This is a genomic window from Micromonospora sp. NPDC001898 (assembly GCF_042891255.1).
Classification (GTDB): domain Bacteria; phylum Actinomycetota; class Actinomycetes; order Mycobacteriales; family Micromonosporaceae; genus Micromonospora.
This window is the reverse complement of the sequence record NZ_JBIATC010000007.1, coordinates 57,672-115,342: the sequence shown is the minus strand read 5'-3', so window position 1 is coordinate 115,342 and position 57,671 is coordinate 57,672. Positions and strand designations below refer to the sequence as shown.

Annotated in this window: 49 protein-coding genes and 2 pseudogenes (2 of these 51 cut by a window edge); 16 read left to right on the top strand and 35 right to left on the bottom strand. The window is 71.3% G+C overall.

What is annotated here, in order from left to right; genetic code table 11:
* Window positions 1–179: the 5' end (the start) of a peptidoglycan DD-metalloendopeptidase family protein gene (locus ACFYZF_RS18055; protein WP_387021851.1), read on the bottom strand. Its footprint begins 1,159 nt before the window's first position; the window shows 179 of its 1,338 coding nt (coding positions 1–179); it begins with the start codon at window positions 177–179; the stop codon falls past the left edge of the window.
* A gap of 178 nt (window positions 180–357) precedes the next feature.
* Here ACFYZF_RS18055 and ACFYZF_RS18050 point away from each other — a divergent pair, with 178 nt between their 5' ends.
* The 3 genes from ACFYZF_RS18050 to ACFYZF_RS18040 all read left to right on the top strand — a co-directional run bounded on the left by ACFYZF_RS18050 (window position 358) and on the right by ACFYZF_RS18040 (window position 5,107).
* Window positions 358–1,422, top strand: a complete 1,065-nt coding sequence (locus ACFYZF_RS18050) for a P1 family peptidase (RefSeq protein ID WP_387021848.1) — start codon at window positions 358–360, stop codon at window positions 1,420–1,422.
* Between the two features lie 83 nt (window positions 1,423–1,505).
* Window positions 1,506–3,212 carry an ABC transporter transmembrane domain-containing protein gene (locus ACFYZF_RS18045; protein WP_387021845.1) on the top strand — a complete coding sequence of 569 codons (1,707 nt, stop codon included), beginning with the start codon at window positions 1,506–1,508 and terminating at the stop codon, window positions 3,210–3,212.
* A complete protein-coding gene (locus ACFYZF_RS18040) occupies window positions 3,209–5,107 on the top strand; it encodes an ABC transporter ATP-binding protein (protein ID WP_387021843.1) in 1,899 nt (632 codons plus the stop codon). Before ACFYZF_RS18045 ends, ACFYZF_RS18040 begins: the two co-directional genes overlap by 4 nt.
* A gap of 98 nt (window positions 5,108–5,205) precedes the next feature.
* Here the strand turns inward: ACFYZF_RS18040 and ACFYZF_RS18035 are convergent, their stop codons facing one another.
* Genes ACFYZF_RS18035 through ACFYZF_RS18015 form a run of 5 tightly spaced genes read right to left on the bottom strand, consistent with a single transcriptional unit; the run spans window position 5,206 to window position 9,789 of the window.
* Entirely contained in the window at window positions 5,206–5,982 is a 777-nt protein-coding gene (locus ACFYZF_RS18035; RefSeq protein ID WP_387021840.1) for an ABC transporter ATP-binding protein, read from the bottom strand.
* Window positions 5,975–7,000: a FecCD family ABC transporter permease gene (locus tag ACFYZF_RS18030; protein ID WP_387021837.1), complete on the bottom strand. Its 1,026-nt coding sequence runs from the start codon at window positions 6,998–7,000 to the stop codon at window positions 5,975–5,977. Before ACFYZF_RS18030 ends, ACFYZF_RS18035 begins: the two co-directional genes overlap by 8 nt.
* A complete protein-coding gene (locus ACFYZF_RS18025) occupies window positions 6,997–7,986 on the bottom strand; it encodes a FecCD family ABC transporter permease (RefSeq protein ID WP_387021835.1) in 990 nt (329 codons plus the stop codon). The genes ACFYZF_RS18030 and ACFYZF_RS18025 overlap by 4 nt, the downstream gene beginning before the upstream one ends.
* On the bottom strand, window positions 7,976–8,791 hold the full coding sequence (locus ACFYZF_RS18020; protein ID WP_387021832.1) for a siderophore-interacting protein: 816 nt from the start codon (window positions 8,789–8,791) through the stop codon (window positions 7,976–7,978). The genes ACFYZF_RS18025 and ACFYZF_RS18020 overlap by 11 nt, the downstream gene beginning before the upstream one ends.
* Window positions 8,788–9,789, bottom strand: coding sequence for an ABC transporter substrate-binding protein (locus tag ACFYZF_RS18015; RefSeq protein WP_387021829.1), 1,002 nt, complete (start codon window positions 9,787–9,789; stop codon window positions 8,788–8,790). Before ACFYZF_RS18015 ends, ACFYZF_RS18020 begins: the two co-directional genes overlap by 4 nt.
* 123 nt (window positions 9,790–9,912) lie before the next feature.
* Here ACFYZF_RS18015 and ACFYZF_RS18010 point away from each other — a divergent pair, with 123 nt between their 5' ends.
* Entirely contained in the window at window positions 9,913–10,758 is an 846-nt protein-coding gene (locus tag ACFYZF_RS18010; protein ID WP_387021826.1) for a helix-turn-helix transcriptional regulator, read from the top strand.
* A 57-nt stretch (window positions 10,759–10,815) separates the two neighbouring features.
* Here ACFYZF_RS18010 and ACFYZF_RS18005 read toward each other — a convergent pair whose 3' ends face one another.
* The 16 genes from ACFYZF_RS18005 to ACFYZF_RS17930 form a co-directional block, all read right to left on the bottom strand.
* A complete protein-coding gene (locus tag ACFYZF_RS18005) occupies window positions 10,816–12,300 on the bottom strand; it encodes a CoA-acylating methylmalonate-semialdehyde dehydrogenase (RefSeq protein ID WP_387021823.1) in 1,485 nt (494 codons plus the stop codon).
* A gap of 64 nt (window positions 12,301–12,364) precedes the next feature.
* Window positions 12,365–13,057, bottom strand: coding sequence for an MBL fold metallo-hydrolase (locus ACFYZF_RS18000; protein WP_387021821.1), 693 nt, complete (start codon window positions 13,055–13,057; stop codon window positions 12,365–12,367).
* Between the two features lie 8 nt (window positions 13,058–13,065).
* Entirely contained in the window at window positions 13,066–13,911 is an 846-nt protein-coding gene (locus tag ACFYZF_RS17995) for a Cof-type HAD-IIB family hydrolase (RefSeq protein WP_387021819.1), read from the bottom strand.
* Entirely contained in the window at window positions 13,908–14,753 is an 846-nt protein-coding gene (locus tag ACFYZF_RS17990; protein WP_387021816.1) for an inositol monophosphatase family protein, read from the bottom strand. Before ACFYZF_RS17990 ends, ACFYZF_RS17995 begins: the two co-directional genes overlap by 4 nt.
* The gene (locus tag ACFYZF_RS17985) at window positions 14,750–15,538 is read right to left on the bottom strand and encodes an HAD family hydrolase (RefSeq protein ID WP_387021813.1); all 789 of its coding nucleotides are present in this window, start codon (window positions 15,536–15,538) and stop codon (window positions 14,750–14,752) included. The genes ACFYZF_RS17990 and ACFYZF_RS17985 overlap by 4 nt, the downstream gene beginning before the upstream one ends.
* Window positions 15,535–16,710: an ABC transporter ATP-binding protein gene (locus ACFYZF_RS17980; protein ID WP_387021811.1), complete on the bottom strand. Its 1,176-nt coding sequence runs from the start codon at window positions 16,708–16,710 to the stop codon at window positions 15,535–15,537. The genes ACFYZF_RS17985 and ACFYZF_RS17980 overlap by 4 nt, the downstream gene beginning before the upstream one ends.
* A 2-nt stretch (window positions 16,711–16,712) precedes the next feature.
* Entirely contained in the window at window positions 16,713–18,566 is a 1,854-nt protein-coding gene (locus ACFYZF_RS17975) for an ABC transporter permease (RefSeq protein WP_387021808.1), read from the bottom strand.
* A gap of 73 nt (window positions 18,567–18,639) precedes the next feature.
* On the bottom strand, window positions 18,640–19,830 hold the full coding sequence (locus tag ACFYZF_RS17970; protein ID WP_387021806.1) for an ABC transporter substrate-binding protein: 1,191 nt from the start codon (window positions 19,828–19,830) through the stop codon (window positions 18,640–18,642).
* Between the two features lie 142 nt (window positions 19,831–19,972).
* The gene (locus tag ACFYZF_RS17965) at window positions 19,973–20,626 is read right to left on the bottom strand and encodes a DUF47 domain-containing protein (RefSeq protein ID WP_387021803.1); all 654 of its coding nucleotides are present in this window, start codon (window positions 20,624–20,626) and stop codon (window positions 19,973–19,975) included.
* Complete coding sequence (locus ACFYZF_RS17960; RefSeq protein WP_387021800.1) at window positions 20,623–21,582, bottom strand: inorganic phosphate transporter; 960 nt, start codon at window positions 21,580–21,582, stop codon at window positions 20,623–20,625. Before ACFYZF_RS17960 ends, ACFYZF_RS17965 begins: the two co-directional genes overlap by 4 nt.
* The gene (gene iolD, locus ACFYZF_RS17955) at window positions 21,579–23,456 is read right to left on the bottom strand and encodes a 3D-(3,5/4)-trihydroxycyclohexane-1,2-dione acylhydrolase (decyclizing) (RefSeq protein WP_387021797.1); all 1,878 of its coding nucleotides are present in this window, start codon (window positions 23,454–23,456) and stop codon (window positions 21,579–21,581) included. The genes ACFYZF_RS17960 and iolD overlap by 4 nt, the downstream gene beginning before the upstream one ends.
* A complete protein-coding gene (gene iolB / locus ACFYZF_RS17950) occupies window positions 23,453–24,295 on the bottom strand; it encodes a 5-deoxy-glucuronate isomerase (protein ID WP_387022167.1) in 843 nt (280 codons plus the stop codon). Before iolB ends, iolD begins: the two co-directional genes overlap by 4 nt.
* Before the next feature lie 14 nt (window positions 24,296–24,309).
* Window positions 24,310–25,179 carry an aldolase gene (locus ACFYZF_RS17945; RefSeq protein WP_387021794.1) on the bottom strand — a complete coding sequence of 290 codons (870 nt, stop codon included), beginning with the start codon at window positions 25,177–25,179 and terminating at the stop codon, window positions 24,310–24,312.
* Window positions 25,172–26,125, bottom strand: coding sequence for a 5-dehydro-2-deoxygluconokinase (gene iolC, locus ACFYZF_RS17940; RefSeq protein ID WP_387021791.1), 954 nt, complete (start codon window positions 26,123–26,125; stop codon window positions 25,172–25,174). Before iolC ends, ACFYZF_RS17945 begins: the two co-directional genes overlap by 8 nt.
* A complete protein-coding gene (locus ACFYZF_RS17935) occupies window positions 26,122–26,991 on the bottom strand; it encodes a TIM barrel protein (RefSeq protein WP_387021789.1) in 870 nt (289 codons plus the stop codon). Before ACFYZF_RS17935 ends, iolC begins: the two co-directional genes overlap by 4 nt.
* Window positions 26,988–28,031, bottom strand: a complete 1,044-nt coding sequence (locus ACFYZF_RS17930; protein ID WP_387021786.1) for a Gfo/Idh/MocA family oxidoreductase — start codon at window positions 28,029–28,031, stop codon at window positions 26,988–26,990. The genes ACFYZF_RS17935 and ACFYZF_RS17930 overlap by 4 nt, the downstream gene beginning before the upstream one ends.
* A gap of 170 nt (window positions 28,032–28,201) precedes the next feature.
* Here ACFYZF_RS17930 and ACFYZF_RS17925 point away from each other — a divergent pair, with 170 nt between their 5' ends.
* Complete coding sequence (locus ACFYZF_RS17925; protein ID WP_387021783.1) at window positions 28,202–28,942, top strand: GntR family transcriptional regulator; 741 nt, start codon at window positions 28,202–28,204, stop codon at window positions 28,940–28,942.
* Between the two features lie 56 nt (window positions 28,943–28,998).
* Here ACFYZF_RS17925 and ACFYZF_RS17920 read toward each other — a convergent pair whose 3' ends face one another.
* The 4 genes and pseudogenes from ACFYZF_RS17920 to ACFYZF_RS17905 form a co-directional block, all read right to left on the bottom strand.
* Window positions 28,999–30,351, bottom strand: coding sequence for a phytase (locus tag ACFYZF_RS17920; protein WP_387021780.1), 1,353 nt, complete (start codon window positions 30,349–30,351; stop codon window positions 28,999–29,001).
* A 322-nt stretch (window positions 30,352–30,673) separates the two neighbouring features.
* Window positions 30,674–31,102: pseudogene (locus tag ACFYZF_RS17915) on the bottom strand (transposase); the annotation flags it as partial.
* Between the two features lie 171 nt (window positions 31,103–31,273).
* The gene (locus tag ACFYZF_RS17910; RefSeq protein ID WP_387021777.1) at window positions 31,274–31,534 is read right to left on the bottom strand and encodes a hypothetical protein; all 261 of its coding nucleotides are present in this window, start codon (window positions 31,532–31,534) and stop codon (window positions 31,274–31,276) included.
* Between the two features lie 275 nt (window positions 31,535–31,809).
* Entirely contained in the window at window positions 31,810–32,877 is a 1,068-nt protein-coding gene (locus ACFYZF_RS17905; RefSeq protein ID WP_387021774.1) for an N-acetylmuramoyl-L-alanine amidase, read from the bottom strand.
* A gap of 446 nt (window positions 32,878–33,323) precedes the next feature.
* Here ACFYZF_RS17905 and ACFYZF_RS17900 point away from each other — a divergent pair, with 446 nt between their 5' ends.
* The 3 genes and pseudogenes from ACFYZF_RS17900 to ACFYZF_RS17890 all read left to right on the top strand — a co-directional run.
* Window positions 33,324–33,830, top strand: a complete 507-nt coding sequence (locus tag ACFYZF_RS17900; RefSeq protein ID WP_387021771.1) for a hypothetical protein — start codon at window positions 33,324–33,326, stop codon at window positions 33,828–33,830.
* Window positions 33,831–34,050: 220 nt separating this feature from the next.
* Complete coding sequence (locus ACFYZF_RS17895; RefSeq protein ID WP_387021768.1) at window positions 34,051–34,461, top strand: hypothetical protein; 411 nt, start codon at window positions 34,051–34,053, stop codon at window positions 34,459–34,461.
* Between the two features lie 258 nt (window positions 34,462–34,719).
* Window positions 34,720–34,779, top strand: a pseudogene (locus tag ACFYZF_RS17890) (DDE endonuclease); the annotation flags it as partial.
* A 279-nt stretch (window positions 34,780–35,058) separates the two neighbouring features.
* Here ACFYZF_RS17890 and ACFYZF_RS17885 read toward each other — a convergent pair.
* From ACFYZF_RS17885 to ACFYZF_RS17875, 3 genes are all read right to left on the bottom strand, one after another.
* Window positions 35,059–35,664, bottom strand: coding sequence for a GNAT family N-acetyltransferase (locus tag ACFYZF_RS17885; RefSeq protein ID WP_387021766.1), 606 nt, complete (start codon window positions 35,662–35,664; stop codon window positions 35,059–35,061).
* On the bottom strand, window positions 35,661–36,761 hold the full coding sequence (gene rsgA, locus ACFYZF_RS17880; protein ID WP_387021763.1) for a ribosome small subunit-dependent GTPase A: 1,101 nt from the start codon (window positions 36,759–36,761) through the stop codon (window positions 35,661–35,663). Before rsgA ends, ACFYZF_RS17885 begins: the two co-directional genes overlap by 4 nt.
* A gap of 204 nt (window positions 36,762–36,965) precedes the next feature.
* Window positions 36,966–37,169, bottom strand: coding sequence for a hypothetical protein (locus tag ACFYZF_RS17875; protein ID WP_387021760.1), 204 nt, complete (start codon window positions 37,167–37,169; stop codon window positions 36,966–36,968).
* Window positions 37,170–37,315: 146 nt separating this feature from the next.
* On the opposite strand from ACFYZF_RS17875, the gene ACFYZF_RS17870 reads away from it, so the two are divergent.
* The 8 genes from ACFYZF_RS17870 (at window position 37,316) to ACFYZF_RS17835 (ending at window position 52,156) form a co-directional block, all read left to right on the top strand.
* Complete coding sequence (locus ACFYZF_RS17870; protein ID WP_387021757.1) at window positions 37,316–38,317, top strand: LacI family DNA-binding transcriptional regulator; 1,002 nt, start codon at window positions 37,316–37,318, stop codon at window positions 38,315–38,317.
* A gap of 493 nt (window positions 38,318–38,810) precedes the next feature.
* Window positions 38,811–40,190, top strand: coding sequence for an ABC transporter substrate-binding protein (locus ACFYZF_RS17865; protein WP_387021754.1), 1,380 nt, complete (start codon window positions 38,811–38,813; stop codon window positions 40,188–40,190).
* Between the two features lie 82 nt (window positions 40,191–40,272).
* Entirely contained in the window at window positions 40,273–41,229 is a 957-nt protein-coding gene (locus tag ACFYZF_RS17860; RefSeq protein WP_387021751.1) for a carbohydrate ABC transporter permease, read from the top strand.
* A gap of 14 nt (window positions 41,230–41,243) precedes the next feature.
* A complete protein-coding gene (locus tag ACFYZF_RS17855; protein WP_387021748.1) occupies window positions 41,244–42,131 on the top strand; it encodes a carbohydrate ABC transporter permease in 888 nt (295 codons plus the stop codon).
* Between the two features lie 207 nt (window positions 42,132–42,338).
* Entirely contained in the window at window positions 42,339–43,988 is a 1,650-nt protein-coding gene (locus ACFYZF_RS17850; protein WP_387021745.1) for a glycoside hydrolase family 13 protein, read from the top strand.
* A gap of 20 nt (window positions 43,989–44,008) precedes the next feature.
* Window positions 44,009–46,876, top strand: coding sequence for a discoidin domain-containing protein (locus tag ACFYZF_RS17845; RefSeq protein ID WP_387021742.1), 2,868 nt, complete (start codon window positions 44,009–44,011; stop codon window positions 46,874–46,876).
* A gap of 124 nt (window positions 46,877–47,000) precedes the next feature.
* Entirely contained in the window at window positions 47,001–50,654 is a 3,654-nt protein-coding gene (locus ACFYZF_RS17840; protein WP_387021739.1) for a discoidin domain-containing protein, read from the top strand.
* A 215-nt stretch (window positions 50,655–50,869) separates the two neighbouring features.
* On the top strand, window positions 50,870–52,156 hold the full coding sequence (locus ACFYZF_RS17835; protein ID WP_387021736.1) for a multidrug effflux MFS transporter: 1,287 nt from the start codon (window positions 50,870–50,872) through the stop codon (window positions 52,154–52,156).
* Window positions 52,157–52,205: 49 nt separating this feature from the next.
* Here the strand turns inward: ACFYZF_RS17835 and ACFYZF_RS17830 are convergent, their stop codons facing one another.
* The 6 genes from ACFYZF_RS17830 to ACFYZF_RS17805 all read right to left on the bottom strand — a co-directional run.
* Complete coding sequence (locus ACFYZF_RS17830; protein WP_387021733.1) at window positions 52,206–52,835, bottom strand: hypothetical protein; 630 nt, start codon at window positions 52,833–52,835, stop codon at window positions 52,206–52,208.
* Window positions 52,836–52,991: 156 nt separating this feature from the next.
* Complete coding sequence (locus ACFYZF_RS17825) at window positions 52,992–53,315, bottom strand: CU044_2847 family protein (protein ID WP_387021731.1); 324 nt, start codon at window positions 53,313–53,315, stop codon at window positions 52,992–52,994.
* Window positions 53,316–53,344: 29 nt separating this feature from the next.
* Window positions 53,345–54,706 carry an ABC transporter substrate-binding protein gene (locus tag ACFYZF_RS17820; protein WP_387021728.1) on the bottom strand — a complete coding sequence of 454 codons (1,362 nt, stop codon included), beginning with the start codon at window positions 54,704–54,706 and terminating at the stop codon, window positions 53,345–53,347.
* Window positions 54,703–55,857: a hypothetical protein gene (locus ACFYZF_RS17815; RefSeq protein WP_387021727.1), complete on the bottom strand. Its 1,155-nt coding sequence runs from the start codon at window positions 55,855–55,857 to the stop codon at window positions 54,703–54,705. Before ACFYZF_RS17815 ends, ACFYZF_RS17820 begins: the two co-directional genes overlap by 4 nt.
* Window positions 55,854–57,323, bottom strand: coding sequence for a VWA domain-containing protein (locus ACFYZF_RS17810; RefSeq protein WP_387021724.1), 1,470 nt, complete (start codon window positions 57,321–57,323; stop codon window positions 55,854–55,856). The genes ACFYZF_RS17815 and ACFYZF_RS17810 overlap by 4 nt, the downstream gene beginning before the upstream one ends.
* An 18-nt stretch (window positions 57,324–57,341) precedes the next feature.
* A protein-coding gene (locus tag ACFYZF_RS17805) for a tetratricopeptide repeat protein (RefSeq protein WP_387021721.1) crosses the window boundary here: on the bottom strand, window positions 57,342–57,671 show its 3' portion. 1,878 nt of this gene lie beyond the right edge of the window; only the last 330 of its 2,208 coding nucleotides appear in the window; its start codon lies beyond the right edge, outside the window; the stop codon is at window positions 57,342–57,344.

Here is a 57,671-nt window from a genome sequence, read left to right as displayed (position 1 = left end):
TCGCTGTCGGTGCCGCCGCACCTGTTCGAGAGCACTCCGGTGACCCGCCCGCCCACCGGCTGGATCATCACCCCGGTCTGAGCGGACGCCGGCTGGGCCGGCACGAGCGCAAGTCCGCACAGGACGGTCGCGGCGACCACGAGCGCTCGCAGCCGCATGCCCACTGTCTCTCCAGTCACGCTATGCCCTTCCCGCGATCTTCTCGACATCGATACAACGCTGCGGGTGAATATAGACGCGCCTTCCTGGTTCCCGGCTGCCGCCCGACGTCGTGCCGGTGCGAACCTGGACCGGGCCGGTACACCGAACCGACGGTCGTGGGTACCGTGCCAGGCTGACCACGACGACAGGAGTGCGGTGGACCAGAAACCACGCCGGACACGGGACCTCGGCATCGCCGTCGGCACCCTGCCGACCGGCCCGCTCAACGCCATCACCGACGTGGCCGACGTCCTGGTCGGTCACGTCACCGTCGACGACGGCGCCGACCTGCACACCGGCGTCACCGCCGTCGTGCCGCGCCGGCTCGGCGCCGGGCACCCGGCGCTGCCGGCCGCCGTGTTCGTCGGGAACGGGTACGGGAAGCTCGTCGGCTCGACGCAGGTGGACGAACTCGGGGTCCTGGAATCACCGATCGTGCTGACCGCGACCCTGTCGGTCTTTCGCGCCGCAGACGCCCTGCTCACCTACCTGATGGGTCGGCAGCCGGCCGGAGTGTCGTTCAATCCGCTGGTCGGGGAGACCAACGATGCCCACCTGTCCGACATCCGCCGTCGCCCGGTGACCGAGGAACACGTGCTCGATGCCGTCGAGCACGCCTCGGCCGGTCTGCCGGCGGAGGGCTGCGTCGGCGCGGGCACCGGCACGACAGCCCTGGGTTTCAAGGCCGGCATCGGCACCTCGTCGCGACGGGTCGGCGTCGACGGCTCCGTCCATACCGTCGGTGCCCTCGTCCAGTCGAACTTCAGCGGCATCCTCACCGTGCTGGGAGTCCCGATGCCGGCTGCCGAACTGGTGCCGCAGCACGACCGGGAGGAGCCGCCCGGCAACTCGTGCATGATCATCGTGGCTACCGACGCGCCGGTGGACGCCCGTCAGCTCGGCCGGCTCGCCCGCCGGGCCGTGTTCGCCATGTCCCGGGTGGGTGCGGCGTACACCCACGGCAGCGGCGACTACGCGATCGCCTTCACCACGGCACCGCAACCGCAGCGACCGCTACCCGACGCCATGATCGATCCGCTCTTCGCCGCCGTCATGGACTCGGTCGAGGAGTCGCTGCTCAACTCGTTGTTCATGGCCGTGACCACCACCGGTGTGCGAGGCCGGGTGCAGCATGCCGTCCCGCACCACCGCGTGCTCCAGCGGCTCGTCACCGCAGGCCGTGCCGGGCAGCGCCAAGGCCCAGGCGCCGCCAGGCATTAGGGCAGGCTAACCTGTCCCTTGATCGCTGGGAGGGCGCGGCTCGTGTACACATTTTCCTTCGTTCTCGCAGGGGCCTGACGCTCATGGCCGGCGATGAGATCAGCGGTCGGGTGGTGCTGCGCCGCGCCCTGCGCCGCCAGCGCGGCCGCGTGGTGGCCGGCATCGCGCTGCTCTGCGTCCATCAGGCCACCGAGGCCCTCGTACCGGTCGCCATCGGCGTGATCATCGACCGCGCGGTCGCCACCGGGGACGTGCCTGCGCTGCTGCTCTCGCTCGGCGGTCTCGCCGTCCTCTTCACCGTTCTCGCCTTCGCCTATCGAACCGGTGCCCGCCAGGCGTTCGCCGCCGTGGAGCAGGAGGCACACACCCTGCGGGTCGAGATCGCCGGGAGCGCCCTCGACCCGCGCGGACGCCGCTCGGGCATGCGCGACGGCGAGCTGCTGTCCGTCACCGCCTCCGACGCCGAGCTGTCCGCCCACGTCGTACGGGTCGCGGGGTTCTGCGCCGCCGCGCTCACCGCACTCGTCGTCGCGGCCGTCGCGTTGCTCGTCGTCGACGTTCCGCTCGGGCTCGGGGTGCTCATCGGGGTGCCGCTGCTGGTCGTCGCCCTCCAACGGATGGCGCCGCTGCTCACCCGGCGCAGCGCGTCTCAGCAGGAGGCCCTCGCCGCCACCACCGCGCTCGCCGTGGACCTCGTCTCCGGCCTACGCGTGCTGCGCGGCATCGGCGCACAGGAACACGCCGCACGCCGGTACGCGGTCGCCAGCAGTCACGCCCTCAAGGTCACCCTGCGGGCCGCCACCACCAAGGGCCTGCACCTCGGGCTCACCACCACTGTCAACGGCCTCTTCCTCGCGGCGGTCGCCGGCGTCGCCGGCTGGCTCGCGCTGCGGGGCCGGCTCACCATCGGCGAGCTCGTCGCCGTCGTCGGGCTGGCCCAGTTCATCGCCGAGCCCGTGCAGACGCTCGGGTACGGCGTACAGGTGTTCGCCATGGCCCGCGCCTCCGCGGGGCGGGTCGCCCGGGTCCTCGGTGCCCCGCCGCTCACCCGGCCGGGAACCGCCGGGCCGCCGGCCCCGGACCCGTCGCGCCTCGCCCTCGACACGGTCGGGTACGCCGGACTCGACGGAGTGTGCCTGCGGGTCGGCGCCGGTGAGGTCCTGGGCGTGCTCGCCTACGATCCGGGCGAGGCCGAGGCGCTGGTCGCGCTGCTGTCCGGCCGGGTACCCCGGGAGGACTACCGGGGAACGCTGTACGTCGACGGCGTGCCCGCCGAGGAGCTGCACATCGACGCCCTGCGCAGCACGGTCCTGGTCGAGCAGCATGACGTGGCGTTGTTCGAGGGGACGCTGCGCGCCAACCTCGCCGCGGACGCCAGCATCGACGAGACGGTCCTGCGCGCCGCGGTGCGGGCTGCGGCGGCCGAGGACGTGCTCGCCGCGCACCCGCACGGGGTCGACCGCCTGCTCACCGAGCGGGGGGCGAACCTGTCCGGCGGGCAGCGACAGCGGATCGGGCTGGCCAGGGCACTCGCCGCCGACCCGCCGGTACTGGTGCTGCACAACCCCACCACGGCGGTCGACGCGGTGACCGAGCTGATGGTCGCCGAGGGGCTGGCCTCGGCTCGCGGGGCGGAGGACCGCGGCACCGTGTTGATCACCAACAGTCCGGCTCTGCTGCGGATCACGCACCGGGTGGCCGTGATCGACCGTGGGCGGGTCATCGCCGAGGGCTCTCACGACGAACTGCTCGCCAGCGACGCCCGCTACCGGGAGGAGGTCCTGCGGTGACCGACGAGTCGACCACGATCGGCGTTGAATCCAGGCAACTGCTGCCGACGGCCACCGCCCGGCAGACCTGGGCCGCCCTCCGAACGGAGTTCGCCCGGCTGCCCGGGCTCAGCGTCGCCGCCGCCACGTTGCTGGTCGCCGCGGCCGCGACCGGGCTCCTCGCCCCCTGGGTGCTCGGTCGCCTCGTCGACGACGTCATCGACGGGTCCGACACGCCACGGATCGTGGCCTGGGCGGGTGTGATCGCGGGCGCGGCGTTGCTCGCCGGGCTCCTCACCGCGGCCGGCGCCGCAGTCGCGGCACGCCTCGGCGAGACCGTGCTGGCGCGGCTGCGGGAGCGGGTCCTCGACCGCGCCCTGCACCTGCCGTCGGCCACGCTGGAGCGAGCCGGGACCGGGGACCTGGTGGCCCGCGCCGGCGACGACGTGGCCGTGGCGACGAATGTGATCAGCACCAGCGGACCGGCCTTCCTCGGCGCGCTGCTGTCCATCGTGCTGACCGCAGCGGGGCTCTTCGCCCTCGACTGGCGGCTCGGCCTCGCCGGGCTGGCCGCGGCCCCCGCCTACGCGTTGGCGCTGCGCTGGTACCTCAAGCGCTCGGTTCCGTACTACGCGCGCGAGCGGGTGGCGACCGGCGAGCGGGCACAGGCGATGGCCGGGGCGCTCCGTGGGTCGGCGACCGTGCGCGCCTACCGGATGGAGGATGCCCACGTCGCCCGGATCGCCGAGCGCTCTGCCGTGGCCCGCGACCTGTCGTTGGAGATCTTCAACTTCCACACGCGTCTTGGGCTGCGGATGAACCGGTCTGAGTTCGTGGGGCTCGCCGCCGTGCTGCTCGCCGGTTTCCTGCTGGTCCGCGACGATCTGGTCACAGTCGGGGCGGCCACCACCGCCGCCCTCTACTTCCACCGCCTCTTCAACCCCATCGGCCTGCTGCTGCTCCAGTCGGACTCCGTGCTACAGGCCGGGGCGAGCCTCGCCCGGCTCGTCGGCGTCACCGCACTGCCCGGCCCCGTTTCCCCCGCCGCCTCCGCTTCCCCCGACGGTCCCGGGCCCGCTCGTCGGGGACGGTCCGCGACGGCAGGGCCGGGCGAGCCCGAGCCTGCGGCGCTGGAGATGGTCATCGCCCGGCACCGCTACGACGACGGGCCAGTGGTGCTGCGGGACATCGTCCTTCGTCTCGCACCCGGGGAACGCGTCGCTCTCGTCGGAGCGAGCGGAGCAGGCAAGAGCACGCTTGCCGGCATCGCCGCCGGAATCATCGCGCCCACTCGCGGCTCGGTGTCCCTGCGTGGCGTGCCGCTGGCGCAACTGGGGGAGCACCGCGTCCGGCGCGAGATCGCCCTGATCAGCCAGGAGGTGCACGTCTTCGCCGGGACGCTCGGCGACGACCTGCGCCTTGCCGCCCCGGACGCCACCGATGCCGAGGTAACCGCAGCCCTCGACCTCGTCGGCGCCACCGCCCTGCTCCGTACCCTGCCCGACGGCCTTGCCACGAGCGTGGGGGAGGGCGGACGGCAGCTCACCGCCGCCCAGGCCCAGCAGCTCGCCCTGGCCCGCCTCGTCCTCGCCGACCCCGCCGTCGCAGTCCTCGACGAGGCCACCGCGGAGGCCGGCAGCGCGGGCGCGCGCGACCTCGACCGCGCCGCCACGGCGGCCACCGAGGGCCGCACCACGCTGATCGTCGCCCACCGGCTCAGCCAGGCGGCCACCGCGGACCGCATCGTCGTCCTGGAGCACGGGCGCATCACCGAGCACGGCACGCACGGCCAGTTGCTGGCGGCGGGGGGCGGGTACAGCCGGCTGTGGCGTTCCTGGAGCACGCCCGGTCTCGTGGTCCCGCAAGGACGCGAGAGCGACGAGTACGTCCAGGTGTCGGCGCCGCGTGAGAACTGACCGTGGGTCCGGGTGCCCACGCGCGGCCTACCGTCTGGCCCCCACCACGACCAGCCCGTTCTGATACGCCGCCGCCACGGCCTGGGCACGGTCGCCCGTCAGACGGTCGGCACCACCATCGGAGTGCCGGTCACCGGGTTCGCCATCACGATGCTCGGCAGGCCGAAGACCTCCTGCATGAGTTCCGCGTCCACCACGTCGGCCGGCGCGCCCTGCGCGACGACCCGGCCGTCCTTCATCGCCACGATGTGATCGGCGAAACGGCAGGCCTGGTTGATGTCGTGCAGGACCGCGACGATCGTCCTTCCCTCGTCGCGCAGCCGCGCGAAGAGCGCCAGCAACTCGTACTGGTGGGTGATGTCGAGGAACGTGGTGGGCTCGTCGAGCAGCAGGTAGGGCGTCTCCTGCGCCAGCACCATCGCGATCCAGACCCGTTGCCGTTGTCCTCCGGACAACTCCTCGACGGGCCGTTCGGCCAGGGCCGTGACGCCGGCCACCGCCATGGCCGACCGGACGGCCTCCTCGTCGGTGGCCGACCAGGTGGCGAGCAGGGACTGATGGGGGTAACGGCCCCGGGCCACGAGCCGCCGGACGACGATGTTCTCCGGGGCGACCAGGCCCTGGGGCAGGAACCCCACCTGTCGCGCGAACCTCTTCGGGCGGTGGTCGGAGACGTCCCGGCCGTCGAGGCGGACCGTTCCCGACGACGGCGTGAGCAGTCGGACGAACGCCTTGAGCAACGTCGACTTCCCACACGCGTTCGGCCCCACGATGGCCGTGAACGCGCCGTCCGGCACGGCCAGGCTCACCCGCGTCGACACCACCCGCTCCCCGTAGCCGAGCGTGACGTCCTCCGCGGTCAGACGGCTACCCACTCCGTTTCACCTCCATGCCGAGCAACCAGATGAGATAGCAGCCGCCGATCGCCGTCGTGACCACGCCGACCGGCAGCGCGACCGGCGCCAGCAGCAGCTGGGCGACGAGGTCGGCGGCCAGGAGCAGCACCGCGCCGGTCAGCGCCGCCGGGACCAGGGGCACGCCGGCCGCCCGGGCGAGCCGCCGGCCGATCTGGGGCGCGGCGAGGGCGATGAACACGACCGGCCCGGCGACCGCGGTCACGGTGGCGGTGCAGCCCACGCCGGCAAGGACCATCAGCAGCCGGAGCCGGCCCAGGCGCACGCCGGTGGTGCGGGCGATCTCGTCGCCCAGCGCCGCCTGGTGCATCGAGTTCGAGAGCACGACGAGCAGCAGCACGAGCAGGGCGACGATGGCGAACGGCAGCCGCACATCCGCCCAGTCGATGCCGTTGAGCGAGCCGGCGTTCCAGCCGGTCGCGGCGAGCGCCACATCGAGCTCGGCCCGCAGCACGATCCAGGAGTTCAGGGCGGTGAGCATCGCGTTGACGGCGATTCCGATGACGATCAGCCGGAGGCCGTTGAGCCCGGAGTCCAGCGACAGCAGGTAGATCACCGCCGCAGCCAGCAGCCCACCCGTCACCGAGCCCGCCGCGAGCTGCCCGGCGGTGCCGTTCAGCATCGTGATCGCCACCAGGGCGCCGGTGTAGGCGCCCGCGTCGAGTCCGATGACGTCGGGGCTGCCCAGCGCGTTGCGGGTCAGGTTCTGGAAGATCGCTCCGGCGAGACCCAGGGAGGCGCCGAAGACCAGCGCCGCGGTCACCCGCGGCAACCGCCACTCCCTGATCACGAAACCCGACTCGCCGCCGCCGGAGGTCAGGGCGGTCAACACCTCCGCCGGGCTGGCCCAGGTCTGCCCGTAGCAGAGGGCCACCAGGGCGAGGACCGCCGCGACCGCGACGAGCCCCGACGACACGGCGACCGTACGTCGTTCGACCCGGACCACGACCGGCCCCGCCCGCAGCGTCACCGTGCTCACAGCGCCCCCGCGCCATAGCGGCGGACGGCCCAGATCAGCACCGGGCCGCCCAGGAACGCCGTGACGATCGCGACCGGCACCTCGCCGGTGGGCAGCAGGACCCGCGAGCCGATGTCGGCGACGAGCAGCAGGACCGGACCCAGCAGCATCGAGTAGGCCATGATCCACGGAACCGAGTCGACGGCCAGCCGCCGGGCCAGGTGCGGAACCATGAGGCCGACGAACGCGATCGGCCCCGCGACGGCGGTGGCGACGCCGGTGAGCAGGGTGACGAGCACCAGGACGGTGACCCGGATCCGCGTCACGTGGGCGCCGAGCGAGTGGGCGACGTGCTCGCCGAGGGCCAGGGCGTTCAGCGGCCCGGTCGCGGCCATCGCGGCGACCAGGGCGGCCACGGTCACCAGCACGGGCACGACCAACGGCGTCTGCTCGGTGCCGGCCAGCGCCCCCACCGACCAGAACCGGTACCGGTCGAAGACGTCGGGGAAGGTCAGCCGCAGGCCGAGCGACACGCCCATCAGGACCCAGCTCAGGGCGACGCCGGCGAGGACCAATCGCAGCGGCGAGGTCCGTCCGACGGCGTAGACCACGACCGCGGCGAGGGCGGAGCCGGCGACCGCGAGCACGAGCTGTCCGGCCTGTGACCCGGCTACGCCCGCCAGGACACCGAGGTTGATCGCGAAGCCGGCCCCGGCGGTCACGCCGAGGATGCCCGGCTCGGCCAGCGGGTTGCGGGTCAGCGTCTGGATCAGCACGCCGGCCGCGCCGAGGGCGGCGCCGACGCAGACGCCGAGGACCGTGCGGGGCAGCCGGATGTCGCGTACGACGAGGTGGTCGGTGGTGCCGGCGAAGTCGGTGAGGGCCCGCCAGACCTCGCCCACCGCGACGGACCGGGCACCCACCGCCATGCTCGCGCCCGCCGCGACGACGAGCAGCGCGACGGACACGAGCAGGAGGGTCGTGCGGCGGGACGGATCAGTCTTCAAGCCCGGCAACTCCGCGTTTCCAGTATCCGGTGATCAGCGAGTCGATGTGCTCCCTGCTCCAGGCGCGCAGCGGCTTGACGTCGGTCGCCTCGCCGGCCGCGAAGAGGAAACTCCGCCCGGCCGGGAGGCGCAGCGACCGCACCGTCTCCGCGAGCGCCGAGCGGACGCCCTCGCGGGTGAGCCAGGTCACCGCCACCCCGTCGCGCGGCGCCAGCGGGTAGCCCTGTTCCGCCACGTCGTCGGTCTCGACCACGACGTGGGCCGACACGTCGGCGGGGGAGTGCTCCAGCCACCGGCCGACGGCCGGCAGGGCGGTGGTGTCGACCGCGAAGACGTAGTGGTCGTAGTGGTGCGGGAACGCCTTCGCTCCGGGTGGGCCGGCGATCGTGACCTCTTCGCCCACCGCCGCCGAGGCCGCCCACGTCGAGGCGACGCCGCCGTCGTGCAGCACGAAGTCCAGGTCGATCTCACCGGCGGCGGCGTCGTACCGTCGCACCGTGTACTTGCGGGTGGTGGGCAGCGGGCGCGGCCAGTCGAGCATCCCGTCCGCGTTCGGGACAGGGTCGCGACGGGTGCCGTCCGGGTCGGGGAAGACGATCTTGACGTGGTCGTCCGCCTGGTAGGTGTGGAAACCGGCGAGGGCCGGGCCGCCGAGGGTCAGTCGCAGCATCCGTGGGGTCAGCTGCTGCCGGGTGAGGACCCGGACGTTACGTACCCCGATCGGATACCCGATCCGCGTGGTGCCGCTGCCCGTGTGGTGGTGGGCCGCGACCCGGGCAGCCGGGTCGCGGCGGTCGACGGTCATCGGTTGAGCAGTGGCGTGAACGCCTTGTCGATCGAGTCGAGGGTCTTCAGGGCCGACTCGTACGTCGCCGCCTCCGTGTACTGCAGCGGAAAGACCCGGCCGGCCTTGACCGCCGGCAGGTTCTTCCACAACGCGGAGTCGATCACCTGCTTCACCGCCTCGGCGGGCGTGCCGTCGGGCTGGAGCGTGTACGTGACGGCGTCGGCCTCGCCGAGGCTCTCCGGCAGTTCCTCGAGCGAGGGGTACTCGGTCACGTCGAGTCCGCCGCCGCCCTTCTTCTTGACCTCGCCGTAGTAGGTCACGCCGATGTCCTGCGCGATGTTGGTGCCCCACGACTTGGCGAACTCCCGGTGGAACGTGCCCTTGGAGATGTCCCCGTAGGCGCCCAGGTGCCCGAACTTCAGGCTGGAGAGCACGGTGCCGTACTTGGCCTTCAGCTCGGCGGCCTTCTTCTCGTACGCGTCCTTGGCCGCCTCGAAGTGCTCGGTGCGTCCGGCGGCGTCGGCCTGGCGGCGGGACAGCTCGCGCCAGGCATCCGGAACCGTCGGGCCGATCGCCACGACGGGCGCGATGCTCTCGAGGCGCTTCAAGTCGACGTCGGCGAGGACCGGCTTCGGCACACCGATCACGATGAGGTCCGGCTTGGCGGCGGCGATGGCCTCGTAGTTGGTCTCGGCGGCCGACTCTCCCGCGACCTTGGGCAGCCGCTCGTAGGTGGCGCGGTCCTGCTCGGTCATCATCGCCAGGCCGCGCTTCCAGGTCGAGACTCCCACCAGGGCGGCGTCCGCCTCGATGAGGGCCGGCACCGCATAGCCGGTGGCGACCACGCGCTCGGGGGCGGTGGGGATCTTGATCTCGCCGTTGTCGGCGGAGAAGACGCGGGTTCCGGAGCCGCCGTCGGACTTGGCGGCGGGTTCGGAGCCGGATCCGCAACCGGTCACCACGGCGAGTGCCAGGGCTGCGGCGACGGCCGGACGCCAGTGCTGTCGTACGGACATCTACTGTTCCTTCGAGGGACTACAGGGGTGGCAACCCCGCTGGGCTGCAAAGCTTAGGCTACCCTTACTGTCGCTTTCGGGATGTCGACGAGAGGTCAACCCATGTCGAGGAGAGGTCAGAGCGTGACTGTCGCGGCCCCACTCGCGGCGGATCCCGTCAGCTGCGAGGAGTTCGGCTACGGCCTCGGCCGGCCCGACGGGATCCTCGTCCTGAGATACCGCTCGGCGGCCCGCCTGGCGTTCGGCGAGAACCGGCAGGACTTCCTGCACCAGCTCTACTGGTCGCCGGACGGCGTGCTCTCCGCCCGACACGACCGGGGTGTCAACCCCATCGGCCCCGGCGAGGCCTTCTGGGTCCAGCGGGCGGTGACCCACGAGGTGCACGCGGCGGACCGGCAGACCGTCTACCGGATCTGCCTGCGCGAGGCGCCCGCCGCCCTCGACGGCCTCCGGGCCGGCGCCGTCCGCATCGACGTCGAAGCGGCGGACCTCGTCCTGGCGATCGCCGACCGGGAGTACGACGAGCGCGGCGCGCCCGAGGCCCGCAGGCGGATCATGGCCGGGCTCGACCCTCGTTCCCACCCGGCCGATGACCGGCAGGCCGGTGGCTCGGGCGTCGCGGTGACGGTCGCCATGGCGCTGGGGAACGACCCCGGCGACCCCACCCGCCTCGACGAGTGGGCCGAACGACTGCACGTCAGCGTCAAGACGCTGCAACGCGACTTCGCCCGCGAGTTCGGCATGTCGTACTCGCAGTGGCGGACCGGCCTGCGGCTGCGCGCGTCGCTGACGCTGCTGCGTACCCGACCGGTCGGCGAGGTCGCCCGCCGCATCGGGTACGCCAGCCCGTCCGCCTTCATCTCCGCCTTCGTCCGGGAGTACGGCTGCACGCCGGGCCGCGCCGCGGCGATGATCCACGCCGGAGACGACGACGCCGCATCCCTGCTGCTGTCCCGCTCACCCCGATAGCGCGAACCCGGGGCCGTCCACGTCAGCAGCGGAACCGTCGTCCCCGGTCGGGAGCCGTCAGCTCGTGGTGGGGAAGCTCAGGCTGACCGCCGAGGGGGCTCCGCTGGGCCACCGGGTCGTGACGACCTTTCCCCGGGTGTAGAAGTTGACGCCCTCGGGGCCGTGCACGTGGGTGTCACCGAACAGGGAGTTCTTCCAGCCGCCGAACGAGTGGTAGGCCATCGGCACCGGAACGGGCACGTTGACGCCCACCATGCCGACGGTCACCGCGCGGGCGAACCGGCGTGCCGCCGCCCCACTTCCGGTGAACAGCGCGACGCCGTTGCCGTACTCGCTCGCGTTGACGATGCGCACGGCATCGTCGAAGTCGGCGGCGCGTACGACGACCAGCACGGGTCCGAACACCTCGTCGCGGTACACCTCGGCGTCGGTGCTGACCGTGTCGAACAGGGTCGGGCCGACGAAGAACCCGTCGCGGACGGGTGCCTCACGCCCGTCGACGACCAGGGGGACGCCTGCTTCGGCGGCCCGGGTGACATACCCGGTGATCCGGTCGCGGGCCTCGGCGGTGATGACCGGCCCCATCTCGCTGCTCTCCGCGTCCCCCGGCCCGACGCGCACCCGACGTGCGTGCTCGGTGAGCAGGGACACGAGCTCATCGGCGGCGGAGCCGACCGCGACCACGGCGGAGATCGCCATGCACCGTTGCCCGGCCGAGCCGTACGCCGCGGCGGTGATCTGCCTGGCGGCGTCGGCGAGGTCGGCGTCGGGAAGCACGACGGCGTGGTTCTTGGCGCCACCGAGTGCCTGGACCCGTTTGCCCGAGGCGCTGGCCCGCTGGTGGACGTAGCGTGCGACCGGCGTGGAACCGACGAAGGACACCGCGGCGGTGTCGGGATGGTCGAGCAGCCGGTCGACGGCCTCCTTGTCCCCGTGAACCACGTTGAACACGCCGGCCGGCAGCCCGGCCTCGGCGTACAGCTCGGCGATCAGGTTCGACGGGGAGGGGTCACGCTCGCTGGGCTTGAGGATGAAGGAGTTGCCGCAGGCGATGGCGATCGGGTGCATCCACAGGGGGACCATGATGGGGAAGTTGAATGGCGTGATGCCGACGCACACGCCGAGCGACTGCCGGAACGTGTACGAGTCGACGCCGTTGGACACCTGGTCGGAGTAGCTGCCCTTGAGCAGCTGCGGGATGCCGCAGGCGAAGTCGATGACCTCCCGGCCACGGGTCACCTCTCCACGCGCGTCGTCGAGGACCTTGCCGTGCTCGGCGGTGATCATGCGGGCGAGGTCGTCGGTGTGCTTCTCGACCAGGTCGCGGAAGGCGAAGAGCACCTTCGTCCGGGCGGTCAGCGAGGTCTCCCGCCACGAGAGCCACGCCTGCGCCGCGGCGGCGACAGCCGTGTCGACCTCTGCGGAGCTGGCCAGCGGCACCGTGGCCTGCGGCTGGCCGGTGGCGGGATTCCAGACGGAGGCGGTGCGGCCCGACAGGGGTTGTGTCGGCTTGCCGTCGATCCAGTGCTCGATGCTGCGCATGGTGTTCCTTTCCTAACGGAGGCTGACCGGGGCCCGGGCCGGCGACATCACCCGGACGGATCCGTCAGAGGTTCAGGGTGAGGCCGGCAGTGGCGAGGAGGACGGGACAGGAGCTGTGCCGGGCGGCCTCGGCCAGCAGGTCAGCGACCCGATCCCGATGCCAGGGCCGGATGTGGGTCAGTACGAGGAGTCGAGCTCCCGCCCGGCGGGCGAGCCTGCCGGCGTCGCCGGCGGTCAGATGGTTCGGTACGGGCTCGTCGTCGAAACCCGACGCCTCGGCCAGCACGACGGCGCATCCGTGGGCCAGGTCGTCGAGGGCGTCGCAGGGTGCGCTGTCGCCGGTGTAACACAGTTGGTCGTCGAGGCGGACAGCCCAGTTCTCCACCTGGTGCCGACCGACAGCGGTACGTACCCGGTACGGGCCGATGCGTTCGGGGGCGGGCCCGAAGGTGAGCTTCCGATGGGCGGGAAGCCGCTCCGCCAACCGGCTCTCGACGGCGGCCGGCCCGTACACCGGCAGCGACCCGGCGTCGCCCGCGGCGGACCGGAGGTAGGCCAGTGCGGTGAGGTCGTCGCAGTGGTCCCCGTGCGCGTGGGTGACGAAGACGGCGTCGAGCGCGGTGACGGGGGTGTACCGCTGCAGCGGCCCCACCGCTCCGGTGCCCAGATCGAGCAGGAGCCGCCAGCCGTCCTGTTCGACCAGGTAGCAGGAGCACGCCGCGTCCGGGCCGGGCGCGGAGCCCGAACTGCCGATCACGGTGAGCCTCATTCGGCGGCCGGGGCGGTGGCGATGGCGACGACGTCGGCGACGGCGCCTTCGAGGCAGGTGCCCGCCACCGCGGCGGCCGCGGCCAGGACCTCCGGGTGTCCGTCGCCGACCGCCACGCCGAATCCGCTGGCCCGCAGCAGGGGCACGTCGTTGGGGTTGTCACCCACGGCCGCGACCTCGGCCAGGGCCACCTGCTCGTGGTCGGCGAGCCAGCGCAGCGCGACGCCCTTGTCGACGCCTGCGGGGAGCAGTTCCACGTAGGTGGCCTCGGACATCACCACGGTCACCTCGGGGGCGGCGCGGTGGGCGACCGCGGCGGTGCGGTGCGCGGCGTCGGTGTCGGCGCACAGCAACATGACCTTGCTGATGCCGTCGATGTCGTGCCAGCTCTCGATGTGCTCGACGGTGACGCGGTCGCGGGCGGCATAGGTGTCGACCCAGGCCGGCTGGTACGTGGCGAGGGCCCGTTCACCGACGAACGCGACGGCCGCGACGTCGGGCGGAAGCGTCTCGACGAGCGCGCGGACCGCCGTCCACGTCGTCTCGTCGAAACGGCTCGCGTGCAGCACCTCACCGGTGTGCAGGTTGGCGATGAGCGCGCCGTTGAGCAGGATCGCCGGTCCGGTGAGACCTAGTTCGTCGTAGTAGCGCCGGCACGAGGCGGCGCTGCGGCCGGTGGCGATGACGACCTGGCCGCCGGCGCTGCGGAATGCCTGTAGGGCCGCGCGGCTACGCGGGACCATCGCGAGGTCGCGGTCGACCAGTGTGCCGTCGAGGTCGGTGACGATCCAGCGGTACCGCAGGGCGGTACCCGGGCCCAGGCGGGTGTCGGAGCTGGTCATGTCAGCGGCACCGCCCGGTGAGTGTCGGCGAACGCCTCGATAGCGGTCGATCCGGCCGGGTCGAGCGTGCCGACGGTGGCGAAGTAGCCGCGCTCGCGCCATGCCGCCTGGTCCGTCTCGACGTCGTTCGGGCGCAGGCCGAGGTAGTGGCCGCCGGCGGCGGTCACCAGCAGCGAGCCGGCCGCGACATCCCAGCTGCTGACACCGATGCCGAGTGCCGCATCCGCCCAGCCGGTCGCGACATGCGCCAGGCTCAGCGCGGCGCTGCCGATGCGACGCAGCGTCTGGTACTCGATGATGAGGTCGGTCTGCCGTCGCACCGCCCGTTCGGGCGCGGCTCTGATCTCGCGTGCGCTCGGGTAGCTGGTCAGCAGCAGCGCCTGCTGCTCGCTGGCGGCGCCGACGCTGGCCAGCGGCTCTCCGTTGTGCCAGGCCCCGGCGAGCGTGGCGGTGAACAGGTCGTCGCGTAGCGGGTCGTAGATCGCTCCGGCGACGACCCGCCCGTCGACCACCGCACCGATCGAGGTGCAGAAGAAGGGGAGCCCGTGGGCGAAGTTCGCCGTGCCGTCGATCGGGTCGACGTGCCATTCGACGCGGCCCTCGCCGACCGCGCCGCCTTCCTCGCCGACGATGCGGCTGTCCGGCTCGGCGTTGAGCACGATGTCGCGGATCCGCGCCTCGGCCGCCTTGTCGTGCACGGTCACGGGGTCGTGCCGATCGCGCTTGTAGTCGACCTCGGGTCGGGAACGGAACGCCCCCCGGAGCATGTCACCGACTGCGGTGGCGGCCTCGGCGGCCACCTCCGCCAGTTGGGCGGAGCGGGTCACGTCGATCGTGGTCATGCGTGCCTCTCGTCGGTGAGGGTGAGCAGCCGCAGCAGTTCGGCTGGGTCGTCGACGACCGCGTCGGGCGTCTGGGCGACGACGAACGGCAGGTCGTGGGTGGAGCGGGCAGTCATCAGGACGGTCACTCCGACCCCGGCCCGGCGGCCGCAGACGACATCGCGGTCGAAGTTGTCGCCGACGTACCAGGCGTCACTGGGCGCGACCGCGAGCGCGCGGCACGCCAGGCGGATCATTTCCGGATTGGGTTTGCGGATGCCGAGCTCGTCGCTGTACAGCTGCAACGCCAGGTCCTTGTCGAGGCCGGCCTGGGCGAGCCAGTCCCGGTGCACGATGCCCGACATCGCGTTGCTGACGATCGCCACCGGGATGTCCCGCTCCCGCGCGCCCCGGAGCAGATCCTCGATGCCGTTGCGGGCGACCCGCGTCGAGCGCAGCTCACCCTGGCGTCGGCACAGGAACCACGCCTGGCTGGTCACCAACGCGCGCGCCTGATCGGGCCAGTCGGCGGCGACGAACTCCGACCAGAACACCCGCCAGGTCAGCTCGGCCGGCGCGGACAGTCGCGACATCGCGTTCTTCCACGCGGAGTCGGCGGCGGCGGCGGCCCGGACGTCGCGGACCACGTCGTCGATGGTCAGCTCGGTGCAGCCGGCCGCGCCGAGCATCGCGACGACCTCGGTGGCGAGGTCGGTGACCCAGGTGTCCCGGCGTGCGGTCTGCACGACGACGCCACCGAAGTCCAGCAGCAGCGCGCGAGGCCGCGGCAGCCGTGCGGCGATCACCGGCCGGACCCGGAGGCGACGGCCGGGCCGGCGGCGGGACGCGGTCCGGTCCGCTGCTCGCGCAGGAACTGGTCCCAGCCGGTCATCCGGCGGCCGTCGGCATCGAACACGTGCAGGTCGGCGGCGGCGGCCCAGAGGGTCACCTCGGCGCCCGGCGTCGCCTCGATCTTCCGGTAGGACTGGACGTACAGCGGTTCGCCGTGGCACCGCAGCTGCACGGTCCAGGCGGAGCCGGTGGGCAGGACCGTATCGACCACGGCCGGCGCCCGCCAGACGCCGTCGGGAACATCGGCGTCGGCGTGCGCGATGTTGAGTGCCTCGGGCCGGACACCGCCCGTTCCGTCGGTGGGCGGGCGGCCGACCCGGGCGGCCACGTAGTCCGCCACGGTGGCGCCGGGACCGGCCACGTCGGCCGACCCGAACGGCATGGTGTTCATCGGTGGGCTGCCGACGAACTCGGCCACGAACACGCTTGCCGGCCGTTCGTAGACCTCCATCGGCGTGCCGGTCTGCTCGACGACTCCCTCGTTCATGACGGTGACGTGGGTGGCCATCGTCATCGCCTCCAACTGGTCGTGGGTGACCAGGACGACGGTGGCGTGCGAGCGCTGGTGGATTCTCTTGATCTCGGCGCGCATCTCGAGGCGGAGCCTCGCGTCGAGGTTCGACAGCGGCTCGTCGAGCAGCATGACCTCCGGGTCGACCGCGAGCATCCGGGCCAGTGCGACCCGCTGCTGCTGGCCGCCGGAGAGCTGCGAGGGATAGCGGGCGGCGTAGTCGGCGATGTGCAGCATCTCCATGGCCTCGGCGGCACGCTGTGCTCGTTGCGCCGTGGGTGTCTTCCGCATCATCAGCCCGAACTCGACGTTGCGGGTGACCGTCATGTGCGGCCACAGCGCGTAGCTCTGGAACACCAGCCCCATGCCCCGCTTCTCGGGTGGCACGAAGAGGCCCTGCCCCACGGAGTCCAGCAGCCGGGAGCCGACCCGGATGTCGCCCCGGGTGGGCTGCTCGAGGCCGGCGATCATCCGCAGGGTCGTGGTCTTGCCACAGCCGGACGGGCCGAGCAGGCACATGAAGCCGCCGTCGGGGATGGTCAGGTGCAGGTCACGCACCGCGTACTGGCCGGCGACGTAGCTCTTGTCGACGCCGATGAGTTCGATGTTCGGCATGTTCAGCCTCCCAGGCCCGTGGCGAGGTTGCTTCTGGTGGCCCGCTGGGCCAGGTAGGTGACGGTGAACGAGAGCGCGGCGATGATGAGTACCGCCGCGTTGGCCTGCTGCCGATATCCGAAGTCGACCAGGTTGATCGACAGGGTGGTCAACAGGGGCGTGCTGGCGGTCGTGAGCATGATGACGATCGACAGCTCTTTGAGCCCGGAGATGAACGGCAGTAACACGCCGGTGGTCAGCGCGCCCTTCTGGATGGGCAGCACGATCCGACGCAGCCGGGTGAGCCAGCCGGCGCCGGCCACCTGGGCCGCCTCCTCCGGTTCGCGGCCCAGTTGCATCATGGCGGAGATGCCGGACCGCGACGAGTACGGCAGGTGGGTGATCGCCATCACCACGACCAGCAGGAGGGTCGTGCCGTAGAGCGCCGGGATCGGGCCGCGCGGGACGGCGAACAGCGTCAGGTAGGCGGCGGCGAAGGCGATGCCCGGCACCAGGTAGGGCAGGAACGAGACCTGCCGCAGGGTGCCCGACAGCCGGCGGCTGGGCGAGCGAGCCACCACGTACCCGACCATCAGCCCGACGAGGCCGCAGACCAGGGCCGCCATGCCGACGATGCGCAGGCTGTTCCACATCGCCTCGTAGAGGTCATCGCTGCGCAGCAGTCCGTGCGGGAAACCGACCGCCTCCGGGATCGACTTGGCGGTCCAGAACTTCAGCGTGAAGTTGTCGGCCCGGAACACGCCTGGCGCGTAGGTCACCGTGGACAACGCGAGGGTCACGAGCGGCACGACGACGCTGGTGACGAAGACGGCCATGGCGAGGCCGTAGGCGGGCCACCGCCAGCGGCGCAGGTCGGTGGCCCGGTCCATGCTGCCCTTGCCGCCGATGGTGACGAACCGGCGTTGTTCACGGACCAGGCGCATGTCGATGAGCACGACGAGCACCCCGAGCAGGACGATGACGGCGGCGATGACGGCGGCCACGCCGGGAGCCCGGGTGTGGATGCTGCGGTACAGGCTGGTCGACAACATCGCGTAGTCGGTGGGCAGGCCGAGGATGTACGGGGTGCCGAAGGTGCCCAGCACCCGGCCGAGGACGAGGAGCACGGCGGAGGAGAGCGAGGGCAGCAGCAGCGGCAGGACCACGTGACGCATCCCCTGGCGCCTGTTGGCGCCGAGCACCCGGGCGGACTCCTCCAACTGCGAGTCGATGCGCCGCAGCGCGTTGCCGAACAGCAGGAACACGAACGGGTAGTAGTGCAGGCCGAGGGTGACGATGATCGGCACGGCGCCGTACGCGAGCCAGTCGGGGGTCTGGACACCCCAGGTCTCCAGGAAGCCCGGGGTCCCGCCGGACCGGCCGTTCTTGAACAGGGTCAGCCAGGCCAGGGCGAACGTCCATGACGGCAGCATGTACGGCACGACGAGGGCGCCGGCGAGGAACTTGCGGCCGGGCACGTTGGTTCGGGTCACCAGCCACGCCATCGAACCGCCGAGCACCACGGCGAACACGACCACGCCGAGCCCGACGACTACGGTGTGTGACAGCGGCTCCCAGAACAGGCTTGCGCTGATCGGTGACCGGAACACCCGCCACAGGTAGTAGCCCGTGAGCGATCCGGCCGGCGCCCCGGCCCGGCTGTCGTCGCCGAACTGCACGCGTGCCGCATCCGACACGATTGCCACCAGAGGCGCGATGACCAGGTAGCCGAAAATGAGCACGAGGGCGATGCCGATGAGGGTGGTCGGTTCGGCGAGCAGGACTCGTGCCCGGTACCGTATCCGGCCCCAACGGCTGGCCGGCGTCTGCGTGGGCGGCGGCGGCGCTGGCGGTGCCGGGCGGTCGATGACTGCCATCTTGAGTGTCTTGTCCCTTCAAGCAGAGCCATGGTGCCCACCGATCGTGATGACTCGGTGGGCACCCGCCGGATCAGTTGTGCTGCACGCGCCAGAAGTCCTGGACGGGTTGGGTGTTCTGGTAGTCGTCGAGCAGGCCCTTGGGGTCCATGGCGAACAACTGCGTACCCCAGTCGGTGAGGCCCTTCGGGTTGCCGTCGCTGGGCGGCACGGCGGTGCTGCCCGAGACGCCGCCTTCCTCCATCTCGTGCTTGATGCCCTCCTGCGTCATGACGAAGTGGACGAACAGCTTGGCGGCGTTGGGGTGCTTCGTCCCGGTGGCGATCGCGACGTACTTGGAGTAGGAGAACCCGACCCAGGGGCTCAAGCCCTCGCAGACGGCCATCTGGTAGCCCTTGCCCTCGACGTCGCGGAACTTCGCGATCGACACCAGGCCGATGCGACCCTCGGTCTGCTGCGGCGCGGCGACGGCGGCGGCGATGTTCTCGTCCTCGCTGTTGATGATCGGCTTGTTCTTCGCCAGCTTCTTGACCCACTCCCAGCCGGCGTTCTTCTCGGTCGTCTGCAGGGCCTTGCCGGTGTGCCGCTGGTAGGCGTCGGCGAGCGGTGCGGCGCCGTGGCCGGCGGACTGGCTGAGCCACTGCACGATGGTCGCCTTGCCCAGCGGATCCTGTAGCAGCACCTTGCCGCGCCAGCTGTCCTCGGTGAGTTCCCAGATGTTCTTCACCGGGCAGCCGTTCGGGTAGATCTTCGGGTTGTAGACCCAGACGTTGGCCTTCGACAGCACCAACAGCGGGTTGCGGTTGGTCTCCGGGATGTCCTTGATCAGATCCGGCGGCAACCACGTGTAGACGACCTGGCGGGGCAGCAGCTCGCCGGCCAGCAACGGGCCGTCGGAGAAGAGGGTGAGGTCGACGGCGACGTTGCCGGCCTCCTTCTCCCGGACGAGCTTCTCGGCGGTCTTCTGGGTGTCGGACTTCACCCCCTCAGCCTTGATGCCGTACTTGGCGGTGAATGCCTCGGCGACCTTCTTGATGTCGCCGGTCGAGTCGTAGACGAGGACGCTGCCCTCCTTCTTCGCCGCCGCGACGAGAGCGTCGAGGTCGAAGGAGGCGTCGACGGAGGCGGACGGGAGTGCGCCGGGCTCGTTGGTTCCGCTGGACGGGGCGCAGGCGGCGGCTGCGACGAGCGCGGCGATGCCGACTGCGGCAGCGGCAAGGCGACGGGTGGGACGGATCGGGATCGTTATGTGGCGGCTGTCCACGTGCGCGAACCTCCTCGGTGGCGGAGCATGCGGGTGAGAGCCTTCTCGTCCGTCGGATGTGATGAAGACGTATTCGCATCCGCGGAGTGTCCTGAGCGTAATACGGAGGCAATCTTTGTCAAGACATATGTACATCAGCCCTTCAGACGATTCGCTTCAGCATCGCGTCGGCCAGCGCGTCGCAGCACTCGGCCAGCCGCAGGCCGACGACGTCGATGCGACGCAGCAGCTCACGCTGCCGCAGCATCTCGGAGGTCACGTCCCCGGCCAGCAGCCGCCCGATCGCCTCCTGGTACACGCGACGCACGACACCGGCCCGCTTCCGTACGGCCAGGACGAGGTCGGCGACGTCGGTCGGATGGTCGACCAGCTGCGCAAGGGCGCGGCGCAGCAGCGCGAGCCCCTCCCGAACGGCGATGAGCGCCGGCACGGCGGCGTCCATGGTGGGCGCACCGAAGAGGTCGTTCTCCCGTACGAAGTCCCGTAGGTTGTCCAGCACGTCGTCGATCGACCGGGAAAGCCGGAACAGGTCCTCGCGGTCGATCGGTGTGGTGAGCGAGGCGGCGAGCTCGATGACGAGTTGCCGCCGGTGGTCGTCGCCGGCGTGTTCGATGTCGCCCATCCGGGCCCGGCCCGTGGCCGACGGCACGGCCCTGGTGACCACGTCGATGGCCAGGTCCACCGCCTCCTGGTTCTGCTCGAGCTGTTGCAGCATGATGCCGACGACCCGATGGTGGGAGCGACCGGCGAGGTCGTCCACGATCCGCCAGAGCCGGCGCAGCCGACGGCCGGTCACCGGAGCCCCCGCACGGCCAGCCCGGCCACCGCCGCCATGCCGAAGCTGGCCGGCAGGGTGACCAGCCACGAGATCAGGATCGGCACTGCGTACTGCCAGCGGACCCGGCGGGCGCCCTGGCTGGCGCCGACGCCGACCAGGCCGGCCGCCACGGACTGGGTCATGCTGACCGGCACACCCAGCCCGGCGGTGCCGAACACCGCCGCGGACGAGGCGATCTCGGCCGAGACGATCTGCCACGGACGTGGCGGGGACAGGCTGAACGTGGCACCGCGCGACATCCGCCGCAGGCTCGTCAGCGCCCCTGCGGCGAACAGCGCCGCCACGGCGGACAGCACCGGCAGCGACAGTTCGGCCGAGCCGTGGACGGCGGCGACGGCGACCGCGGCGACCGCGAACATCTTCTGCCCGTCGTTGGCCGCGTAGGCCAGGCACTGGCAGCCGAACGCGCCGATGTGCGCCAGCCGGACCGTGGCCGATGCCCGACCGGTGGTCGGGACCCGCTGGGCCAGCACGCCGAGCAGATAGCCCAGCAGCCCACCGACGAGGGGCGCGGCCGCGCCGATGCCGAGCATCGTCGCAAGAGTGCTCCACGACGGCATGAGCCCGAGCCCGAGTCCGGCGCCCGCCAACCCACCGATGATCGCCAGGGTCACGCTCGTCGGTACGCCTCGCCACGTCAGCACCAGGACCAGTGCGACCGCCGCCGCCACGCCGATCACGACGATCGCCTGCCCGCCGCGATCGCCGGAGGCGACCAGCCGGCCGGTGAACGCGTGCGCCACATCCAGTCCGAAGAGGCGGGGACCGGCGACGATGGCGGCAAGAAGAAGTCCGAGCATGGCGATGCCGGCGACCTCGCGGTGGCGTAGGGCGAGGGCGAGCAACGCTCCGCCGTCGTTGGCGCCGCAGACGAAGACGAACACGGCGGCGAGCACGGACAGCACGACGCTCACAGACCTGACCAGTGGCCGCGTTGCGTCGCCTTGCGCTCTACGTACCGCTGTCTGGCCGGCGGGCCGTCCGGCGTGGTCGACACCGCGGCCACCGGGACGTCCCACCACGTGTCGTTGTCCGGGCTCCCCGGCCCGCCGAGCTCGGTACGGACGTGCACGACGGTGGTGGTGGCGGCGGCGCGCGCCTTCACCAGCGCCGCGCGGACCTCGTCGAGGGTGTCCGCGGTCAGGACGTCGGCGCCCAGGCTTGCCGCGTTCGCGGCCAGGTCGACCGGCAGCGGCTGTCCGTCGAAGCGGCCGGAGGCGGGGTCGCGGTATCGGTAGACGGTGCCGAACCGGGCACCACCCACCTGCTCGGACAGCGCCCCGATGGAGGCGTAACCGCCGTTGTCGACCAGGACCACCACCAGCTTGAGTCCCTCCGCCACGGCGGTGACCAACTCCTGCGCCATCATGAGGTAGGAGCCGTCCCCGACGAGAACGAAGACCTCGGCGTCCGGCTGGGCCAGCTTCACGCCCAGGCCACCGGCGATCTCGTAGCCCATGCAGGAGTAGCCGTACTCGACGTGATACTGCCGAGGACTCGCCGGCCGCCACAGCTTGTGCAGGTCGCCGGGCATGGAACCGGCCGCGCAGACGACCACGTCGACCGGGTTGGCGGCGTCGTTCACCGCGCCGATGAGCTGGCTCTGGGTGAGCGGGCCGGGCCCGGGGCGGCGGGCCTCGTCGACGGCGTCGTCCCACCGGCGGGTCAGGGTCGCGGCCAGCTTCCTGCGCTCCTCGCTCACCTGCCAGCGCGGCAGCGCCGCGTCGAGTGCCCGCAGCCCTTCCCGCGCGTCCGCGACCAGGCTGACCGCGCCGAGCTTCGCCGCGTCGAAGGCAGCCACGTTCAGGTTGACGAACCGCACCGACGGCTCGGCGAACAACGACCGCGAAGCGGTGGTGAAGTCCGCGTAGCGGGTGCCGATGCCCAGCACCACGTCGGCCTCGGCGGCGAGGGCGTTGGCGGCCGTGGATCCGGTCACGCCGATCGGGCCGACCGCGCACGGATGGTCGTGGGGGAGTGCGCCGCGGCCGGCCTGGGTCTCGGCCACGGGGATGCCGGTGCGTCGGGCGAAGGAGGCGAGCTCGTCGTTGGCGTCGCTGTGGGTCACGCCGCCGCCGGCGACGATGAGCGGGCGGCGTGCCCCGAGCAGGGCCTGCGCCGCTCGGGCCAGCGCGGCCGGCTCGGGTACCGGGCGCGGCACGTACCAGGTCCGCTCGGTGAACAGCTCGTCCGGCCAGTCGTACGCCTCGGCCTGCACGTCCTGCGGCATGGCCAGCGTGACCGCTCCGGTTTCGGCCGGGTCGGTGAGCACCCGCATCGCGGCCAGCAGCGCCGCCGGCAACTGTTCGGGGCGGTTGATGCGGTCCCAGAACCGCGACACCGGCCGCAGCGTGTCGTTGACCGACACGTCGTAGGAGCGGGAATCCTCCAACTCCTGAAGGACCGGATTCGCCACCCGGGTGGCGAAGATGTCCCCGGGCAGCAGCAGGACCGGCAGCCGGTTGACGGTGGCCAGGGCGGCGCCCGTGACGAGGTTGGTGGCGCCCGGCCCGATCGAGGTGGTGCAGGCGAACGTCGACATCCGAGCGGTCATCCGTGCGTAGGCGACCGCGGTGTGGACCATCGCCTGCTCGTTGCGGCACTGGTAGTAGGTCATCCCCGGGTCGCCGTCCAGCTCGGCCTGCCGCAGCGCCTGGCCGAGCCCGGCGACGTTGCCGTGGCCGAAGATTCCGAAACAGCCGGCGATCAGCCTGTGTCGTCGCCCGTCCCGCTCGCTGTACTGGTTGGCGAGGAAGCGGATGGTCGCCTGCGCCACGGTGAGTTTCATGCGCCGGTCCTCCCCAGATAGGTCGTCATCGGTACGCGTGGGTCGACCGGCTGGCCGGACCAGGAGCTACGGATCCACCCGTGGGTGGGGTCGTCGGCGCAGGCCATCGACCGCTCGGTGGCCGGGCCGGCCAGGACGTTCAGGTAGTAGAGGTCGTAGCCGGGGGCGGCCATCGACGGCCCGTGGTAGCCGTTCGGCACCAGGACGACGTCGCCGGCACCGACCTCGGCCAGCACGTTGGTGGTGCCGTACACCCGCTGGTAGGCAAGGCCGCGCGTCTCGAAGTAGTAGATCTCTTCGAGGACCGCCTCGCCGGGAGCCTCGGTGTCGTGTTTGTGTGGCGGGTACGACGACCAGTTCCCGCCCGGGGTGAGCAGCTCGACGGCGACGAGCCTGTCGCAGTCGAAAGCGTCCGGGGCGCAGAAGTTGTTCACCTGGCGGCTCGCCGTCCCTGCCCCCCGCACCTCCACCGGCACCTGCTCGGCAGGGCCGTAACGCGGGGGCAGCCGGCGTCCGGCCCGCGCCGACGGCAGCGCGAACCGCCCACCTGTCGTGCTGGACACCTCCACCCGTGCCCCGATCGGCAGGTAGCAGAAGTCGCTGACCCGGTCGAAGACGCTGGCTCGGCCGACGAGCTCGAACCGCGTCCCGTCGCAGTCGACCATTGCCGAACCGGTCAGCGGCAGCACCAGCATCTCGTCGTCACCAGTGGTGAAGACGCGCGTCTGACCGGGCTCCAGGTCCAACACCCGTAGCCCGCAGTAGGTCCAACCGGCCATTTCCGGTGTCACCTGGACCGTCCACCCAGGTGTCGTCGTGGCGCCCCGGGAGATGTGCATCGCGCTCACCGCCTTCACAGCAGGGCGGTGGCCGCGTCGACGGCGGCCGCCACATCGTCGTCGGCCGGGTAGAGCAGCGCTCGTCCGGCCACCAGTCCGCGCACGCCGGGCAGTTCCAGCGCCTTCTGCCAACCGGCGTAGGCCTGTTCGGGCGGCGCCTCACCGCCGAGCAGCAGCACGGGCAGCGTGGTGGCATCGAGGACCCGGTCCATCTCCTCGACGACCGGGATCTTCAACCAGGTGTACGCCGAGGTCGCGCCGAGCGCCTGGCCGATGCTGATCGCCCGGATGAGCGCCTCGGGGCGCTGGTCGAGCTGCGTCCGGCCGTCGACCCGGCTCACCGGCAGCGGCTCGACCATCGCCATCAGGCCGCGTCCGGCCAGCGCCGTCACCGCACGGCCGCACGCCTCCAGGGTGTTGACCGTGCCGCGGTCATCGAGGTCGATGCGGCACAGCATCTTGCCTCCGTCGAAGTTCATCGCGGCGATCGTCTCGGCGTCGTAGCCGGTGAACCTGTCGTCCAGCTCGAACGCCGAGCCGGTGATGCCGCCACGGTTCATCGATCCGATGACGAGCTTGTCGTGCAGGACGCCGAGGAGCATGAGGTCCTCGACGATGTCGGCGGTGGCGAGTACACCGTGCACGCCGGGGCGGGTAAGCGCTACGCAGAGCCGGTCGAGCAGGTCGGCCCGGCTGGCCATCGCGTTGGCCCGGTCCCGCACCCCGATCGTGCCGCGGGCAGGGTGGTCGGCGGCGATGATCATGAGCCGCTGGTCGCCCCAGTCGGCCAGCCGCCGCCGGGCCTGTGCGGACTCCGCGACCACCGCGGGCCGGCTGGCGCGGCGCCGGACCAGGTCACCGATCTGGGCACTGGCATCAGACATCCGGATTCTCCCCGAGCAGGGCCGACACCTCGTCGGCAGTGGGCATGGCAGCGGAGCAGGCCAGCCGGGAGGCGACGATGGCGCCCGCCGTGCTGGCGTACCGCAGGGTGTGACGCAGCGGCCAGCCGGCGAGCATGCCGTGGCAGAGCGCGCCGCCGAACGCGTCGCCGGCGCCCAGGCCGTTGACCACCTCGACCGGGGTGGGTGGCACCCGTACCCGCTGGCCGTCGGCCGTGCAGCCGAGCACTCCCTCCGGTCCGAGCTTCACCACGGCCAGGGCGACACCGAAGTCGAGCAGCGCCTGCGCGGCCCGCTCCGGATCGTCTTCACCGGTGGCCACGGCGCACTCCTCACGGTTGCCGACAGCTACGCTCACCGCCCCGCTGGCGAGCGCGGCCCGGTAGTGCCCGGTGGCCTCCGCGGCCGAGGACCAGAACATCGGCCGGTAGTCCAGGTCCAGCACGGTCGGTCCGCGGCGATGGGCGAGCACCGCGTGCAGCGCGGCACGGCTGGGCTCGGCACACAGGCCGGTGCCGGTGAGCCAGACGATCCGCGCCGCGCCGAGCGCGTCCAGGTCCAACTCCTGCGCGGCGATCTCCAGATCGGGAGCCTTGGGTTCGCGGTAGAAGTACAGCGGGAAGTTGTCCGGCGGGAAGATCTCACAGAAGGTGAGCGGCGTTTTGAGGAGCGGCACCGACCGGACGAACCGGTCGTCGACCCCGTATTCCTTGAGCGCGGCCCGCACGAAATCGCCGAACGGGTCGTCTCCGGTGCGCGTCACCACCGCGGCGTGCCGTCCCAGTCGGGCGGCGGCGACCGCTACGTTGGTCGGCGACCCGCCGAGGAACCGACCGAAGGTGTCCACCTCGGACAGTGGGACACCGGACCGCAGCGGGTAGAGGTCGACGCCGCACCTACCGACGGTGATGAGGTCGAAGTCGGTCACGACGGCAGCCCCCGCAGATAGGCCAGGCAGGCGGCGACCTCGGTGACCGGTCCGGCCCCGGGCGGCGGTTCCCGGTCCAGGACGAGGTCCTGCTCCAGTACGTACCAGCCGGCGTAGGCGGCCTCCTCCAGCGAGGCGACGATGGCGGCGATGTCCACGTCACCCTGGCCGAGCGGGCGGTAGAGGCCCTGCGCGACCGCGTCGCGGTAGCTCACCGCACCGGCGCGGACCCGCTGGGCCTGCCCCGCGTCGACGTCCTTGAGGTGCACGTGTTTCACCCGCTCCGCGGCCTGGCCGGCCAGCCGCACCGGATCGCCGCCGCCGGCCAGCACGTGGCCGGTGTCCAGGCAGAGCCCGATGCCGGAGCCGTCGAGCAGCCGCTCGATCTCCTCCGGTTTCTCGATCATGGTGCCCACGTGCGGGTGCAGCGTGGCGGTCACGCCGGCGTCGGCGGCCACCCGATCCAGCAGGTCGAGGTTCGACAGCAGGGTCCGCCAGCCGTCGGCGTCGAGCTCCGGGCGGGAGTCGTATCCGTCGAGGCCGGTCGCCGCGGCGAGGACGAGGACACCGGCGTCCGCCGCCCGGAACTGCCGCAGGGCGGCGGCGACCTCTGACACCGGATCCTGGGTCGATCCATGCAGCACCACCGGCACGAACCCACCGACGGCCCGCAGGCCGTGCCGTCGCAGCGTCTCCTGGCGGGCCGCGCCGTCTGCGGGCAGGAACCCGTCCGGGCCGAACTCGCTGGCCGTCAACCCGAGGGCCGCCATCTCCGCCAACACCCGGTCCACGTCCAGCTGGTGGCCCCAGCCGGGCACCTCACACACGCCCCAGGAGATGGGCGCGCCCGCCAGTCGCCGCGTCATGCCAGCACCGCCGAGCGCTCGAGCCCGTTCGCGGAGCCGCTGGCGCGGATCTCCTCGACCCGCACGGGCCGGCGCTCACGCCGCGAGCGGTCGGCGGCCTCGGCGATGTAGAGCGCCTCGAGCGCCTCGGCAACCGTGCATGCGCTGCTACGCCGCCCGGCCACATAGTCGAGGAACGCGTTCATCTCCGCGATGTAGGACGCGCCGAAGCGCTGCCAGAAGTCCGGCCACGGCTCACCGCTGGGATAGCTGACGCCCGGTTCGGCCGAGCGCAGCGGCGCCCGGTCGTCAAGACCGACGACGAAGGTCGACTCGGTGCCGGCGAGTTCGGCCCGTACGTCGTAACCGCCGCCGTTGTACCGCGAGCCCTGCAGGGTCGCCAGGGTGCCGTCGGCGAACGTCAGAATGGCGACGGAAGTGTCGACGTCGCTCGCCTCGGCGAAGAAGCTGGCACCCCGGTTCGCGCCGGTGGCGTAGACCTCGACGACCTCCTGGCCGGTCAGCCAGCGGGCGATGTCGAAGTCGTGGATGTGGCAGTCGCGGAAGATCCCGCCGGACAGGGGGATGTACTCGGCCGGCGGAGGCGCCGGATCGGCGGTGAGCAGATGCAGGCGGTGCAGGGTGCCGATCGCGCCGCTGCGCAGCGCCTCCCTGGCCGCTCGGTAACCCGCGTCGAAGCGGCGCTGGAACCCCACCTGCACCCGGCCGTCGGCCGCCGCCACCCGCTGGGCGACCTCGACCGTTCGGGCCAGATCGGCCGCGACCGGCTTCTCGCAGAACACGGTCAGCCCGGCGTCGACCCCGCGCTCGATCAGGTCGGCGTGCGTGGCCGTGGGCGTGGCGACGACGATGCCGTCGAGGGGCGTGGCGAACACCTCGTCGATCGGACCGGCAGCGCGTACGCCAAGGCGCTCGGCCACGTCACGAGCGCGCTCGGGCATGACGTCGCCGAGCACGAGCTCGGTCACCTCGGGGTGACTCGCGAGCAACTGGGCGTGTGTCGCACCGATGCGTCCGACGCCGAGCAGTCCAATGCGCATGAACGAATACCTCCCACGTGTCGAACATCGGTGGCGGCAGGCGCCAGCACGATGCATGCCATGATTCGTAGTCCCCGTCACACACCGAAGTCAAGACTTTGTCAGGACATTCTGATGTCTGCTAACTTGTTGGTGTCAAGCCAGGGTCTGCGACGAAGCGTGAGGAACCATTGACCACTTCTCTGTCGATCACGCTCGACCGGACGAGTCCGGTCCCGTTGTACTTCCAGGTCGCCCAGCAGATAGAGGCGATGATCGACGCCGGCACCCTGCCCGCCGGCCACCGGCTGGACAACGAGATCCAGCTGGCCGATCAGATGGGTTTGTCCCGCCCGACATTGCGGCAGGCCATCCAGCACCTCGTCGACAAGGGGCTGCTGGTGCGCAAGCGTGGGGTCGGCACGCAGGTGGTGCACAGCATGGTGAAGCGGTCGGTGGAGTTGTCGAGTCTCTACGACGACCTGGCGATGGCCAGCAAGCGACCCACCACCACCGTGCTCAAGATGGCTCGTGTTCCGGCCGAGGACGACGTTGCCTTCGCCCTGCGAGTCCCACCGGGCGCCGAGGTGGTGCACCTGCAGCGGCTGCGGTGCGCGCAGGGCGAGCCCCTGGCGATCATGCACAACTGGCTGCCGGACGGGCTGACCGACCTCACCGTCGAACGGCTGGAGCAGCGTGGCCTCTACGAGATGCTGCGCGCCGCCGCCGTCCACATGCGGGTCGCCAACCAGCGCATCGGCGCGCGCGCCGCGACCCTCGCGGAGGCGAAGCTGCTGCACGAACGGCGTGGCGCACCACTGCTGACGATGACCCGCACGACCTACGACGACAACGGCCGTGCCGTCGAATACGGCTCGCACGTCTATCGGGCGACGCTGTACACCTTCGAGATCGCACTCGTCGAGCGCTGATCGTGACGCACGCGCCGTCGCCCGGCCCCGCGACGCGGGACCGGGCGACGGTGTGTTCAGCTTCGGGGAGTCCAGCCGGTCGGGTCGACAGCCAGATCGAGATCATCGGCGATGTCGTCCCACTCGACGAACTTGAAGTTCGTCGTGGTGCGCGGCTCGCCATTGCCGTCGAGCACCTCAGGGCCGTCGAAGCCGTCCTGAACGACGAACAGACCCTCGTCGAACTGGTCACCGAGCGGCACGTTCATCACCATCGCCCCGTCGCACTCTTCCGAGCCGTCCGGGTGGGTGGGGTCGGAGTGCGGCCCGATCCGGAACGAGCCGAGGAAGGTGTTGGCGCCGGAGCGCTGGTACACCACGAAGCTGTTGTCGCCCTGACTCGACGCCAACAGGTAGCCCTTGCCGTTGGCCCGGTAGTAGATGGTCAGGCCCTCGACGTCGGCCGTGATGTGCGTGCCACCGTAGCCGGGATCGGGGCCGGACTGGTAGCACTCCTCGGTCACCGGGTCGTAGGCGAGCGGGAGGCCGAACTCCTTCACCTTGTCCATCAGGACCGGAGTCCCGGTCAGGGTTGCCGACACCTTCCAGATACCGACGTCCTCCTGACCGGCGTAGAGCACACCGCTGGTGGCGTCGACCACCATGCCCTCGACCTGCGGCAGGTCGCCAGGGTCGTCGCACGGCGTCCAGGTGGTGCCGTTGGGCAGCGCGAAGCTCTGCGGCAGGGTGAGGCTGCGAACCTTGTGGTAGGTGACGGTCCCGGCCGGGGTGACGGTGAGCTCCAGAAGCGCCACGCTGGTCTCGTGCCGTTGGCTCACCAGCGCGTAGTTGCGCCCGGTCGCGCGGTCCTTCCACGTCGCCAGCCCGTAGGCCGTGCGCCCGTCGTTGACCTCTCCCGCGTCCGCGGAGAACACCAGCGGAGCCGCCGCGCTCGTCACATCGGTGAGCGCCGTGCTGCCACCGGCCGGGTTGATCCGGTAGACCCGCAGCGTGTCACGGCCACGGTCGGTCGTCACGGCGAGGTCGACAGTGGCGCCGCCGACCCGGACCCCGTACAGCAGGTCCACGTTGTTGAATCGGCCGGGCTCGTCGTCCGGCCCCGGAGCTGCCGGCGCCGCGATGCTCTGCACCAGCCCACCGGACAGGTTGTAGACCCGCAGGCCGCCTTCCTTGGCGGTCCCCACCACCAGGCTCTTGGCCGAGTTGGTCGGATGCACCCAGATCGCAGGATCGTCTGCATTGGCGTTGCCGCCTGCGGCATCGTCGAACAGTGTGGGCGTCTCGAGTTCCGCCTTGACGGTCGGAACGGCCATGGCGGCGGCCGGCGTCGAGGTCGACGCCACGACAACTACCGCTGTCAGGCAGAACGAGGCCGCCGTCAGCAGACGGCGGTCGGGTTTGAAGCGCATTGTGCCTCCCGGACGTGGGACGGGGATGGGGGAGAACCTTGCGATCACGGACGTTACAACAGTATGTCCTTACAAACAATAGTCACGACATATTGGCGTGCATGATGCGGGCGGCAGCGCGCTCACCTGCCCCGCACGCTGGTGAAACGACGACGGGTCGACGGTCGCCGGGCGCGTTCCTGGGCCCGGGGCGCAGTCGGAGCGGGGCCGGGGGCAGGAAGGAAAAGGCGTTCGGGGTGGGCAGGCCGAGCTGACCTGCACCGCGAGGCGACGATGGTCAGCCGTCGTGCCTCGTCGGCTTGCGCACCTCCGGGTGGCTGCTCCGGCGCCGACGGCGGGTCCGTGACCACGAGTGCTCCACGATCCACCGTCTGTGGACCGGGACGGACCCTGGCCTGACGTCGGATCGTTTGACGATCTCGACGTCGACGCCCAACACGGTGCCGTGTAGCGCCACGTCCTGCTTGAGCCCGGCGTCGACCCAGGCGCGGGTCACCGCCGGGGTGTGCGCGATGGCCTTGTCGAGCAGCCGGATGCCGATGGCGTTGTCGGTGACCGACGCCGCGGTCACCACGACCGCGATGATCAGCCCCAGTGCGTCCACGGCCGGGCCCCGCTTACGCCCCGGCACCTTCTTCGCCGCGTCCTTGCCGGTCGTCGCGGCCGGGACATGGTTCGCCGCCCGGATCGACTGGGTGTCCAACACGACCGCGCTCGGATCCTCCCGGCGACCGGCCTTCTCCCTCGCCTTCGCCACCCTCGGCTGACCCCGGCGGGACCGCGGGCGCCAACCCGCACCGCCCTGCGGCGCGGTGGCCCGCCGGTCGGCGTACCGGCTGCGATCGGTGACCTCGGTGGCGGCAGGGCGGGACGCGTGAGCCCGGCGTACGCTGCCGCCACCTGATCCGGTCGCCCGGCGGTCTTACCCCGGGAGCCAAGCCCGGAAGTACCAGCCGTTGTATTCGCTGTTGGGCAGGGTGCGGTATTCGCAGTTGCTGCTCACCTCACCCCAGTAGCTGGCCTCGATGCGGTGGAGCTCGCACTCGTCGTAGGTCACGAAATAGCCGTTCCAGTCGAATTGCACGGCGGCGGCCGGGGCCGGCTGGACGGTGAAGCTGACGGCTGCCGCGGCGGCGGCGACAACCGCGAGGCGGGCGAGCCGGCGGCGGAGCGGTTGGGGCATGGCGAGTCCTTCCGGCGTGGTGACGAACCTGCCCGACCATCATAGATCCACGGCCACCGATTGATGATCCACCATCCGGACAGCCCGGACCCACCAACACCCGGCGGATACCGCCGTCCCTGCCGGCCTGTCGCGCGGCCCTAGCCAGGTCGTGGCCTAGGTCAATGAGTCCGAGTCGGGTGAGGTTGGGGCCTACAACCGGCGGCCCTCAGCTCCGTCGCCGGACCGGCGGGTTCGTGCCCGCCGGTCCGGACGTCAGGAACGCCCCGGTCAGCTCAGACCCGGGTGACCCGTACCGCGTCGGCGATCACGTATCCGGCGGCGTTGGTCCAGCGGCTCACGCCGACCAGATTGCGGTCGCCGGCGGCAAGGTTGAAGGTGCCGATCGAACGCCACGCCCCGCCGCCGGTGCGCTGGTCCACGTTCACCGTCTGGTTGCCCGCGGCGGTGACCACGACGTGCGGCGCCGAGCTGTTGTAGCCGGCGTCGGCCGGGTACCACACATCGACCCGGTGGTTGCCAGCCGCCGGGATGTTCACCTTGAACCAGGCCGCGTCACTTTCGAGCACCGGGTTGGCGAAGCGGTACTCGGTGCCGTAGCGCTGCGCCGAGTAGGCCGAGGAGGACCAGTTGGTGCTCGCGGTGAAGCGGCCCGCGGTGGCGTTGTCCACGATGGTGCTGAACGACGGCGGGGTGGTAGCCAGGCCCAGGTAGGCAGCGATGCCCTGGGCGTGCGCGCGCGCGACGGCGGTGATGAAGTCGGCGCGCTTGAGCAGGTTCGTGTCGGCGACCGAGTCGATGAACAGGTTCTCGGTCAGGACCGCCGGCATGGCGGTCTCGCGAAGAACGTGGAAGTTGGCGGTCTTCTGCCCCCGGTCGGTCACCGATCCGATCGACCGCATGCCGGCGATGATCCGCGGGTGGAGGGCGTTGTGCAGGCCGAGGGCCCCCGAACCCCCGGTGGGATAGCGGTAGCTCTCAAAGCCGGTGCCGCCGCCGGAATTGATGTGGATGCTCACGAAGATGTTCGCGCCCCAGGCGTTGGCGTCGTCCGTGCGGTAGGCGAGGCTGCGGGTGAGGTCGGTCGTGCGGGACATCCGCACGTCGACGCTGTAGTTGGCCAGCAGGATGTCGCGCACCTGGAGCGAGATGGCGAGGGTGAGGTTCTTCTCCTGCAGGCCGTTGCCGACCGCGCCGGCGTCGGTGCCGCCGTGGCCCGGGTCGATGTAGACGCGGGGAAGGGCGGCCTGCGCGCGACCGGCGAGCAGGGGTGCGGCCAGTACGCCCGCCGCGGTGGCGAGGAGGGTGCGGCGTCGCACGGCGGAGTTACCAAAACTGGACATTGACGCCTCTCGACTACGGAGTGGGGTGGGGTGGCGGGCTGGACCTCACATCACGGCCGACGATGTGCTCGGCCCCGACCGGCGTCTCCGCCCACCCGTTGCCGCCGTCGCCGGCGGGTCGGGTATGCGTCCGCCTGGCTTGATCCAGAAGACGTTCCTGGCGAGATCGTAACGAGCATCGATGCCTGAGTGAAGAATGTTTACATGAAATTATCCTGATCTTGGAAGATTCCTACGCGCCGGGAGGCTGGTCCCGGCACCTCCCGGCCCTGCCCCCCCCGGGGTGCTCACCGCGTTCGTGTTTCCTCCGGTCCCGTGCGGCGGCGTGCCGCTGGGCGGTGGAAGCGGCCCCGGTCGGCTTGGTGACCGCATGCTTGCCGTGGGTGACCGAATGGTTGAGGGTCGAACCGCACCCACATCTCCCGGACCTGCGACTGAGGAGTCCCATGCAGCCGTTCGACCTGACCAATGGCGACCAGATCCTCAACCAGAACGCGCTGGCGAACAACGTCAGCGGGCTGAACCTGTCCGTACGCACGGATCTCGGCGCCCGCGTGGAGGCGTGGCGGCCGGGGCCCAACGTCGTCGGCGACGACAGGTTCTTCTGCCACGGCTACTCGTTGGGCACCTTCGGTCCGCACAGGTACACCGTGTGGGGCCGGTTCCTGCCCCGCGTGCTGGCCGACGAGTACCAGACACTCGGGCGGATCGACAACGCGCGGAACGTCGCGGCCCGCGACGTCCTGGTCTGGTGGCTGGGGGGCACGGAGGCGTACCACTCCGCGGTGGTGGAGCAGCCCGTGACCCTGCCCACCGGCGTTCTGGACCCGGCGCAGACGAGCGTCAGCTCGAAGACCGGCACCGGTCCGCTGCGGATCGGCGTCCTGGCCGAGGATGTGAAGCAACAGTACCGGTCTGCGGCGTACATCGAGGTGTACCGCCGCAACGCGTGAGGTGCGGCGCGGGACGGTCGAACCGCTGCCGTCCCGCGTCCGTCCGTACCAGTGCGTGAGCGCGCCCTTGCCGGCCTCTCGCCGGCCGCGAGCCGAACAGGACCGCCGCCGGACTCGCCGAGCTGCCACCGCAGTCCCACGGAACGTGGGACTGCTCGACTTTCGAAGTGGCAGCATCGTCGGGCACCGCCGGAACCGTCACGAAGGAGGTCACGTCGACATGCATGCGGGAGACCCCGCCGACCGCCCCGAGCCGGGCTTCACCCGGCCCGGCCAGGTGCCGCTCATCGCGAGCCGGGTGGAGTGGAGGGAGATGCCGCATCCCGATCGCACCGCAAATCGATACGACGTCATCGGCACGCTGTTGGCGGCGGGCGTCGATCCGGCCCGGATACACATGTATCACGACCACGAGGACGGCGGTGCCTACTGGGTGGTGACCCTGGATGACGGGCGCGCGGCCGTACTGACCGACGACACAGAGGAGCATGTGGGTCACATGGAGGGGCCGTGGCCTTTCAAGGCCATATTCCTCAGCCCGGACGGTGTACGCACAAAGACCGATTACTCTGTCGACAAGCTGATGGCCGCAATCGTCACGTGGTATGCCGAGGCCGTGGGACCCGGGTGAAGGTGGGGGACGGTCGCACCCCGGTCGTGCCGGTGTCCGGCAAGGGCTCCGGTCGGACCTCCATTGCGGGTCTGACCTGCTACAAGCCCGGCCACCGTCCTCGGTTGATCTACCGCACCATCACCCATCGCGGCCGTAGGGGTGAGCGGCGCAGTTCCGCCGAAGCCGGCTACATCCCTGCTCGACGCCGCCCACCAGCAGCTTGGCGGTCCGATCGTGCCGCTCTGGGACAATCTCAACACCCACATCAGCGCAGCGATGCGGCAGATGATCGCCGGCCGGGACTGGCCGACCGTGATCCGGCTGCCCGCCTACCCTCCGGACCTCAACCCCACCGAGGGCGTCTGGTCCCACGTCAAACGCAGCATCGGCAACCTCGCCTCACCGGCCTCGATCACGACGAGTTGTGGGAACTCCCGGCCGGGGACCTGGTTCATCATCCGCCGGGAACGCCAAGCACCCCGATCGCACGGGGACGAGCGGCCTGGGGAAACGGGCCGGGCGTATCCCGACACCACGCCCCAGGCCGACTCAACCGCTGTTGCGGGGGCTGTTCGGGACGAGTTTTGTGTAGCGCCCCGAACAGCCCCGGATGGATTAGACGCCGAATGGCGCCGGGTAGATGATGGTGCCGCTCGGGACCGGGAGGGCGTTGTCGAATACGAGCGCCATCATGGCCTCATCGGGCACCTCGAAAGACGGGCGGATCCCGTAGGCGGAGGCCCGGCTGAACCCGAACCGTGGGTAGTATTCGGCGTGGCCGAGTACGAGGACGAGGTTTTCGCCCATGGTGCGGGCGACCTTCAGACCGGCCCGGATCGCGGCTGAGCCCGCGCCCTGCTTCTGGTAACGGGACAGGACGGCGCAGGGGCCGAGTGCCAGGGCCGGGGCGTCGCCGACGTGGCAGCGGGTGAATAGTGCGTATCCGCCGACGGTACCGTCGGCACCTTCGGCCACGATGGACAGCTCGGGTAGCCACGCTGGGTCGGTGCGCAGCGCCTCAACCAGGTCGGCTTCCAGCGGTGTGGGGAAGGCGTCGAGGGTGACCTCGCGGATCGCGATGATGTCCTGGTCGGTTTCGGGTCGAGTAGTCCAGCTATGGGACATGTTGGATATTCCTTCGGCGTTCTTCGGGATGGAAACGTCGGCGGTGCAGTGAGGTTCGGGCCGAGAAACATCGTGTTCTGCGGCCGGCTGGCTCACGACCGTCCCTGCTGGTCGCGGAAGGTGTAGGTCTCGCGCAGAGATCGGGTAATGGCCTTCTTGTGATCCTCGCGTTGGGCGCGTAGCCGTGCGTCGCTGCGAGAAGTGGCCCAGGCGTTCTCCCGGTGGAGCTTGCGGTAGCTGTCCAGGCGACGCTCGCCCACCTCGCCGGCGGCGATCGCGGCTTGGACGGCGCAGCCGGGTTCGGAGTCGTGGCCGCAGTCGCTGAACCGACACTCCTGAGCGAACTGCTCGATTTCGGCGAAGACCTGCTGCAGGCCATCGTCAGCGTCGAACAGGCCGATCCCGCGCAGGCCCGGGGTATCGATGAGCACGCCGCCGTTTGGCAGCGGGACCATCTGACGGCGGACTGTCGTGTGGCGACCTTTGCCGTCTTGGGCTCGCACGGCGCCGGTCGCCAGTACTTGAGTTCCCAGCAGTGCGTTGCCCAACGTCGACTTGCCGGCTCCGGACGGGCCGAGCAGTACAACCGTGCCGGTAAGCGCGGCCGTCAGTAGTTCCAGCCCGTGACCATTGGCGGCGCTGGTGGTGATGATCTCCACACCGGGGGCCAGTTGGGTCAGCTCGGCCGTGGCCGTGCTGGGGTCGGCTGACTGGTCGGCCTTGGTCAGCACGATTACCGGGAGCGCGCCACTCTCCCAGGCAAGGGCCAGCAGCCGTTCGATGCGGCCCAGGTTCAACGGGACCTCGACAGAGACGACCAAGGCGGCCGTGTCGATGTTGGCGGCTAGGGCCTGACCATGCGAGGAGCGTGAGGCCGAGGACCGGACGATGACACTGCGACGTGGCAGCAGAGCGGTCAGCTCGGGCTCATGGCCCGAGCGCAGGGCGGCCCAGTCGCCGGTACACGGAGCCGAGACAGGGTCCGATGCGCCCACCAATGAGGTGCCGGCCCGCAGCAGGCCGGTCTCGGTGATGACGTCACACCTGCCACGATCGACGCCGATGATGCGTGCAGGGATGAGACCTGCGGCGCGATGCGATGTGAAGGACAGTTCGAGCCTTGTATCCCAGCCGTATGCGGAAAGGCCGCCGCCGGAAGATGGTCTAGGAGAAAAAGAATCGGAAGGCAACAACGTAGAACCCTTGCGAAAAGGGACCCTGGGAAGCCCTGCGTTGCGTCCGCGGATTCGTCGCGGACGTGGCGGAAGGGCTCAGGCGAGGGGCCGGGACGTGAGGATGGACCGGACGCTGCGGGCAGCAGCCATCACCGCGACGGTCATCAACCTCACCTCCCTCAAGAGTTTCCAGTTTCCCCCTAGATTGGGGCGGCGGTGACTCTAGCACATGTCGCGTTGCAGAGGACGGGTGACGGCCCACCGCACGTAGCGGCGGATGACGAGCCGGGCTGGTTCGGGTACTGCGGCCAGCAGGTCGTTGATGCGCTGGTGGTAGGCGTCCAGGGTCGGTTCGCGGTCGGGTTGCCGCGCGTTGATGAGGTTGCAGGTCGGGCACCGGTCGACGCGCAGACGTCGGGTGCACAAGCCACAGCCGACGCACTGGTAGTGAAAACGTAGGTCGGCGCTGTGCCTGGACCGGGTTGTGTCTCCAGTCGATTCACGTCAGGTGGATGACTTCCTGCGTCACCGCGCTGTTTAATTTTTGCAGCAGTGTGACGTAGCATTGCGGCGTGACGAAGCGACTGACCGAGGTGGCCCGGAAGGCGGGCGTCAGCGAGGCGACGGTCAGCCGAGTGCTCAACGGTCGCGGTGGCGTCTCCGAGTCCACCCGCACCGCCGTGCTCACCGCGCTGGACGTGCTCGGCTACGAACGGCCCACCAAGCTGCGGGGGGAGCGGGCCCGGCTGGTCGGGCTGGTGTTGCCCGAGTTGCAGAACCCGATCTTCCCGGCGCTCGCCGAGGTGGTCACCGGGACGCTGGCCCAGCGCGGCTACACCCCGGCGCTGTGCGCCCGGACCATCGGCGGCGTGCCCGAGTCGGACTACGTCGAGATGCTGCTCGACCACCAGGTGTCCGGCATCATCTTCGCCGGCGGGTCGTACGCGCTCGCCGGCGCCTCGCACGACCACTACCGCCGACTGACCGACCGGGGGCTCCCGGTCGTGCTGGTGAACGCGGGCGTCGACGCGCTGGACTTCCCCCGTGTCTCCACGGACGACGCGGTCGCGGTGGAGCAGGCGTACGGGCACCTGCGGTCGCTCGGCCACGAGCGGATCGGCATCGTGCTGGGCCCGGAGGACCACGTTCCGTCGCGGCGCAAGTTGGCCGCGTTGGCGCGGATCGCCGGCTGGGCAGATCCGGACGAGTGCGTGGAGCGGTCCAGCTTCTCGATGGAGGGGGCTCGGGTCGCCGCCGCCAAGCTGGTCGACCGGGGCGTCACCGGCGTCATCTGCGCCAGCGACGTCCTGGCGCTGGGCACGATCCGCGCGGTCCGCCGGCTCGGGTTGTCGGTGCCCGGCGACGTGTCGGTGGTCGGCTTCGACGACTCGGCGTTCATGACCTGCACCGACCCGCCGCTGACGACCGTGCGGCAGCCGATCGAGACGATGGGCCAGGCAGCCGTGAACCTGCTGGTCACCCAGATCGACGGCGTCGGCGTCCTGCGCGACGAGCTGCTGTTCGAGCCCGAACTGGTGGTGCGCGGTTCCACCGCGCCCGCCCCACGCCGCTGATCCGGGTCCGCCCCCGTCGCCGGCCGCCCGCCGGCCGCCGTTCCCGCCGCTGACCTGTCGCGCCGGGCACTGATCGGCCATCCGGCCACCGGCCGCCTCCCTCGCCGCTGAGCAACGCTCCGGCCGTCGACCGCTTCTCGCGGTCGGCGGTCGTTTCGTCGTTGCCGGCCCTGAGCCGCCGGCGGCCCTCTCCACCGTCCAGCGTGGCCCCCACCCCACCGTGAGCGCCAAAAGGGGCAGACTCTGCCATTCGGGCCAACTCCCAGGCTCTGTCGACATCTGCCGTCCGTCAGTCGCTTATTTTCATGAAGCGATCGATACCTTGCCGGAATGAGTTCGTCTCGCTACAGTGACTCCACTCACAGCCTGGCCCGGACCGAACCGGCCGCAGGGACAGGTCGCCTGGCGATACAGATCAGTAGCAGGGCCGCCGGTGCCGGTCACCGCAGCTCAGCGAGCTCATGGAGACACCCGTTCCCGAAGGGATGGACAGATGTCCGTACCGCAGTACCGGAAGGCTGCGGCGTTGGCGCTCGTGGCCGGCCTGGGGCTCAGCCTCGCGGCCTGTTCCACGAAGAGCGACGACGCAGCGAACGATGCGAGCGGCAAGGTGACCATCACCGTCGACTGCCAGCCGGTCGGCTCCCAGAAAGAGCTGTTGAAGAACTGGAACGACGACGTCGCCGAGTTCCAGCGGCAGAACCCCGACATCGTCGTCAAGAGCATCAGCGTCGGCGAGCAGTGCAACAACCCGCCGGACTTCACCGCCCGCCTCGCCGGCGGCACCGTGACCGACGTGTTCTACGGGTACATGACCGATCTCCAGCAGGTGCTCGACTCCGGTCAGGCGATGGACATCACCGAGTTCGCCGACAAGGACACGGTCCCGACCTGGGACAGCGTCGACCCGGCACTCAAGGAGGTCTTCAGCGACGGCGGCAAGCTCTACGCCGTCCCGGTGAAGAACTACTCGATGGGCCTGGTCTACAACAAGGCCCTGTTCCAGCAGGCGGGGCTCGACGTGAACAACCCGCCCAAGACGTGGGGCGAGGTCCGGGCCGCCGCCAGGAAGATCTCCGCGCTGGGCAACGGCATCGCCGGCTACGCGGAGTACAGCGCCGGCAACACCGGAGGCTGGCACTTCACCTCCCTGCTCTACTCCCAGGGCGGGCAGGTGCTGACCCCGGACGGCAAGAAGGCCGACTTCAACAACGCCACGGGCAAGCAGGTCCTGCAGAATCTCAAGGACATGCGGTACGGCGACAACAGCATGGGCGCCCGCCAACTGTTGCAGTGGGGCGACCTGCTGACCAACGCCGGCGCGGGCAAGGTCGGCATGTTCATCGGCGCGCCCGACGCCACCCAGGCGATCGTCAGCCAGTTCCAGGGCAAGTTCCAGGACTGGGCGATGGCCCCGCTGCCCGGCCAGGACGGGAAGGCGTTGGGAACGCTCGGTGGTGGCGAGGGCTACTTCTTCAAGAAGGGCCAATCCGCCGAGCAGGTCAAGGCCGGTCTGAAGTGGATCGCGTACCAGAAGCTGACGCCGGGCAAGGGTCAGTTCGACTACGTCCGGGCCAAGCCGCAGAACTACCCGGTGGGCCTGCCCCAGCCGCTGCTCTTCGCCAACGGCAGCGACGCGCAGAAGCAGGAGCTCGAACTGCGCAAGGCGAACGCGAACGTCGACACCGCGAACTTCGCGATCTTCGAGGCGAATCCGGTGCCGATCAAGGGTGAGCCACGCAACGCGCAGGCGATCTACGCGGTGCTCGACGCCGCGATGTCCGGTGTGCTGACGAACCCGAACGCGAACATCGACGCACTTCTCTCCGCGGCCGAGGGCAAGGTCAACAAGCTCCTCGCCGCCGAGGGCTGATCCGATGGTGTGGGGGCCGGCACGTCGGCCCCCACACCCTCCGCGCCGCACCGTCCGGTCACCGAATCACGCAGGAGTTGCCTTGGCGATCACCACCGTCCCGAGGACCAGGAGGGAACCGGGACGCCCCGCCTCGTCGGACCCGGCAGGGTCGCGGCGCGCGAGCCTCCGCCGCAAGGTACGAGACAACCTCACCGGGCACGCGTTCCTGCTCGGCGCCGTGGTCTGCTTCGCGTTCTTCTCCTGGTACCCGATGATCCGTGGCGTCGTCATGAGCTTCCAGCGCACCCGGCGCGGCGTCACGACCTGGGTCGGCTGGGACAACTACGACCGCATCATCGCCGACCCCAGCTTCTGGACGGCCTGGAAGAACACGTTCTTCTTCACGGTTCTCGCGCTCGTGCTCGGGTACGCCGTGCCGTTCTTCGTGGCGATCCTGCTCAACGAGTTCCGCCACGCCAGGGGATACCTGCGGATCCTGGTCTACCTGCCGGTGATGCTGCCGCCGGCCTCGGCGCTCTTCCTCTTCAAGTTCTACGCGTACGACCCCAGCGACGCGGGACTGTTCAACTCGATCCTCAAGGCGCTGCACCTGCCCACCTCGCAGTGGATGCAGTCCTCCGGGATGACGATGCCGGCGATGGTGCTCGCGTCGACCTGGATGAACATGGGCGGCGCGGTACTGATCTACCTGGCGGCACTGCAGAACATCCCCGGCGAACTCTACGAAGCGGCCGAGCTCGACGGCGCCGGGATCTGGCGGCGGATCCGTAACGTCACGATCCCGCAGACCCGGCTGATCCTCGGGCTCCTGGCGATGCTGCAGATCGTCGCCACGATGCAGTTCTTCATCGAGCCGCTGATCCTCGCGAACGGTACGGGCGCGGAGGACTCCGCCACCTCGGTGGCATACCTCATCTACCAGCACGGGTTCTTCCAGAACGACCTCAACGGCGCTGCGGCGCTCGGCGTGATCATGCTCGTGGTGCTGGCCGGCTTCTCCGCCGTCTACGTGCGGCTGAGCACGAAACAGGATTAGGACGGGGCGAGGAAATGGCACAGGACCCAGGGGCCCGGACCCTCGTCTCCCATGCCCAGCTCAGGCGGGGACGCGGCAGGATCATCTACTGGACGCTGCTCACCGTCGTCGTCGTGGGCTTCACGCTCGTCTTCCTCGGGCCGCTCTACTGGATGGTCACCGGCGCGCTCAAGTCCGGCCAGGAGATCGCGCAGACCCCACCGTCGCTGTTCCCGAAGGATCCCCAACCGCAGAACTACGCCGACGCGTGGAACAACCTGGACCTCGCCAAGCTGCTGTTCAACACGTTCTACTACGCGGCCGGCGCGCTGCTCTTCCAACTCGTCCTCGACACCGCCGCGGCGTACGCCCTGTCGAAGCTTCGACCGGCGTTCGGCAACGTGATCCTCGGCCTGATGTTGGCGACGCTGATGATTCCGGCGATGGTCCTCATCGTTCCGCAGTACGTGACCGTGATCGATCTGCCGATCCTGCACATCAGCCTGCTCGACTCGCCGTTCGCGATCTGGCTGCCCGCCGTCGCGAACGCGTTCAACATCTTCCTGCTGAAACGGTTCTTCGACTCGATCCCGGAGGAGCTGATGGCGGCGGCCCTCGTGGACGGGGCGACGCCGCTGCGCACGCTGTGGTCGATCATCCTGCCAATGTCGCGCCCCATCCTCGGCGTAGTTTCGATCTTCGCCGTGACGGCGGTCTGGAAGGACTTCCTCTGGCCGAAGCTGGTCATGCCGTCGCCCGAGACCCGGACGGTCAGCGTCGGCATCTACGCCTTCTCGGGCGGCACACCCATGAACGTCGTGATTGCCGCGTCGGTCATTGCCGCGATCCCGACCGTCGTCGTCTTTCTGATCTTCCAGCGGAACATCATGTCCGGCCTGACCACAGGCAGCCTCAAGGGATAGCCCGAAGGCGCGGACGCTGAGCATCGCAGCCTTCAGCCGGGCTCGATGAGGGGCCGACGCGCCGTACCACCACCAGCGCGACCCGCGGCGGCGAACAACGACCGTTCGCCCGACACACATCCAGGTCCGGCGAATCCGCCGACGTACCGACGCAGAAAGCAGGTGGCCGTGCCCACAGCAGACAATTGTCCGTGGTGGCGTGGAGCGGTGATCTACCAGGTGTATCCACGTAGCTTCGCCGACGGCAACGGCGACGGCATCGGCGACATCGCCGGCATCCGGTCCCGGCTGAGTCACCTGTCCGGGCTCGGCATCGACGCCATCTGGTTCAGCCCCTGGTATCCCTCCCCGATGGCCGACGCCGGCTACGACGTCGCCGACTACCGGGACATCGACCCGACGTTCGGCAGCCTCGCCGAGGCCGAGGCGCTGATCGCCGAAGCGCACGAGCGGGGCATCCGGATCATCGTCGACGTGGTGCCCAACCACTGCTCCGACGCGCACCCCTGGTTCCAGGCGGCGCTGGCCGGCGGCCCGGACGCCCCCGAGCGGGAGTTGTTCTGGTTCCGCCCCGGCCGGGGCCCCGGCGGCGACCAGCGGCCCACCGACTGGGTGTCCCAGTTCGGTGGGGACACCTGGACCCGCACCACCAACCCGGACGGCACCCCCGGCGACTGGTACCTGCACCTGTTCGCCCCCGAGCAGCCCGACCTCAACTGGGACCACCCGCGCGTGCGCGCCGAGTTCGAGGACATCCTGCGGTTCTGGTTCGACCGGGGGGTGGACGGCATCCGGATCGACTCGGCCGCACTGCTGGTCAAGGACCCGGCGCTGCCCGAGGAGACCGACGGCGCCCCGAGCCCTTTCGTCGACCTCGACGCGGTGCACGACATCTACCGGAGCTGGCGGCGGGTCGCCGACGGGTACCCGGGCGACCGGGCGCTGATCGGCGAGGTGTGGCTGCCGGACCGGGAGCGGTTCGCCAACTACCTGCGACCCGACGAGCTGCACTCGGCGTTCAACTTCGACTTCCTCGGCTGTGCCTGGGACGCGACGGCGCTGCGCCGGTGCGTCGACGACACGCTCGCCGCGCACGCCCCGGTCGGCGCCCCCGCCACCTGGGTGCTCTCCAACCACGACGTGACCCGGCACGTGACCCGGTACGGCCGGGACGACACCACGTTCAGCTTCGCCACCAAGCGCGAGGGCGTCCCCACCGACCTGGAGCTGGGCACCGTTCGCGCCCGCGCGGCGGCGCTGCTCAGCCTGGCCCTGCCCGGCGCGGTCTACGTCTACCAGGGCGAGGAACTGGGCCTGTGGGAGGTCGAGGACATCCCGGTCGAGTTGCGCCAGGACCCGATGTGGGACCGCTCGGGGCACGGTCGGGACGGCTGCCGGGTGCCGCTGCCCTGGGCCGGCGACGCGCCGCCGTTCGCGTTCAGCCCCGACGGCGCGGCGGGGGCGCCGTGGCTGCCCCAGCCCGCCGAGTGGAAGGACCGCACGGTCCGGGCGCAGACCGACGACCCGCACTCGATGCTGGAGCTGTACCGGGCGGCGCTCGGTGTCCGCCGCGCCGAACCGGGCCTCGGCGACGGGGAGATGCGCTGGCTGGCCGCGCCCGACGGGGTGCTCGCCTTCGCCCGCAGTCCCGCCTTCACCTGCCTGGTGAACCTGGGCGCGGCCCCGGTGCCGCTGCCCGCGCACGACACGCGGCTGCTGGCCAGCGGGCCGCTGGAGGGAGACCTCCTCCCGCCCGACACCGCCGTCTGGCTGCGCACCGCCGACACGCCGCCCGCCCGATCGGAAGGAGGACCAGCCGCAGCGAAAGACCCTTCCACGGGGGACCTGGCCTGCTGACGAAACGGAGAGCCACTCGCATGGCCCACCACACCACCGGCACCACCGTTGCACCCACCGGAAGACCCGCCCGCGCCGTGCTGGCCGCGTTCGCCGGCGCCGCGCTCGTGGCGACCGCCGTCTCGGTCGTCTCGTTGTCCACCGCGACCCCGGCCCGCGCCGCCGGGCTGTCCCCGTTCGACATCGTCGGCCGTGGCGCCACCGTCCCGTTCGTCGAGCACGAGGCGGAGAAGGCGACGCACACCGGCACGAGGATCGGCCCGACCCGCTACTACGGCCAACTGCCGTCCGAGGCGTCCGGCCGGGAGGCGGTCACCCTCGACGCGGTCGGCGAGTACGTCGAGTTCACCCTCACCGCCCCGGCCAACGCGGTGACCTTCCGCTACAGCCTGCCCGACAACGCCGCCGGCACCGGCCGGGACGCCAGCATCGACCTGCGGGCCAACGGCTCCCTGGTCAAGGCCGTCCCGGTGACCTCCCGGTACGGCTGGTACTACGGTGGATACCCGTTCAACAACAATCCGGGCGACACCAACCCGCACCACTTCTACGACGAGACCCGGGCGATGTTCGGGACCACGTACCCTGCGGGCACGAAGATCCGTCTGCAGGTCTCCTCGACCGCCCAGTCGCCGACCTTCACCATCGACCTGGCCGACTTCGAGCTGGTCACGGCGATCACCAAGCCCGCCGGCGTCCTCGACGTGGTCACCGACTTCGGCGCGGACGCGAGCGGGGCCACCGACTCGACGACGAAGTTCCAGGCGGCGGTCGACGCCGGCAGGGCCCAGGGCAGGGCGGTCTGGATTCCCGCCGGCACCTTCACCCTCTGGGACCACGTCGTCGTCGACGGGGTGACCCTGCGGGGCGCGGGCCCGTGGTACTCGGTGCTCGGCGGCCGGCACCCCACCGACCGCAAGCGCGCGGCCGGCATCTACGGCAAGTACGTCCCCGGCGGCGGGTACACGGGGGAGATCCGGCCGCACGAGGCCGGCGGCCCCAGCCGCAACGTCACCCTGCGCGACTTCGCGATCATCGGCGACATCCGGGAGCGGGTCGACGACGACCAGGTCAACGCCATGGGCGGCGCGATGACCGACTCGGTGGTGGACAACGTCTGGATGCAGCACACCAAGGTCGGGGCCTGGATGGACGGCCCGATGGACAACCTCACCATCCGCAACAGCCGGATCCTCGACCAGACCGCCGACGGGGTGAACTTCCACTGGGGGGTCACCAACTCGACGGTGACCAACACGTTCGTCCGCAACACCGGCGACGACGCCCTCGCGATGTGGGCGCAGAGCGTGCCGAACGTGAACAACTCCTTCACCCGCAACACCATCGGCGTCACGATCCTGGCGAACCACCTGGTCAGCTACGGCGGCCGGGACATCAGGATCACCGACAACGTGACGGCCGACTCGGTGACCAACGGCGGCGGCATCCACGTCGCGAACCGCTACCCCGGGGTGCAGGGCGCCACGGCGGTCAAGGGCACCTGGACGATCGCCCGCAACACCCTGATCCGCAACGGCAACTCCGACTACAACTGGAACTTCGGCGTCGGCGCGATCTGGTTCTCCGCGCTCAACGAGGCGATCCAGGGCGCCACGGTCAACGTCACCGACACCGACATCCTGGACAGCTCCTACGCGGCGCTGCACTGGATCGAGGGGCAGACCAGCGGGATCAACCTCAACAACGTCCGGATCGACGGCGCCGGGACGTACGCGCTCCAGGTGCAGGCGCCCAGCCAGGTGTCGTTCACCGGAGTGCGGGCCACCGGTATCGCGCAGAGCAACCCGATGCACAACTGCGTGGGCGGCGGCTTCCAGATCAGCCAGGGCGCCGGCAACTCCGGCTGGTACACCGCCACCCCGTACTGCGGGCCGTGGCCGACGCCGCAGTGGGGCAACGGCCCGACCACCCCGCCCACCGGCACCCCGACCACCACCCCGCCCACCACCGCACCACCCACCACGCCGCCGCCGACCACGCCGCCGCCCACCGGCGGGAACCTTGCCCAGGGCCGGCCGGTGGCCGCGTCGAGCACGTCGCAGAACTACGTCGCCGGCAACGCCGTCGACGGCAACCCGGCCAGCTACTGGGAGAGCGCCAACGGCGCGTTCCCGCAGACGCTCACGGTCGACCTCGGCGCGGCGGTGAACACCGACCGGGTCGTGCTGAAGCTGCCGGCCGGCTGGGAGACCCGGGCCCAGACCCTCGCGGTCGCCGGCTCGACCGACGGTTCGGCGTACTCGACCCTCGTCTCCTCGGCCGGGTACACGTTCAACCCGGCGACCGGCAACGCCGTGTCGATCGGCGTGCCGGCGGGCAGCCGGCGGTTCCTGCGGCTGACCTTCACCGGCAACACCGGGTGGCCGGCGGGCCAGCTCTCCGAGTTCGAGGTGTACGGCGGCACGCCCCCGCCCACCACGCCGCCGCCCACCACCACCCCGCCGCCCGCCGGGAACCTGGCGCTGGGGCGTCCGGTCAGCGAGACCAGCCACGCCGACGTGTACGGCGGCGGCAATGCCGTCGACGGCAACGCCAACACGTACTGGGAGAGCGCCAACAACGCCTTCCCGCAGTCGCTGACCGTCGACCTGGGCGCAGCCCGGTCGGTGTCCCGGGTGGTGCTGAAGCTGCCACCGGCGACCGCGTGGCAGACCCGCACCCAGACGGTCGCGGTGCTCGGCTCGACCGACGGTTCCTCGTACACCACGCTCAAGCCCTCCGCCGGCTACGCGTTCAACCCGGCGAGCGGCAACACCGTGACCGTCACCTTCCCCGCCGCCACCCATCGGTACGTGCGGGTGACCGTCACCGGCAACACCGCCTGGCCGGCCGGGCAGCTCTCCGAGTTCGAGGTCCACTCCGCCTGACGGCGCCAGTCTCCGGGCCGGTCGGCCGTCCCCGCGACCCGGCCGGCCCGGCAGCCCCACCCCGCCGCGGCACCCCCGGCCAGCGGCGGGCACCACCACCCCCGAGAGAAGGTGCAGCTCCGCCATGCCCGGAAACAGCACGAGACGACGTACCCCCAGCCGGTGGCTGACCGCCGGCCTGCTGGCCACCGGACTGCTGGTCTCCGGTGTCCCCGCCCTGCCCGCCGCCGCGTCGACCGTCCAGGCCGAATCCCCTGGTGGCGCCGCGCCGGCGCCCGCGACGGCGGCGGCCCTCGCCGGGATCTCCGCCACCATGACCGCCAGCAGCGTCAGCCAGAACTACGGCCCGGGCAACGCCAACGACGGCAACCCGGACACCTACTGGGAGAGCGCCAACAACGCCTTCCCGCAGTGGCTCCAGGCCGACCTCGGCGCCACCGTCACCGTGGACCGGCTGGTGCTGAAGCTGCCGCCCGCCGCCGTCTGGCAGGCCCGCACCCAGACGCTGTCCGTGCAGGGCAGCACCAACGGCTCGTCCTTCACCACCCTGAAGGCGTCCGCCGGGTACACCTTCGACCCGGCCACCGGAAACACGGTGACCATCACGTTCGCTGCCGCCAGCAGCCGGTACGTCCGGCTCAACCTCACCGCCAACACCGGCTGGCCCGCCGGCCAGGTCTCCGAGTTCGAGCTGTACGGGCCGGCGGCCGGGGACACCCAGGCGCCGAGCGCGCCCGCCAACCTGGCCTACACCCAGCCGGCCGGCGGACAGATCAGACTGACCTGGACCGCCTCCACCGACAACGTGGGGGTGACCGGGTACGACGTCTACGCCAACAACGCGCTGCGCGGCAGCGTCGCCGGCAACGTGCTGGCCTACACCGACAACCAGCCCGCCAGCGCCACCGTCTCCTACCACGTGCGGGCGCGCGACGCCGCCGGCAACCAGTCGGCGAACAGCAACACGGTGACCCGCACCGGCAGCGGCACCGGCGGCACCAACCTCGCCGTCGGCAAGCCGATCACCGCCTCGTCGTACGTGCACACGTTCGTCGCGACCAACGCCAACGACAACAACGCGGCGACGTACTGGGAGAGCAACGGCCAGCCGGGCACCCTGACCGTGCAGCTCGGGGCGAACGCCGCCGTCAGCTCGGTGGTGCTGAGGCTGAACCCGGACGCGTCGTGGGGCCCCCGCACCCAGACGGTGCAGGTGCTCGGCCGGGAGCAGAGCGCCTCGGCGTTCACCAGCCTGGTCGGCCCGGCCAGCTACCCGTTCAACCCGGCGTCGGGCAACACGGTGACCATCCCGGTCTCCGCCACCGCCGCCGACGTGCGACTGACCTTCACCACCAACTCCGGCGCCCCCGGTGGGCAGGTGGCCGAGTTCCAGGTCATCGGCACGCCGGCCGCCAACCCGGACCTGACCGTCACCGGCCTGTCGGCCAGCCCGGCCAACCCCACCGAGACCGACGCCGTCACCGTCTCCGCCACCGTCCGCAACGCCGGCACGCTGGCCTCCGCCGCGACCAACGTCACCCTCTACCTGGGCGGCGTACGGGTCGGCACCGCCTCCGTCGGGGCCCTCGCGGCCGGCGCCTCGACCACCGTCACGGCGAACATCGGGGCCCGCGCGGCGGGCAGCTACCCGCTGAGCGCCAAGGTCGACGAGGCCAACACCGTCATCGAGCAGGACGAGACGAACAACAGCCACACCAGCCCGTCCCCGCTGGTGGTCAGCCCGGTCGCCAGCTCGGACCTGGTCGCCCAGTCGGTCGACTGGACACCCGGCAACCCGTCGGCGGGCAACACCGTCACCTTCACCGTCACCCTGCGCAACGCGGGCACCGTCGCCTCGGCGGGCGGAGCGCACGGCATCACGCTGACCGTGCTCAACGACGCCGGCACCGTGGTCCGCACCCTGACCGGCTCGTACTCCGGCGTGATCAACGCCGGGGCCACCGTCGGCCCGGTCAACCTGGGCACCTGGACCGCCGCGAACGGCAGGTACACCGTCCGGGTGGCGCTCGCCGTCGACGCCAACGAACTGCCGGTCAAGCAGCAGAACAACACCAGCGAACGGCCGCTGTTCGTCGGGCGGGGCGCCAACATGCCGTACGACATGTACGAGGCCGAGGACGGCGTGGTCGGCGGCGGCGCGGCCGTGATCGGGCCGAACCGGGACATCGGCGACCCGGCCGGCGAGGCGTCCGGGCGGCGGGCGGTCACCCTCAACACCACCGGCAGCTACGTCGAGTTCACCACCCGGGCCAGCACCAACACCCTGGTCACCCGCTTCTCCATCCCGGACGCCCCGGGCGGCGGCGGGATCAACTCCACGCTGAACGTCTACGTCAACGGCACCTTCCACAAGGCCATCGACCTGACCTCCCGGTACGCCTGGCTCTACGGGGCCGAGGCCAGCCCGGGCAACTCGCCGGGCGCGGGCGGACCGCGGCACATCTACGACGAGGCCAACGTCATGCTCAACTCGACCGTCCCGGCCGGCAGCAGGATCCGGCTCCAGAAGGACCCGGCGAACACCACCACGTACGCGATCGACTTCGTCAACACCGAGCAGGTCGCGCCGATCGCCAACCCGGACCCGGCGAAGTACACCACCCCGGCCGGCTTCACCCACTCCGACGTGCAGAACGCCCTGGACCGGGTGCGGATGGACACCACCGGCAACCTGGTCGGGGTCTACCTGCCCGCAGGCAACTACTCGACCGCGTCGAAGTTCCAGGTGTACGGCAAGGCTGTCAAGGTGACCGGCGCCGGCCCCTGGTACACCCGCTTCAACGCCCCCTCAGGCCAGGACAACACCGACATCGGCTTCCGCGCCGAGAACTCGGCGGCCGGCTCGTCCTTCGCGAACTTCGCCTACTTCGGCAACTACACCTCGCGGATCGACGGCCCGGGCAAGGTGTTCGACTTCTCCAACGTGTCGAACATCGTGATCGACAACATCTGGAACGAGCACATGGTGTGCCTCTACTGGGGCGCGAACACCGACTACATGACCATCAAGAACTCCCGGATCCGGAACATGTTCGCCGACGGCATCAACATGACCAACGGGAGCACCAACAACCTGGTCAGCAACAACGACGCCCGGGCGACCGGCGACGACAGCTTCGCGCTCTTCTCGGCGATCGACGCGGGTGGCGCCGACATGAGGGACAACATCTACGAGAACCTGACCTCCACCCTGACCTGGCGGGCCGCCGGGGTGGCCGTCTACGGCGGCTACGCCAACACGTTCCGCAACATCTACATCGCGGACACCCTGGTCTACTCGGGCATCACGATCAGCTCGCTCGACTTCGGGTACCCGATGAACGGCTTCGGGGCCGACCCGCCCACCCGGTTCGAGAACATTTCGATCGTGCGGGCCGGTGGGCACTTCTGGGGCGGGCAGACCTTCCCGGCGATCTGGGTCTTCTCCGCCTCGAAGGTGTTCCAGGGCATCCGGGTCAGCGACGTCGACATCGTCGACCCGACCTACAGCGGCATCATGTTCCAGACCAACTACGTCGGCGGTCAGCCGCAGTTCCCGGTCAAGGACACGATCTTCACCAACATCTCGATCAGCGGGGCCCGCAAGAGCGGTGACGCGTTCGACGCCAAGTCCGGCTTCGGGATCTGGGCGAACGAGATGCCGGAGGCGGGTCAGGGCCCGGCCGTCGGCTCGGTCGTCTTCAACAACCTGCGGATGAGCAACAACGCCCAGGACGTCAAGAACACCACGTCCACCTTCACCATCAACCGGAACTGACCCGCCACCGGGTGCCGCCGGAGGTCCGCGACCCACCGGCGGCACCCGGTCACGTACCGGCCCGGCCCCGACCGGGCGGCTGATCGTCACCGACGGTGACGTCTGTCACCTTTGGGGAGAAGGGGAATCACCTCGGCGGATCCGGGTTTGCAGCCAGGTGTGACTGCTGAACCGATTACCATCCGACGCCGCGCCCACCGGTCGGAATCGTCCCGGTGACCGCCGCCGGTGTCGACACCCGCAGAGCGTCCGCGGCGCCCCGGATGCCGGGCGACCTGATGAGCCGACGGCAGCGCCTGCGGCTCGTCCTCGTCCTCGGCTCGCTGATCGCGGTGGGCCCGCTGACCATCGACATGTACCTGCCCGCACTGCCCGCGCTCGTCACCGACTTCGGCACCACGTCGGCGGCGGTCCAGATGACCCTCACCGGCACGCTGGCGGGCCTCGCCCTCGGCCAACTGGTGATCGGCCCGCTGTCCGACGCCGTCGGGCGACGCAAGCCCCTGATCGCCGGCATCGCGCTGCACGTCGTGGCCTCGTTGCTCTGCGTCGTCGCGCCGAACATCGCGGTCCTCGGCGCGTTGCGGGTGGTGCAGGGACTCGGTGTCGCCGCCGCGTCGGTGGTCGCGATGGCCGTGGTCCGCGACCTGTTCGACGGCACGGAGTTCGCCCGGCTGCTGTCCCGGCTGCTGCTGGTCATGGGCGCGGCGCCGATCCTCGCGCCGACCCTCGGCAGCGGGCTGCTGCGCTGGACGGACTGGCGCGGCGTGTTCGTCGCCCTGGCCGCCTTCGGTGTGCTGCTCGTCGTGGTCGCCGCGCTCGGCCTGCGCGAGACGCTGCCGGCCGAACGACGCCGGCGCGGCGGGGTGCGCGCAACGGCACGGGTGTACGGCTCGCTGCTACGGGACCGCACGTTCGTCGGCCTGGTCCTGGTCGCCGGGCTGGCCATGGCGGCGCTGTTCGCGTACGTGGCCGGGTCGTCGTTCGTCCTTCAGGAGCAGTACGGGCTGAACGAGCAGCAGTTCGGGCTGGCCTTCGGCGCGGGCGCGGTCGGCCTGATCGCGGCGACCCAGGGCAACGTACGACTGCTGCGTCGCTACTCGCCGCAGCGGATTCTCGTGGTCGCCCTGGCCGTGGGGACCGTGGCCGGGCTGGCAATGCTCGCCTTCGCCGCGACCGGGCTCGGCGGGCTGCCGAGCCTGCTGGCGTCGCTGTGGGTGGTGCTGGCGGCGGCGGGCCTGGCGATGCCGAACGCGCCGGCCCTGGCCCTGTCCCGGCACGGCGAGGCGGCCGGCACCGCCTCGGCGCTGCTCGGCGCGGTGCAGTTCGGCGTCGGCGCGCTGGCCGCGCCCCTGGTGGGCGCGCTGGGCACCGGCGCGGTGGCGATGGCCGTGGTCGTCGCCGGCGGCATGGTGGCGGCGACGGTGGTCCTGCTGCTGGTGGTGCGCCCGGCCCGGCTCGTCGAACTGGAGCCGGACGTGGTGGTCGTGGCGGCGCACTGAGCCCTCGGGGCCCGCGCCGACCGGGGGAGTACCCGACGCCGCCGCGCGGTCAGCGCACTGAGGCGTACGCCAGCGGCACGGCGGGCCGGCCGGCCCACGTCCCGGTCAGCCGGCGCCCGGTCAGGTCGGTGTCGGCGCCGAGACAGCGGACGACGGCCAGCTCGACCGGGCCGGCGACGATCCGGGTCGGATCGCCGTCCTCGACCCGGTCGACCGGACCGATCGCCGGGACGTCGGCCGGCCGGGGGCCGTCGGCGGCGACCGCCATGCTGGGTGCCCGGTGTTCGCGCCGGCCGTCCACCTCGACGTACTCCTCCGCCTGGGCGCCGTCGGTGAGCACCGCCCGGGCCAGGGCCGCGGCGTACACCGGGTCGCCGCAGGCGTCGTACACCCAGCGCCGGCCCAGCACCGAGTGCTCGCAGGTCCCGACGAGCCACGCCTCGCCGCCGTCCAGCGGCGTGCCCCGGTAGGTCAGCGGCACCTGGTGCACCGGCCCCGCCCCGGACACGACCAGCATGGTCTCGATCCCGACCGCTCCGGCGGGGTCGTCGAACCGGTACGCCGCGACCCGTTCGACCGCGTCCCCGTCGGTGCCCCGGAACCAGGGGCGGCCCGGGAGCCAGGTCGCCAGGAGTTCGAGCTTCGTGGGGCGCAGTTCCGCCCGGTGCAGCAATGCCATCCCCGGATCATAGGGACACCGGGTCGCCCCCCGGACCACCCGGTGAGCGGGGTCGGTCGGCTCGCCCCACGCGCCTCAGCCGCGCTAGGTGGGAAGGTTCACAGTTGTGGGGCGGGGCTCGACCACCGTACCGGCGGTCTCCTGAGAGGCGTCGGTCTAGGCGGTGGGGGACCGGTGCCAGCGCACGGTCACCTGGAGCTGCCCCTGCACCCCGGTGCGGGCGATCAGCGCGCCCGCCTCGGCGCTGAGCTGGACCCCGAAGCTGATCTCCACCTCGTCCGGCCGGTCGGCCATGGACCGGAACTCGGTCAACGCGGCGGACGCCGCGTCGCGCGCCTGGCCGATCGCCCGGTTGAAGCTCATCCCGGCCCTGCGCAGCACGTCCTCGGCGGCGGAGGCCGGGGTGATCCCCGGCGTGTCGTCCACGGCGATGAGCACGCTGCCACCGCCGTCCAGGGCGAACTCGACCACCTCGGTCATCGGCCACGTCCTTTCTCGATCGGCTGTCGTCAGGCGCTGAGGCAGGGCAGCCTCATCCACTGGTCCTCGGGCGTCCGGCCCCGCACGGTATCGAGCTCGGTCAACAACCTGTCGAGCAGCGCGGGATCGTCCAGGTACTGCAGCACGGCGGACTGGAACGCCGCGGTCATCGTCGCCGGCATCATGTCCGAGGCGTCACGGCAGCGGGTGCCGGTGGTCAGGGCCCGTGCGATGCGCCGCTCCAGGCCGTCGGGGTACGCCGTGGGGTCGGTGCCCGCGTTGAGGGTGAACGCCAGGTGCCCGCTCGCCTCCCGCCACACCGTGCGGGCCGGATCGCCGGCCAGGTAGCCGATCAGCTCCCGGGCCTCGGACGTGTCCCGGAACATGCCCACCACGTCCTCGGAGATCTCCTGAACCGGAACGGCCGCAGCCGGGCCGGACGCCGGGAACGGGAAGAAGTCGAACCCGCGGGACGGGCCCTGCGACTGGTAGCCCCGGACGATGAACGACGCCTGGTGGTCCAGGCGGCACTTCGGCGGCGAGGCGAACATGCCCAGCCCGGCCGTGTCGAAGTTGGTCAGCAGGGCGTTGTCGGTGCGCCGGCCGGCCGCCACCAGCTTGCCCCACGCGTCCCAGGCGGCCCGCACCCGCGCGGACGCCCACGGCTCGTCCCCCGCCGCCCAGCTCTCGTAGAAGGCGGGACCGGACTGGTGCAGCAGGATGTCCTCGATCCAGTCGGTGCCGGGCCACCCGGACAGGGGCTGCGCGCCCATTCCGAGGCACCACGGCACGCCTCCACGGGCCCGGATGTCCCCGGTGAGCCGGACCAGCTCCGCCCAGGTCGCCGGGGGGTGCTGCGGGTCGGGACCGCCGGGCCCGCCCGGGACGTACCAGACCAGGCTCTTGGCGTGGGCGGCGACGGACAGGCCGTACACCCGGGGATGCCCGTCGCGCGGGCCTTCGAGGTGGAGCAACTGCGGCGCGAGGTCCGCCCGCTCCCGTGCGACGAGGGTGTCGTCGAGCGCGTGCAGGTCGCCGCTCTGGACGTACGTCTGCAGGTCGTTGAGCCGGGGCAGCACCGCCACGTCCGGCGGCCGGTCCCGGTCGACCCCGGACCGCAGCACCTGGCTGACGTCCCGGGTGCCCTGGTAGGTGACCTTGATGCCGGTCTCCTTCGTGAAGGCCCTCAGCACCGCCAGGAAGGGTGCGGCCTCGCTGCCGCTGTCGAGCTCGGCGTCGATGCGCTCCTCGTCGGTGCTGTCCACTTCGGTCTTGCTGGCGTCGCTCGTGGCCCAGGACGCGACGACGCTCAGGGTGCGCGCCTGCGCGCAGGCGACGAGGCCGCCGGTGGCCAGCAGGACCGGGATCAGGGCGAAGGCTACGCGTCTCATCGCTGTGAAAACCTGTATTCCGCTAGACGGGGCTGGAGGCCGAGGGCGACCATCGCCAGGGCGAACAGGGCGGCGGCGAGCAGGACGACCTCCCCGGCCCGGCTGTCGGCGGCCCGTTCGGCGGATCGGGCGGCGTCCGCGCCGTGCCGGGCACCGGCCTCGGCGCCCCCGGGCGAGGACGCCGTCGCCGCGCCGCTCGCGGACGGGGCGGGAGCGGGGGTCGGGCTGCCGGTCGGGGTGGGCGTCGGGCTCGCGTCCCCCCTGACCCGCGCGATCGTGTCCGGGCAGCCCGGCGGCCCGCAGGCGGCCGTCAGCAGGGCGGCCAGGTCGCCGCTGTCGCGGGCGGACAGCGCCGCGAGCTGCGCCTTGCGGTCGAGGGTGGCCTGGCGCGTGTCGGCCCGGGCGTCGGCGAGCTGGTGCGCCGACCACAGGCTCATCGCGGTGGTGGCGCCCATCACCACCACCGCGAGCGTCGCCAGCAGCAGCGGCACGTTCAGCCGGCGCCGGAACCGTCGGCGCAGGAACCGCTGCGCGGAGACCAGCAGCGCGAGCAGGGCCAGCACCGGCACGAGCCAGAGGGGTGTCATCTCCCCTCTGGTCCACCAGCTGTCGGCCTGGTCGCCCAGCGCCTGCATCTGCTTGACCCCGAGGGCGTCGAGGCGGCGCAGGATCTCCTCCAGCAGGGTCGACGCGTCCCACAGCGTGGCGGTGCCCAGGGCGCTGCCCCCGTCCTGCGCGAAGTACGCGTGGGCCCGCTCGACCAGCCCGGTGTAGGTCACCACCGATGCCTCGACCACCTGGATGTCCCGGCTGCCGCTCTCCCCGGCGGCGTTGTCCTCAGCGGCCTGGGCGAGCTGCTGGCCGGCGCGGGCGATCTGGTTCTGGTAGGCCTCGCCGGGGCTGGCGAGCAGGCGGGTGCCGGCGGAGAAGCTGGCCAGGGCCTCGCCGTGCGCCTGCCGGAGGGCGAGTTCGGCGTCGTACACGGCCAACACCGCCGGCACGGACCGGTCGTGGGCGGCGCCGGTGGTCCGGTGCACCCCGACGAAGACAGTGAGACAGCCGCCCAGCGTGGCCACGATGCCCACGAGCAGCGTGGCGAGGAACCCCCGCAGCTTCCGTCGGGTGGTGCTGGTCGGCCGCGCGGCGCTCACGCCTGCACCGGCCCGGTCCGGTCGCGGGCCGGGAGCCCCTTGCCGCAGTTCTCACAGAACCGGGCCCAGGACGGCGACCGGTGACCGCAGGGGCAGGCCCGGGGTGGCTCGTCGGGGCCGGGGGCGCGCGACTCGCCGGGGCCGGGGCCGGGTGCGGGTGGGTCGTCGGGTGCCGGCCCGGGCTCGCCGTCGTGCATCGTGAACGACGACCGGAGCGCCACATTGATCACGTCGAGCCGGGCGAGGTCGTCGCGCAGGCGTACCGTGCCGGTGTCGACGCCGTCGACGAGTAGCCGCAACTGCTCCAGGTGGAGGGCGTCCCCGGCGGCGGTGGCCGCCTCGACCGCGCGGCGGAACAGGCCGACGGCGGCCTCCCGGTCGCCCGTGTCGTATGCGTCGCACCCGTCGGCGATGAGCTGGCTGAGCTGCTCCTGCCCGGTGTAGTGGGCGACCCGGGGATCGATCCGGCTGGACAGCAGCAGGTCGTCGGTCCAGTGCGCCAGGACGTTCTCCGGCCGGGCGGCCGGGGCGTCACCCACCCGGAGGTCGACCCGGGCGACCCGGACGTCCTCGCCCCTCGGCCGGTCCGTCCCGTCCACCTCCAGGCAGAGGTGGTACTCCCGGCTCTCCTCGCCCCAGGACCCGGTCGGGCACTCCACGGTCCGGTCGTCGACCGGGGTGACCGGCAGGTCCGTCACCGTGGGGTGCACCTGACGGCAGTACAGCACCCGGGCCGGCGGCACCAGGGCGATCCGCAGCCGGGCCCGGGCCACCTGCTTGGCCATCGCCGCCCGCATGGTCTCCCGGAAGTCGGCCTCCAGATCGGCCGGCCGGCGTACCGCGTCGGCGGTGCCGTGCAGCGCCTCGGCGACGCGCATCAGCTCACGGGGCTCCCAGCCGTCGCCGATGCCCCGGGCGTCGCAGACGAACTGCCCCGCGCAACCGGCCAGCACCTCCGCCAGCCGCTGCGGCGTCTCGTGCTGGTTGCGGCCGTCGGTGAGCAGCAGGGTGTGCCGGATCGCCTCGGGGTGTGTGGCCAGCAGCTCCCGGGCCAGCTCCAGCCAGGTGCCGATCGCCGTGCCGCCGATCGCGACGAGCGTGCTCACCGCCTGCCGGGCGTCGTGCCGGGTGGCGGGCGAGGAGATGGCCAGGCCCCGGTGCCGGGGGTAGACCATCCGGGCCTCGTGGGTCCCCTCGACAACGGCGAACCGGATCCCGTCCGGCAGCACGGCGACAGCGGCGGCGGTGGCCCGCCGGGCGGCGGCGATCTTGGTAGGGGGATAGGCCATCGACTCGGAGCAGTCGATGACGATCACCTCGGCGTGTCCCGGCCCGTCCGGGTCCACCCCGGCACCGGACTGTCCGGCCCGGGCGGTGACGGTGAGGATCGCGTGCAGGTGGCGGTCCCTGGTGGAGAGGAACCTGTCGTGGCCGATCGTCAGGTCGAAGTCGAGCCTGCTACGCACCGTTTCGCTCCTCACGGGTCAGCGTCTGGTCAGCGGCCGGACCGCGTTCGCCCGGTCGACGAGGACGCCGTGGTCGTCGGGCGTGCGCGCCTGCTGGGCCAGGGCGCGCAGGGAACTCTCGAGCAGCGTCCGCACCGAGCGCTCCGACACCTCGCCGCCGAGCGTCTCGCCGCCGGCCAGCCCGTCGGACCCCTGGGCCAGCAGCAGGTCCAGGGCCGCCTGCCGGATCGCCGCGGTCATCCGGTCCCGGGACTCCCCGTGCCGTGCGCCCCCATCGAGCCGCAGCTCGTCGAGGCGGCGGACCGCCCCGTTGAGCTGGGCCGCGTCGGGCGGGTCGGCGCCGAGCCA

Excerpts from the sequence above, each read along its gene's own strand:
- ACFYZF_RS17820 (WP_387021728.1), bottom strand. The coding sequence starts at position 54,706 with ATGAGACGCGTAGCCTTCGCCCTGATCCCGGTCCTGCTGGCCACCGGC.
- ACFYZF_RS17975 (WP_387021808.1), bottom strand. The coding sequence starts at position 18,566 with ATGGCAGTCATCGACCGCCCGGCACCGCCAGCGCCGCCGCCGCCCACG.
- ACFYZF_RS17845 (WP_387021742.1), top strand. The coding sequence starts at position 44,009 with ATGGCCCACCACACCACCGGCACCACCGTTGCACCCACCGGAAGACCC.
- ACFYZF_RS17840 (WP_387021739.1), top strand. The coding sequence starts at position 47,001 with ATGCCCGGAAACAGCACGAGACGACGTACCCCCAGCCGGTGGCTGACC.
- ACFYZF_RS17995 (WP_387021819.1), bottom strand. The coding sequence starts at position 13,911 with ATGACCAGCTCCGACACCCGCCTGGGCCCGGGTACCGCCCTGCGGTAC.
- ACFYZF_RS17900 (WP_387021771.1), top strand. The coding sequence starts at position 33,324 with ATGCAGCCGTTCGACCTGACCAATGGCGACCAGATCCTCAACCAGAAC.
- ACFYZF_RS17920 (WP_387021780.1), bottom strand. The coding sequence starts at position 30,351 with ATGCGCTTCAAACCCGACCGCCGTCTGCTGACGGCGGCCTCGTTCTGC.
- ACFYZF_RS18020 (WP_387021832.1), bottom strand. The coding sequence starts at position 8,791 with ATGACCGTCGACCGCCGCGACCCGGCTGCCCGGGTCGCGGCCCACCAC.
- iolB (WP_387022167.1), bottom strand. The coding sequence starts at position 24,295 with ATGCACATCTCCCGGGGCGCCACGACGACACCTGGGTGGACGGTCCAG.
- ACFYZF_RS18015 (WP_387021829.1), bottom strand. The coding sequence starts at position 9,789 with ATGTCCGTACGACAGCACTGGCGTCCGGCCGTCGCCGCAGCCCTGGCA.
- ACFYZF_RS17910 (WP_387021777.1), bottom strand. The coding sequence starts at position 31,534 with ATGCCCCAACCGCTCCGCCGCCGGCTCGCCCGCCTCGCGGTTGTCGCC.
- ACFYZF_RS17930 (WP_387021786.1), bottom strand. The coding sequence starts at position 28,031 with ATGCGCATTGGACTGCTCGGCGTCGGACGCATCGGTGCGACACACGCC.
- ACFYZF_RS17945 (WP_387021794.1), bottom strand. The coding sequence starts at position 25,179 with ATGTCTGATGCCAGTGCCCAGATCGGTGACCTGGTCCGGCGCCGCGCC.
- ACFYZF_RS17830 (WP_387021733.1), bottom strand. The coding sequence starts at position 52,835 with ATGGCATTGCTGCACCGGGCGGAACTGCGCCCCACGAAGCTCGAACTC.
- ACFYZF_RS17895 (WP_387021768.1), top strand. The coding sequence starts at position 34,051 with ATGCATGCGGGAGACCCCGCCGACCGCCCCGAGCCGGGCTTCACCCGG.
- ACFYZF_RS17865 (WP_387021754.1), top strand. The coding sequence starts at position 38,811 with ATGTCCGTACCGCAGTACCGGAAGGCTGCGGCGTTGGCGCTCGTGGCC.
- ACFYZF_RS17935 (WP_387021789.1), bottom strand. The coding sequence starts at position 26,991 with ATGACGCGGCGACTGGCGGGCGCGCCCATCTCCTGGGGCGTGTGTGAG.
- ACFYZF_RS17980 (WP_387021811.1), bottom strand. The coding sequence starts at position 16,710 with ATGCCGAACATCGAACTCATCGGCGTCGACAAGAGCTACGTCGCCGGC.
- ACFYZF_RS17905 (WP_387021774.1), bottom strand. The coding sequence starts at position 32,877 with ATGTCCAGTTTTGGTAACTCCGCCGTGCGACGCCGCACCCTCCTCGCC.
- iolD (WP_387021797.1), bottom strand. The coding sequence starts at position 23,456 with ATGAAACTCACCGTGGCGCAGGCGACCATCCGCTTCCTCGCCAACCAG.
- ACFYZF_RS18005 (WP_387021823.1), bottom strand. The coding sequence starts at position 12,300 with ATGCGCAGCATCGAGCACTGGATCGACGGCAAGCCGACACAACCCCTG.
- ACFYZF_RS17825 (WP_387021731.1), bottom strand. The coding sequence starts at position 53,315 with ATGACCGAGGTGGTCGAGTTCGCCCTGGACGGCGGTGGCAGCGTGCTC.
- ACFYZF_RS17990 (WP_387021816.1), bottom strand. The coding sequence starts at position 14,753 with ATGACCACGATCGACGTGACCCGCTCCGCCCAACTGGCGGAGGTGGCC.
- ACFYZF_RS17855 (WP_387021748.1), top strand. The coding sequence starts at position 41,244 with ATGGCACAGGACCCAGGGGCCCGGACCCTCGTCTCCCATGCCCAGCTC.
- ACFYZF_RS18045 (WP_387021845.1), top strand. The coding sequence starts at position 1,506 with ATGGCCGGCGATGAGATCAGCGGTCGGGTGGTGCTGCGCCGCGCCCTG.